This window comes from Bradyrhizobium sp. UFLA06-06 (genome assembly GCF_054820065.1).
Window position 1 is genome coordinate 1 of record NZ_JADFUD010000022.1, and the last position, 56,350, is coordinate 56,350.

A 56,350-nucleotide genomic window follows, 5' to 3' on the forward strand; every position below is an offset into this window, starting at 1 on the left:
CCTCCCTGCGTCACGAGCCCGGCGTAGCCCTCTCATCATGGTCGACGCTCCACTTCCATCCTGTTCGCCGCGCGGCAGGACGGGATTACCTTCTATCTCTTTGTGAACTTGATCTCGATGCGCGACGAGACTCGCTCTTAGAGCTCGGTCATAGGGCCGCAGGCCCGACCAGGCGTGCGCCAGGGCGCATCGCCTTAAAGAGAAATGGCACCCGCAGGAGCGTGAGCATAGCGACGCCGAAGGCGGCACGCGGGACCGAGTGCAGCGACGAGACCGGTTAAAAGGGCACCCGGGAACGGGGCAGTGATAGCGACGCCGGCATACTTCATGACGGCGGGCCCCTTTCCCGCGTGCCCCCGGCGAGGAGCACCGAAGCTCTGGCGCGAGGGATCGAAGCCGCACGGCCGAGACGCTGCGCGGCTCGGTTCACGAGAGCCCGGTGCGGCTCCGGCCGCACGCGCAGACACTGAAAGACCTGAGTGCACGTGATGCAGGCAACCCTGCGAGAACCGCCTGGCATTTTTCACAGTGGTCTCAGAACGGGGAAAACGTTGTCCCTCTGCTGACTGGGAATCCCAGCCTTGTGCTAGCAGCCGGAACAAACGAGCGGTTACAGGATTCGTCTTATTCGGAGTCTACTTCAATGCTGATGACCATTGAGCGAAGGCCGGCGATACGGACGCTGCGGGGATGGGCTATCGACGTGCTCCAGGAAGCGGGCGCCATCCGCGAGTGCGAGGAGCACGGTTGGATGCAGGACCGCGCCGATCCGCATGCACGAGAGCGCGCCTTCGATATCGCGCGTCTTCACCCGCCAGCAGACGTCTCCCCTCAGGCAGCGGAGGCCGCGGTTCGCGACGTGCTGGACTCGATTGGTGATACCTGCCCAGAATGCCCCTCTGACGAGGAGGACTGGCGCTAAGCTTCGACGCCAGCCCGTCTCCGACCTCAGCGGCCGAGCCGTTTCTCCACGCGCTTGCGCGCGTTGCCGACCTTTTTGACAGCCTTCTTCACCGCCGGCGCCGACTTTCGTGTCTTCTTCGCCTCGTACTGCACTTCGTAGTCCTGCCCGCCGGCCACCCGAGCCCGGTCCTGCTTTCGCCCGCGCGCCGTCTTCGACTTCTTTGCTGCCGCCATGGATACCTCCTGTTCGTGGCGTCGAGGCAACGCAACAAGGATTCCGCGGTTCCGGAACGATTCGAACTGTGCCAATTTGAATCGGCTGTAGCGTGGAGTTCTTCAGTGGCGTTTCAGCGTCAAAAACCGGCGAATATTGGCGTCAAGGCGCCTTTGCCCGGCTTCATCGAGCCGGCCCTGGCCACCTCGATCGAGAAGGTGCCATCCGGAGAGCGCTGGATTCACGAAATCAAGTTCGACGGCTACCGTGTTCAGGTCCATCTGGCCAACGAGACGGCGAAGATCTTCACCCGGCGCGGCCACGATTGGACGCATCGCTTCAAGAAGGTCGCTCACGATGCCTGGCGGATCAAGGCGAGCTCGGCGGTGGTGGACGGCGAGATCGTGGTACCGGCTGCCGACGGTACGACCGATTTCTCGGTCCTGCAGAACGAGCTCAAGGGCAAATCGAAGAGCATCGTGCTCGTCGCGTTCGATCTGCTCTACCTGAACGGCCGAGATATCCGGAAGCTACCGCTCCTTCAGCGCAAAGCCGAACTCAGGAAGATCCTAAGCGGCACCGACATCCAGTTCAGCGAAAGCTTCGAGATAGACGGCCGCGAGATGTTCGCGCACGCCTGCAAGCTCGGCCTCGAAGGCGTCGTCTCGAAGGTCCGGGGCAGCGGCCTATCCAACGGGACGCACGAATGATTGGGTCAAAAAGACCTGCGAACAGCGTGAGACGTTGACCATTGCCGGCTTCGCACTCGATGGGACGAAGTGGGACGGCATCTACGTTGGCCGGCGCAAGGGTGATGATCTGGTCTACGCTGGCAAGGTCGACCACGGCTTCGACAAGGTCTCGGCCGCCGATCTGCAGAGACGGCTTAGACCCCTCATCCGAAAGACCCAGCCTTACACCAAGCGCATCGGTCACAAGGGCATCTGGGTCGAACCCAAGCTTCTGGCCGAGATCGAGTATCGCGCGAAGTCGGCCGAGGGAAAGGTTCGCCACCCATTTTTCCGGGGCCTGCGGGAGGACCTGTGATGGATGCGTTCGATCGCTTCTGGCAGTGGGCGAACAAGCCCCCCGAAAGTCCGCTGACGATTCCGGCCGAGCTGCATCAAGCGGTCATGGAGCTCGCTCCCGAGGACCGAGCGGACCGCACCACGGTGAACCGAGCCGCAGCGCGCGCAACAGCCCCCGAACGATGATCGCTTGACGGCAACCCTTTGGCTTCCCTCGGTGCCGCCGAGCAAGAACTGCCAAGAAACTAACTCCGCGCACGCTGCAGCGCAGCTTCCAATCGCTCCCTCTCCTTATTCCAACGATCGTCTTCGGTTTGCGATCTCTTCGCGAGAGCCTCAACCTCGGCCTGGATGGCGGCAGCCCGCTTCGCGTGCTCCTGCTCCGCCTTGTCCAGCGCAGCCTGCGCCTTGTCGACCGCCTGCTGACGGCGCTCACGTTCTCTCTGCCTGGCGGCCTTCTCCCTCGCCCGTTCACTCTCCCGGCGCCTCTCCTCCCGTTCGTAGGCAAGCGCAGCCTTCCGCTCGGCCGTCTTGTCGACGGGACGTGAGGAAGGCTTCTTCACAATTTGGCCCCTCGATCTGTGCGGGGCGTTCGTCGATCTTCTGTCCCCGCCGAGATCGGAGGGCAGTTCGGCTTGCTCGCTGAAGGATCGGCTGGATCCGACCGGGCGCCTGAGAACGACGCCCGGCTTCTTCATGGCCGCAGCGATGACGTCCGGATCGTCGCTTTCCTTCGCCGCGCCCTGGTGGAAGAGATTGCTGTTGGCGCCCCAGGCTTCGAGGGCCGCTTTCATGGAAGGAGCGGCGATCGCCAGATCGAAGAAGCCCAGCGAAGTCTGAAAGGTCTTCAGTTTTCTCGCCATCGGTCTGATCCGCCCTCCTCAATCGAGCGTCAACGTCGCATGCCACGGAGCCTGCGGAACACGACGCGGCCCCGAAGCGTTCCCTAATCCTTGAAGGACGTCCACGCATTTGGCAACGTGCTCTTAAGGATTGGCCTCGAATGAGCCGGACGTCGACCCTGCCCAAGCGCCTGCAGCCGATGCTCGCTACGCTCACCGACGCGCCGTTCGACGATCCCGGCTGGGTTTTCGAGGACAAGTATGACGGCTTCCGGATGATCGCGAAAATCCGGCGAGGCAAGGTTGCGCTCTACAGCCGAAATGGCAAGATCATCAGCCGCAGCTATATCGAGGTCGCCAAAGCGCTGGAGGGCGTGAAGGGCGATGCCGTGATCGACGGGGAGCTCGTCGCGATCGGAAAGGACGGCGTCTCGCATTTCCAGTTGCTTCAAAACGCGCTGCGCCATGAGGCGAAGCTCCTGTATTGCGCCTTCGACCTCATGTTCGCAGACGGTGAGGACCTGCGTGCGCTGCCGCTCCTCGAGCGCAAGAAGCGGCTCAAGGCCATCCTTCCGCGCCACAAGCTCGTCGCGTTCAGCAACCACCGCAAAGGCAAGGGAACGAAGTTCTTCGCAGATGCGGAGCGGAGACATCTCGAAGGCATCATGGCCAAGCGCGCCGATAGCCCGTACGCGTCCGGACGCCGGACCGCCGACTGGCTGAAGGTGAAGACCGCGCAGCGACAAGAGGTCGTGATCGCCGGCTTCACGGCGCCGAGGCGAACCCGGCCTTTCTTCGGCGCCCTCGTCCTCGCGGTACGCGAAGGGGATGCATGGCGGTACATAGGCCACGTTGGCACCGGCTTCAGCCACCAAGTTCTCGAAGAGCTTCACGGCAGGCTCATGAAGCTCAAAACCGCCAAGTCACCGTTCCCTGCCAAGGTGAAGGATGAGCAGGTCACGACCTGGGTGCGTCCTGCGTTGGTCGCAGAAGTGAAGTTCGCGGAGTGGACCAGCAACGGCGAGCTGCGCCAGCCGGTCTATCTCGGGCTGCGGTCGGACAAAAACGCGAAGAACGTCGTACGCGAAAAGAAGCGGTCGCGAAAATAGCGCCGCCGAGACGAAGCGTAGACCTGTTCAGCCGGCGTCGCGCTCAGATGCCGAAGGCCATGGCGGCAAGGGCGGCAACCCGAGAGCCTTACGTACCGGTCCGAACGACCGCCGGTGAGCGGCGCATGCGCCGAGTCTGGCGAGCGCTTCATAATGAGCCGGCACCGGGTAGCCCTTGTGATCCGCGAAGCCGTAGCCGGGGTGTCGCAGGTCCAGCGCCCGCATGACGGCGTCGCGCTCGACTTTCGCGAGGATGGAGGCGGCCGCGATGCTGGCGGACCTGGCGTCGCCTTTGATGATGGCCTGCTGAGGAATATCGATTTCCTTCAACCGCTTCGCATCGATCAGCAAGTGCTGCGGCGTCAAGCCTAGCCCCCGGACCGCACGCTGCATGGCCTGGATGCCCGCCCAATAGATGTTGATCGCGTCGATCTCCTCGACCTCGACGAACGCCACAGACCAACACTCCGCCTTTTCCTTGATCTCCTTCGCGAGTTCTTCGCGAGCCGCGGCGTCGAGTTTTTTCGAGTCGTCGATTCCGACTATCCGCGTGCCCGGTTTCAGGATCACGGCGCCAGCGGAGACCGGCCCGGCGAGAGGGCTCATTCCGGCCTCATCCACGCCTGCCACGGCATGATGGCCTGTTTCCCACAGAGAGGTCTCGAAGCGGAGCATCTTGCGGAGGCGCTGCCCTTCCGACCTATTTTCGAAGCGGCGTTTGTCGATTGAAGCCAGAATGGCCCGCGCTCCGGCGCGGGTGTCGGCCCGCAAGATCTGCTCGACGCTGGCCTCGAGCGGTCTTTTCTCAACGACATAGCGCTGACGCAATACATCGAGTGAGTACTGGGACATTATGGCCTTCGTGAAGATTGACTGTTGGGGAGCATGTCAGTGAACTTTATGGCGATTGTCTGAAGTAGCTCGCCTCACCGACCGCGCAACGCCCTTTCAAAAGGAACCCGGCCAGCTCTTCCGCGCGGGTTCGGCCTCCATTTCCTCGCCATATTGTCGCTCGCCGGCTCGGTAGAAGGACCCGTGCTCAGTCGCCGTCCCGAGTAGATCGGGGCCGGCATGGCCGCAAACAAGGTAACGGCGGTACGCTTGGGGCTGGGGAGGCAAATCGACAGTCCGGGACTATCAAACCGCTGCTCCCATTTGGCGGATTTTTCTTCCCTCAGTCGTTACCTCAAGAGGCGTTTGCTCTTGCCCGTTCGCGCGCCTCGCGCCGACGTTGACGTCTTTCGCGCCGTCGCTTGGCACGATCCGGCGGGCTGCCGCAGCGGAGGAACAGGCGCCGGCGAGGTCGCACTCGTCTCCAAAACTGGGGGCGCCTCGGCCCTTTCCAAGGCCGTTGGCCGCGCTTCCATCAATTCGAGCAACGCCCGTCCTTTGGACGTGATCTTCCATCCTCCGCTTATCCGTTTGACCAATCCTTGTGAGAAGATGTCGAGATCGGGCACTCTCGCCGCGAGGGCGCCTGGTCCGGTCCGCCCAGTCGCGGCCACTCGTTGCCAGGATGGCCATATCCCTCTTGAGGTCCTCCATCACGGCAAAGCCGTCCGGATAAGCTACCAAATCTTCAGGACGGTGACTTGAAAGTTCACGCCCGCCCCGCGATCAGCGCCACATCGTCGGCGCGTGCGAGAGGGCGTCGCGACCAACCTGTTTGAGACCTTCGGGAGAAATCTCGCCTCTCGTCGCAGCCTCTAGGATTTTCGACGCGACGTGGGTACGTGCCCCGATCTCGCGGTGCGAGACGCTTTCACAGACTTCATCGAGAATCGCGCGCAAAAGCGCGGTGGTTGCCGTGTCGAACATAGCAGCCCCCCAAGGGAAAATCTAATCCTAGCGCGGTTTCGCCCGCTTGGGGATTCAAGCATGTTAAACTTTGCGGACGGTGCACTGCACCCATAGCTGCGTCTCGCCCCCAATGGATCGCCTCTCTCCCAAAACCAAACTGATTAGGCTGAAAGACTACGCTGCCCAAACACTCCCCCCAGGGCAAATCACGCAACTTGATAAACTTCCGCAGTGGCGCGGCCTGCAGCGCGCAAAGTGTCCCCTCTCATTGCGAATCGCGAGGTTGACGGCTCTATGCGCCGTTGGTTCGGCCTCGCGGCTGTCACCTATCTGCCGGTCAGCGCGATAGTCTCACGCGACCTCGTCGAGATGGGATTTACGGTCTGCCAGAGCCTGCGCGGATGACGAAGGAGTGACCGTCTGGCGTGACCGGTGCTTCACGATAGGCTAGGCCGACTTTCGCTGCGGCTTCGCGGCGGGCTTTTTCGCCGCACCCTCCTTGGCCGCTTTCTTGCCGGTGATCGGCATCAGCATTTCCCTCTGCGCAGCGGCCGCCTTGCGCGGCTTCTTGGCCGGCTTCTTCGGCGCCTCAGTCGGGGCCGTCGCCTCTCGTCCGATGCTCTTGCGCAACGCGTCCATCAGGTCCACGACGTTCTCACCTCGAGGACGCGCTTTCGCGGTGATGGGCTTGCCCGCGCGCTTCTGATTGATGAGATCGATGAGGGCGGTTTCGTACTGGTCTTCGAACTTGTTCGGCTCGAAGTGGCCCGCCTTCTGATTGACGATGTGCTTGGCGAGATCAAGCATGTCCTTGGTAACTTTGACATCCTGAATGCCATCGAAATACTCGTCCGCGGAACGGACTTCGTAGGGATAGCGCAGCAGCGTGCCCATCAGCCCCTTATCGAGCGGCTCGAGCGCGATGATATGTTCGCGATTGGTCAGCACCACACGGCCGATTGCGACCTTGTTCATCTCGCGGATGGTTTCCCGAATGACGGCGAACGCATCATGCCCGACTTTACCGTCGGGACGCAGGTAGTAAGGACGAATGAGATATCGCGGATCAATCTCGCTGCGGTCGACGAACTCGTCGATCTCGATCGTTCGCGTCGATTCCAACGCGACGTTCTCAAGCTCCTCCTTGGTCACCTCGATGAAGGTGTCAGTATCGACCTTGTAGCCCTTGACGATGTCTTCGTTGTCGACCTCCTCGCCGGTGTCGGCGTCGACCTTGGCGTACTTGATCCGATGGCCGGTCTTTCGGTTCAGCTGGTTGAAGGAGACTTTTTCGGATTCCGAGGTGGCCGGATAGAGCGCGACCGGACAGGTGACGAGGGAGAGACGCAAGAAGCCTTTCCAGTTGGCGCGGGGGGCCATCGCGGGAACTCCATTACTGATGCCGGATTCAAGACGAACCAACCGGCTTGGTTCCGACATCGCTGCCCGCTCGATAGGAGGATTTTTCTCAGCAGCTGCCCTGGTCGGACTCGACATTTGTTCTTGTTATGTTCTAATTCAGGCATGACCGACCGACCCGCGAGCTGGCGCATGCCGACCCCGAAGCAGATGGAAAAGCTGGCCGCCGAAGCCGCCCGTAGGCCGAGCCCTTCCACTGCGGCTCCAGAGGCGCCGCTTCCAGCCGAATACTGGGAATCGGTCCTCAGAGACCCTCGCGCCGGCACGACCGGGGCTCAAATGCGGCAGCGGTGTCTTTCCGAAATTCAGCGCCACGTGCTCCGCGTCTCCTGCCGCCGCTGCGAACGTACCTTAGAAATCCAGACGGCCGATGCTGTCCGATTGTATGGCCGCAACGCAGTTTGGAAGGACGTGGCGCAGCGATTGCTCGACAACACCTGCCAGCAGCGTACCGGCAGGCATGAAGAAGACGGGTGCTGGCCAGCGTTCGAGACGCCGTAGTCGCTCAGCATTTGCCGATCCGATCTCTTTGCGCCTGGATGTCCGGATGGCCCCGAAGTATCACCCTACGCCCCTGTCGGGCGGCGATCGCAAGGCTCTGGCGAAAGAGCTCGGCAAGGCACGCGCGATGGCTAACATCCTGGCTACCCAATCGGCAGAGATGCGGGCCAAAGGCGAGGCGATGATCCAGCAAGCCGATAGGCTGCTTTGCGAAAGCTGGAACGAGCGCATGTGGAGTGACGGCGAACCGATCGATCCGTCGCCGACCATCGATCAGGCCGTGAACGGTGGCTTCCCCTGGCTGGAGATCAGGTGCGCGCGCTGCAAGACGCCAAGCGACGTGGACCTCGCGGCGATGAAGCACCCGCCGACCACCTTCGTGCACGATCTCGCCAGCCGGCTGCGCTGCCGCAAATGCGCCAAGGCCGGCCGGCGTCCATCCGCGACTCTGTTACAGTTGACGTGGCAGCCGCGCCACCCTCGAACCGAACCCTGACCAATGTGCAATCTCTATTCCATCACGACCAACCAAGCGGCTATCAGCGCGCTGTTTCGTGTCGTGAACCGATACGTTGGCAACCTGGCGCCGATGCCGGGAGTTTTTCCAGACTACCAGGCACCGATCGTGCGCAATGGGGCGGAGGGCCGCGAACTCGCGACGGCGCGCTGGGGGATGCCGTCGTCGTCAAAGGCACTGATGGACGCCACCAAGAAGCGAGCCGAGAAGCTGCAAGCCAAGGGCAAGACGGTGGATTTCAAGGAATTGCTCAGAATGGAGCCGGACGGCGGCACGACCAACATCCGCAACGTGAAAAGCAAGCACTGGACGCGATGGCTCGGGACCGAAAGCCGCTGCGTGGTGCCCTTTAACTCCTTCAGCGAGTTCAACAAGGCCGAGGGCGGTGATATCTGGTTCGCGCTCGACGAGACCCGCCCACTCTCCTGCTTCGCCGGCATCTGGACCAATTGGACGTCCGTCAGGAAGGTCAAGGAAGGCGAGACGACCAACGACATCTTCGCGTTCCTGACGACGGAGCCGAACGCCGAAGTAGGCGCGATCCATCCGAAGGCGATGCCCGTGATCCTGACGACGCCGGACGAGGTCGAGACCTGGATGACGGCTCCTTTAGACGAGGCCCTGAAGCTACAGCGGCCGCTTCCGGACGGAAGCCTCCGGATCGTCGCCCGCGGCGTCAAGGAAGATCCGGCCGCACCGTCATGACGACCGCAGCACAATATCCAGGACGACCAGAACCGTGCGACTGAAAGATGCCGAGATCCGCGCGCCGTCCGTGGACATGATGACCATGAGCGCCCGGATTACCCCTGTGAGGGGCGGTGCTCCTTAGATTTCGACCGTGAGCATGCAGGAAGCACCGAAGAGGTGAAGACAGTTCGCAAGAGTGGGAGAATCAAAGAGGCACCCGCAGGAGGGTCAGCATAGCGCCGACGCGCAGCGGCGGGACCCGAGACCGAGTGCAGTCGCGAGACCGGTTAAGAAGGCACCCGACCCGAAGGGCAGTGATAGCGACGCCGGCATGCGATGACGGCGGGCCCGAGGGCGAGTGCCTCCGGCGAGCGACACATTGCGCTTGCCCTTATGCAGATGTTTGCGGCAACGATCGTCACCCGAAGGGCGGAGACGCTCTTGCGGTTCCGCTCGCAGGCGTGTGCCTGTGAGTAGAGCGTGACCGGCCGCGGGCCGGTGCCGCCCTGACGACCGTCACAGCGGCTACTTCTCTGCGACGGGAAAGGCGGCGGACTCGAATGCTTCGTCCGTGTCGCGAGACCGCCTCGGTAGAAAGGCCCTCATCTCTCCCTCGTCCAATGGGTACTTTTTCAGATTGAAGGTCCCGTGGAGCTCGGACATTTCATAGAAGCGCACGGATCGGCTCCGGCCATCCAAGGCGGCGATGACGGCATATTTCACTGCCTCGGTGCAACGCATCCCGAAGATGATCTCTTCGAGCTCGAGCGGGGAATTCTGCAGACCTCGCTCTCCGATCAAACGCCATTCCTGCTCGTACCGCCAACTCGCCGCTCTTCGCAACAAAACTGCCTCGTCGACCTGAAGACCAGCATCCTTGTCGCCATCGAGCATTGCCAGGACCTTGCTGGCGTCAACAAGCCGCTTGCCGCCGTACTTGACCTTATGGAGATCATGTTGCGCATTGGGCGGTACCGAATAGCCAATGCAAACACCCCGATGCTGGTCGCCATAGTGGCTCCACATCAGCGGGCAGGTCACGCGCTGAGCCAGAGATACAATGCCCTTGTCATATTGCAGCAGCAGTTCTTTTTCGAGCTGGCGACCAAGGAGATATTGATGAGGATCCGCCATCTCGTAACTTGGATCGCCGGCGTTATAGTTGACCTCTGAAATGACCTGATCAGCCTGCAACCGGCTCAACCGGCTGATGTGATCCAGGGTTTTCGGACCTTTGTATCTAGTCGGCTGTGAACAAGCCTGTAAGCGGTTGAGCAGGAGTCTGTTTTTGGGATTTGATGGCGTTTGAGATTGCAGGGATTTGAGGCTTGATGGCCGCAAACCCTGCAAATTCGTTTTGTGGATTCCTGTCCACTGTGAACCGTGCTTCTGTGGTGCACCGGAGGGACGATGCGGCCGAAGAAGCACAAGACGACAGGATCGAACGATCTGTTCCGGGCACGGCTGGACCAGATCATCAACATGAAGCACGAGCTGGTTCTGCTTGCCGGCAAGATCGACTGGGACTGGATCGACAGCGAGATCGCCCCGCTCTACAGCGAGAATGGCAGGCCGGGGATCGAGACCCGCTTCATGATCGGGCTGCTGTTGCTCAAGCACATTTACGGGCTGTCCGATGAGGGGGTGTGCGAGCGCTGGGTGCACGATCCGTACTTCCAGTTCTTCACCGGCGAAGAATTTTTCCAGCACGTTTTCCCGCACGAGCGCTCGGACCTGAGCCATTGGCGCAAGCGGCTCGGTGACAAGCTGGAGCGGTTGTTGGCCGAGAGCCTTCGGGTGGCGCACGAGACCGGTGCGTTACGCAGCCAGGACCTCAAGCGGGTCACGGTCGACACCACAGTGCAACCGAAGGCCATCAGCTTCCCGACCGATGCCAAACTGCTGCATGCAGCGATCCGGGGGCTGAACCGCCTGGCGAGGAAACACGGGGTCAGGCTGCGGCAATCCTATTGTCGCGTGGCCAAAAGCGCGGCGATGATGGCGGGCCGTTACGCTCATGCCAAACAGTTCAACCGGCATCAGCGGCAGCTGCGTATCCTGCGCAGCCGGCTGGGGAGGATCATCCGCGACATCCGCCGCAAGATCGAAGGCCAGGCGACGCTGGAGGAGGCGTTCGCCCTCCCGCTTGGCCGGGCCACGCAGATCCGCTCGCAGCAGCAGCGCCAGCGCGGCTTCAAGCTTTATTCTTTCCATGCCCCGGAGGTGGAGTGCATCGGCAAGGGCAAGGCCGCCGCGCCTTACGAGTTCGGCGTGAAGGCCTCCATCGTTACCAACAATCGCCGCGCCCCCGGTGGCCTGTTCGTGCTGCATGCCAGGTCGCTGCCCGACAACCCTTACGACGGTCACACGTTGCGGGACGTTATGGACCGCACCGAGACACTTACCGGCTGTGCGATCGAGCGGGCCTATGTCGACAAGGGCTACCGCGGCCACGACGCGCAAAATCCCCGTCGCGTCTTCATCTCCGGCCAGAAGCGCGGTGTCTTCGGCGCCATCAAGCGTGAGCTGCGCCGCCGCTCCGCCATTGAGCCCATCATCGGACACCTCAAAGCCGAAGGACACCTCGGCCGGTGCTACCTCAAGGGCCGCGCCGGCGATGCGGCAAACGTCGTCCTCTCCGCCGTCGGACACAACCTCCGTCGCATCCTCGCCTGGTTCAGAGAACTTTTGCGCCTATTGTTGGTCTCGCTCTGGCGCACGCTCAACTCTCCAGCTCAGCTCAATCCGGCTTCTTAACGGTCGACTATCTAATGGTTTTGGCGGCGGCTTTCATCTCCGCGCCGACGCGGCGCTCGACGAACTTGCGCAACGCACGTTCAAGGTCTGGGGTGGGAAGATCCGTGTTGAGCGAGGGCCGTGTATCGAGCGGATCGTTGAACGTGCTTGGATCGGCATAGAACAGATTATCGGCAATGATGATATCCAGCGTGAGATTGTTGAACACGCGGTATTTGAACAGCCGCCTCGGAATGCTTAGTTTCCTTGCCATTGCAGTTTGAGTCCGGAGGTTTGTGTTACGAATCGATGACGGGCGATATGGCTGGTTCTACACCGGCCCTTCCGACATGGTCGCCGAAATCGATATTCAAAGTCGGGGTGGACAGCTTATTGTGGCTCTCGCGGTAACGATGACGGTTCGATTGCGCAACGAATGGACGCGGGCGTTCTCATGACGAATTCGGATGAAGCGTTACCCTCGGACCCTCGCGAGAATGCTGTTGTCTGGGCACGGATCAGAAATTGGAGGTTCGCATTCCTGGCTTGCGGTGTCGCCGGCATAGGCCTGTCCTTGGCGCTAACTGCGGCCCTGACGGTGACGCGTAGCGCATACCTGACCGATGGCATTCAGATCTGGGACGCGACGTTAGGGCCGCTAAGCGGACACGGCGGGAGCCCCGAGAAAGCCTATAAGCTCACTGTCAATCATCCCGCGCAGCTGTATCTTGGCGACGATCTACCGATATCGGTTTCGCTCTCGGACGTAGCGAGCACCTATCAGCACGATCCAAACGCTCGGGTGCACATCGCGATTGATGGGCCCTCTTTAAAGATAGTCCCGGCCGACGGCATCGATTTGACGCTCAAGGACGGTAGTTCGACGACCTTCCTGGTGACTGCCTCGGCCGTAGGGAATAAGAGCGTAAGGATCGTCGATCAGTTCTGGATCACGGATGCGCCGACCGTGCGCGAAAAGCCGTTGCCATCCTCCAAGGCCGGCGAGCTATTTCCGAGAAAACCCGATGCCGAGGACGCGCGCATCATCAACCTCGTCGTCCTGGATCGGCCTGTGTTCATGGCTTTCAGCCGGAACGTGACGAGCGACTTACAGGTCATTGCCTCCATCATCGGAATTCCCGGCCTGCTTGTGTTCCTGCTGTCGGGCTGGCGAGAGCGGAGGAAAGCAGCCGCCGAAAAGCGAAAGGACGATGCTGCGCATCGAGTGATCAAAGCTCCGGCTGACTTGCAGAAGCCGCGCAAGATCGAGCGCTAGACGGCCGGTGCGGATCGACTATTCCGGTATTTAAGCACTTGCGTAAATTACAGCAATGTTGTATATTACAGCAATGTTGGAGATCGATGTGTGACCGAATATTCGACGAGTGATCTGTCCCGAAAATCGGGAGACATCATTGCTGAGGCGCTGCGCCGGCCCGTCACCATTACCCAGCGGAATAAGCCGCGCCTGGTGCTGCTCAGCATCGAAGACTATCGCAGGCTTAAGGCCAGAGCCGACACCAGGATGGCCGGCCGGCTTGAGACGATGCCGGACGAGCTGTTTGAGGACGTTAAGAATGCGGTCGATGCCTATGAGCGGGACGGTGACGATCCGTGAGCCAGCACGAGCTTCGCACCGGATGTGTCATCCGCTTTCCTTATCTGTGGGTACGTGAGGCCGAGCGAGGGGAGACCGAAGGTCGCAAGCACCGTCCGGTCGCTGTGGGTGTGCGGATTGCACGGCCCAAGGGCGAGGATATCCTGGTGCTGTTTCCAATCACCAGCCAGCCGCCCTCTTCCGATCGTTTTGCCGCCGAAATTCCAGAAATGGAAAAGCGACGCGCAGGGCTTGATGCCACGCTGCGGCTCTGGATCATTCTTGACGAGTACAATCAGGATATCATCGGCCAGTCGTTCTACCTTGAACCGGAGCCGCTGCTTGGCCATTTCAGCAAGGCTTTTTTTCTGCCCTTGATGAGGGAATTCATTTCCCGCCGCGCCAAGACGCGGGGCGTTAACCGACAGCGTTAGATGAACGAGCCCACCAAGAGAGGCGACCTCTCACCAGAGCAGCAAAATACGGCGACGCTGATGCGGCAAATGCTCGGCAAGAGTATTGCCGATCGCTACGTCGACTTTTGCCGCGTGGCTTCGGGCGCGATCCCGCTTCGCGTATCCGTTCCGGTAGCTGGCCATGCCATACGGGAGCTCGATTCAGTCCTGCGGCAGACGCTGGCAGGGCCAATAGGTGTCGCTCTTGAGGCGACGACCGAGGATAAAGCGCGACTCAAGGCGGCCAGGAAGCAACTGCGCGCGCTCGGCTTCAAGGATGACGCCGTCAACCGCGCCGTCGAAAAATTGCGGCCGCGCCGCAGCCATAAGGAGGAGATTCAGGCGATCGTGACGCGTCTCGGGCTTGGCGCTGACGGCGATATCGCCAGGGCATGGATCTCGATTGCTCAGGCCCATGGCGAGGCCCACCGCCGCGATTTTTATCGGTCTCTAGTCGTCGATGAAGAGTTTCGGCTCGAATGGCAGCAACCGTTCGACACGGTCGTCCGCGGGCTGATGATCGCGCTTCAAGGAAAGTATGCCGCCTTCATGCAACGCGTTGACCAGCTCGTCGCGATGGCGGATCGCGCGGCGGCGGTGAAGATTTTCGTCAAAGAAATACCTGGTGCGTTACCGCTGCTGTGGCATTTCTTCAATCAACTCCAGACCGCGGACTGGCTCCCTCATTTGGCGGCCGAGAATCTCTTGGTGGGGCCGACCTTGCCCGCCGACGACGACGCGGGTGATGGGCTGCTGCTGCGCCAGTGGCCTGCGGGCCGCTATCTAGTGCGCATGGCGGGCTCGGAGGACCCGGAGGTCCGCAGCCAGGTCGTTCAGGCGCTGCGTGGTGTCGGCACTTCACAGCACGTCGATGTGCAACAGCTGGGCATTGAAGTGTTGGCGGCACTCCCTGCCGATGATGCGGCGCCATTGGTCGACCTCGCCGAGACGTGGCTGACGCGCAATGCCCGGTTCGTTATGGCGCAAGCGCCACATGACCTGTTACGACGGCTGGCGCAAGCTGGCCACGGAGCTGCGGCGCTGCGCGTGGCGCGCGTGCTGTTTCAGGTCTTCGACAACGGCGGGCGCCTTGCCACGTTGTTCAGCCAGCACATGTACGAGCACTTCCTGCCGGACACGGTGAAGGCATTGGCTCCGGCGTGCGGCGTTGAAGCCGTTGGTCTGTTGTGCAGCCTTCTAGACCGAGCGGTGCGAATTAGCGGCAAGTTCAGCGAAGACCCGCCGTCTGACTACACCTACTACCTGTCGGGACAGATCTCCGAGCACGGCGTCAAGCATGACGTCATTGACGCCCTGGTCGGCGGAATTATCCAGGCGGCGAAGCTTGCGATCAAGACCGCCCCTTCGTGCACGCAGCAGGTCATGCTCGAAATCACCAGCCATCCCGCGAAGATATTCGTGCGGCTGGCGCTTCACGTGCTGTCGTTTTATCCCGGTCACGCGCCCGAACTGGCCGAAGGGTATCTCACCAAAACCGATTTGATCGAAGCAAGCTGGTGCAGCACGGAATATGCCGCGCTGGCACAAGCGTGGTTTCCTTCGCTGCCGCCGGCGATGCAGCAGCGTGTGCTGGCATGTGTGGACAGCGTTCCGGATAAGTACATCGGAGGATGGAAGCAGCGATTTGAGGCCCACAGCAAGAGGCCGGTCACGGCCAAAGACGAGCGGTTGTTTCGGCTTTCGGCGGTGCGTGACATTCTGTGGGGCTGGCGCTCGGTGCTGCCCGAGGACCGGCAAGCGCAAGTGACGGCGGCCGTCAAGGAGCTTGGCGATCCCGACGCGTGGCGGCGGGGATTTGACGAGCCGGAGGCGCCACCGCCCGAGGCTCCCGATTTTCAGGCAGCGCCCATCGATAAGATCATCGCCTTTCTGCAGGCATGGCGTCCGTCACCAGAAGAGAAGCGTCAGACCATGACCGCGCTGGCGCAGGGACTGCGGCTGGCTGCTGGCGAAAATCCGGAGCTGTATTCGGCAAACGCGCCGCGCTTTGCCGGGCTTCCATTGCTTTATGTTCGCAGAGTATTGGAAGGGTTAGAGAACGCATCCAATAACCGGAAGTCGTTGGACTGGGACGGCGCAGTGTCGCTGGTCGCAAGCGTCATTCAATCAACGGAGCACGTGCCAAGCGGCATTGAAGGCGACGATGCGGATACCTCGTGGTGCCTGAAAGCCGGAGCCGCTCTCCTCGCATCGGGATTGCGGCAGGGCGCGCGGGGCATCCCATTCAAGCATGCGGAGCTGGTCACACGGCTGGTATCCGCGTTTTATCGCCAGGCGCCGCGGCTGTCGGAGAGCACGTCATTCGAGGAGAGCTATCGGAGTTCGCCGTTTTTCGCAGCGCAAGGCACAGCGCGCGGCATGACGGTCGAGCTTGTCGTCCTCGTGCTGTTCTGGCTCAGCAAGGACGATAGCAGCCCGATCGGACAAGCGCCGCGAGCAGCGCTCGAAAGACTTCCGGCATTGCGAACGATCCTGGAAGCCGAATTGGCCGACGACACGCCGACTGGCCGCATTCCCCGCGCTGTGGTCGGACGCTATCTTAACTGGCTGTTCTTTTTTGACGAGGCCTGGTTCCGCCGACACATCACTGAAATATTGCCTGCGAGTGATTTGTCGCTGCGTGATGCGGGCTGGATCTCGCATCTCGCCAACGATAGCGGCCCTATTAAGGATCTGGCCGCGGATATGCGCGATTGTTACGTCGCCGAAATCAACCGCCTCAGCGCCGATGACGGCCCGGACGATCGCACCCATGTCGAAGAACGTTTAGCGCATTACCTCGTCGTTCTTTACATTTGGTCAGCGCTGCCAGACGAGGTGTTCCAATTGTTCTGGGACACTGCACCGGCCAGCGCACGAAAAAGCGCGATGTGGTTTCTCGGGACGCAGCTTGGACAGCCGCCGGATCAATTTCCCGAGCCATTCCGGGCGCGCGCGTATTCTTACTGGGACCGAAGGCTCGCGGCCGCCAAGGCGTCGTCGAACCCCGACTACTTTCGCGAGGAGATCGGGACGATCGGGCAGTTCTTCCTCAATGGCAAGATCGACGGCCCTTGGCTGATGAACCAGGTGTTGGCGATGGCGGCAATCGGGTTTGCGCCCTCGGAGCCCTATAGCGTGCTGCGGCATCTAGCGAAGCTCTCCGCGGAGCATCGGATACACGCCGTCGAGGTCCTCGCGGCTCTCGCCAAAAGCCCTCGCTTTGATCGATGGGTCTATATGACCCAGCAGGCGGAGGTTCGTCTCATCCTGGCAAACGGGATCGCGAGCGGCTCCGGCAGGGGGCGTTCGCTGGCTGCGGAGACGATCAGCTATATGGCGGCGTTGGGTGATGGCGGTTATCTGGACCTGCTCCCGAAACCGGAATGAGATCGCGTCATTCGCCCTCGCGATGACGTTCGATCGGCGGCTCGCAAGGTGCGGATAATTGAGTGCCGCCTCGTAGCAGGTTTCAGGGATGCGCGTTGGCGTCATCTGAGCAGGCGGATGGCCTTCCGTTGGCGCGAGTGCAGGCGCGATAGCGCCAGGGCTCGACGTAACTGCCCTTCCAGAGTCCGCGGCCGGCGCGCTCGGCGTCACGCTGGGCCGCGTCATATCGTCCCCCGGAGTATTGCGGCCAGTCCAATGCTAGACCGTTGCGCACGAGCCATTCGCCGAGATCAATGCCGCCGATCGAACACGTGGCAACAGTGCGTCCATATTGATCCAGGTTGAGAGGAACATAGTTGACCGGACGCCGGCCGATGTAGCTGTCGAGATCATTCGCCGCCTCCGCGCCGCAACGAATTGCAAGCTGTCCTCGCCGCGGCAGAGCTGACTGCTTTCCGGCGCATCGACGCCCCACAGCCGAATGCGCGTGCCGTAAATTTCCAGTGTGTCGCCATCGACGACGCTGGCCTGACCAACGAAATTGTCGGCCACGGCGCCGCCTGACAGCAAAACAAGCAGCAAGAGCAATCCGAGGCGTTCGATCATGAGGGGACACCAGCAGTCAGCGCAGATTTCGCGGATTGAACTTGGGCCAGTTTGTGAGCGGCTTGAGCGACGGTAGATTCTCGGGCAACTCGGGAAAATGAAACTCCGTTCCGCGCAGCCAGCGTCCCTCGAAGCGTGCCCAGAACAGGATGGCATCCATCTGCCAAGTAAACTCGTGGACTCTCCAGACGCCACCATTCTCGATGACTTCACCGGTTGCGTTGAAAGGCAGGCTGTTGAGCTTGCAAAGGGCGTCGATCTCGTCCCAGTGCTCCCGGATATAGCGATCCTCCAGCGCGACATGGTACGGCCGGTCGGCCCGCCAGCGCGGCCCGCCACCGCGCGGATAAAAGCCCTGGCGCGGCATCATGAATTCCGGGATGTGCGCGAACGCCCTGCCGACGCGGCGCGCTTCATCTGACGACAGCTTGCTGACACCGAAGCTGTACCGCTGCTTGTCGTCACCGCAATAGACCCAGCCGAGGGTCACGCCATTGGTTCCCTGACCACGTAGCACTCGGAATTTTCCCGGACCACAGTCCAGGGCGGCTTGAAACGGCGGGCTGCCTCCGTTAGAACAAAATAAGAACAACAAGCTGGTCGGGTCAATCTGGACCGAGGCCAGCCGCCAGAGGCAAGGTCCGAAATTCGCAAGGCAGGGCGCCAGTATGACATCCGATATTAGTGAACACTTTCAGGGCATTTGGCGTCGCGCGCTGAACGCGCCATCGCTCGCTGCCCTGACTCCTGAATTGATCGAGAGCTGGGCTCGGGAGCGCGGACTTAATGTAACCGGCGTCGAGGAACGCGAAGTCGGAGCTTTTGCCACGATCCCGGCAATCATACTGAGCGTCGGCGACGCAAAAGCATGTTTTCCGAAGAGTCCAACGGAGGACGACCCGAGTTGGTCGTCCCGGCGCGCGCTAGCGGACGCCGAGGCCGCGCTGTGGGAGAAGATGGAGTGGTTCTCGCCGCTGTGGGTTCCCAAGCGCGACGTCGCCAAAATTCTTGCCACGGCAAGACACAGTTCGCGGCAGCAAGCTCTGCAGTGGTTTCAGTATCACACCTCCACTTTGTACACGCTTTCGTTTCAGGCAATTTGCATCGCGCAAATTTTGCCCCAAGCCCGCAGTCTCAGTGAGTTATGTCCCCTGGCGCGGGAAGCGTACCTCGCCTTTTATAATGGCTATCGTGCGTCGAGCATTGCAGCACTCATACCCGCGATCGAAGGCAGCCTGAGCCGGATCGCGTCACCTTCAGAACAGGATGTTTCGATCCCGACGAAAGTTGACCGTGTGGTCGATCGCGCCATCGCAACGGCCGCAAAGCGTCACTTTGAGAAAATGTGGGTGCCAGCTGATTATCTCAGCAAAGACTATTTGTTTGGTCAGGACGAGCGCGTCTTTGCGTTTGAGACGTTCCGCCGCTGGCTGCACAATTCCTTCTTCAGGAAGACCGACGAGTATGACGGCGGCACATGGTTGAACCGCCACATGTTCGCGCACGGCACACATTCGCTTTGGCAACAATCATCCAATTTCGAGCGCCTGGTCGTTGTCTTGGCGACCTTGGCGCTGATCGAATCCTGGCATGACGATACGCACAATGTGTCGCTGATTTTCCCCGTGATGGATGAGGACAGCAAGCTGCTTTGGCAGCAAGCCTTGGCGCGCGGGTTTGGGCAGATGGGACTAAAGCGGCGCGAGCAGCGGCGTTTCCAAAAACATGGACGTCTGGTGCCGGTGATGCCCACGGATGACGGCGGTCTTTTGCGAAGAGCGCTTCTAGCGGATGACTGCATCAACGAACTGGTTCGACCGCTGCGCGATTCCGGCTGGAGTGTTGAAATTGGAGAGCCAGACGAAAAGGCGCTGTACGTAACTGTCGTAGCTACCGCCGGCGATGAGCGCATGACGATCGCACTTCTGTCCGGATGCGCGACCGATAACGCTTTGTACCGGAAGTTGGCAGAAACCTGTGCTGCGATCTTGTATCGTGGCGCGCCCTACAATCAGCAACAATTTGCCTACGGTATCAATGTTCATGTTGGGCCAGCGGCGGCGTGGCTGCCGCCCGTACCGCGCAACGGTAAGCGCCGCTTTCGATCGCATCCAATCTGGCGACGCTTGCAGCGGCTCAAGGGGCGGGTTGCGTTTGCCGCCAAGGCCATCAAATACGACATTCGGCGCCGACGGCAGCGTCCCGCACAACAACTTTAGACTAGGGAAGAACGCGAAGGCTCACCAGTTTGTGCAACCTCTACAGCATCACCACTAATCAAGCGGCGATCGCCGCTTTGTTCAGCCGCATGAATCGTTATGTCGGCAATCTGGCGCCGATGCCTGGCGTATTTTCGGATTTATCCAGCCCCGGTAATCCGGAATGCCGGCGATGCCGGAGAGATGGTGATGATGCGCTGGGGCATGCCACCCCCACCCAGGACGGGGGCCCACCTGTCACCAACATCCGCAATACGTCGTCACCGCATTGGCGCGGCTGGTTGAAGCCGGAGAACCGCTGCGTCGTGCCCGCAAACAGCTTTGCCGAGTATGCTCGCGAGCCGAGTCCCGAGACAAAGAAGAAAGACGTCGTGTGGTTTGCGCTGAGCAACGACCGCCCGCTTTTTTGTTTCGCCGGCATCTGGACTGAATTCAAGGGCGATCGCGGCACAAAGTCCAAACCAATCCCCGGTCCTCACCTGGTGTACGGATTCCTGACCACATCGCCGAATGCGGTGGTCGAGCCGATTCATCCGAAGGCGATGCCCGTGATACTGACCACGGAGGAGGAGCGCGAGGTCTGGATGCGCTCCTCCTGGGACGAGGCAAAGGCGCTGCAGCGCCCTCTGGCTGACGACGCGCTGAAGATCGTCATGCGCGGCGCCGACAAGGAGGACAAGGCGACGGTGTAGCCTCGGCTCGACGACCGTGTGCCGTCGCGCAGGGGACGAAGGCCGAATTTGCCATTCGCTCCAAAGGGCAGTGGCAGGATGGTCGACCGTGTTGCGGTTCCAGCGGAAATCATCGAGCGTTGAATTTCAGCGGGGAAACTGATTCATGCTCGCTTCGGCTGCAGCATCCAGCGTCGAGCTGTCGAACACGGCGTCCCGGATAGCATTCACGTCGGAGCACCGCTGTTCGTGACAGCAGGAGCGGGATCCGGCAAGACGAACACCCTCGCACACCGTTTGGCGCATCTGATTGTAAGTGGAGCGGATCCGCGCCGCATCCTGCCGATGACATTCTCGCGCGGCGTCAGGCGAACTGCAGATCACGCAGTACATGAAAAACCGGGACACGAACCTAGGCTACCTATTGGTGTTTGACGGCCGCACGATTTCCAACGGAAAGCGCGTCCTGTCAAAGCACGGCGGTCGCGAGACCATCCTCGAATTCGGCGTCGATGTGAGTCCAGAAGTAAAGCCGCCTGCGAAGGCCCGAAAGTTGAAACGAAAAGCAGGCACAGCGCGCCGCGCGGGCGTGAAATCCTCCAAACGCTGATCCAGTGAGGTCGAGCCTATTGACCGGGGGCTTCGGCTGCCGGATAGACCGGCTGGCTTCGGCAAATCATGCCGGCTTTGCACATTCAGCCGCAGCAAGACGCTGCATCAAGACGGCTTTGTACCGATCATTGGTGCAGCTTGCGGCCGCTTCGCGAAGGTCGTCAATCGCCCCTGAGTCACCGAGGTCCACGCGGATATCATATCGAAGTGCTTTGAATGTGCTCAAATACTGACTGGACGAATCGAGCTTCTGGAGCCCGGCGTCCACGGCCTGCAGCGCATCCTGAGCCTTTCCGGCTCCGAGTCTTGCCTTCGCGAGCCAATAGCTGCGCCAAGGCTCCTGCTTGGCCTCCAGCGGCAGCAGCACCGCTTCGGCATCGGCCCATTTTGACAGCTTGACGAGCACTTCGCCCATTTTGCGCAGTTGGAATGGTGAAGGCTTCTCGATCGCCTCGAAGAATCCAAGCGAGTCCTCCAGCATGATCTGACGCTCTTGCTGAGGGATATCTGTATCGCCACCGATTTCGAGCAGGATTTCTCCATAAGCGGAGCGGTCATAGTCCCGCGTCACGTCGGCCACAGAGCGGCGCGGCAGCGAGTTGAATACGCTTTTGAATCGCTGCGGCTCGTTCCATGCCCAGTAGCGGCCGATGACCGCAAATGCCTGATAGGCTTGATCCGCTCCTACCATCGCTGATGTCAGTATCCGCTCCTCGATCATGTCGCCATGGTCGGCGTAAATTAGCCTTTGGCGATCGGGCGGCACTGCGCCGGACAGCGACTCAATGCTGCCGAGCACGATCGAACTCGCAACCTCCTGCGGCTTCTGTTGCGCGGTCTTCAATATCTCCGACACGAGCTGCTGCGCACGATCCGCGTGCTTTCGCTCTCTCGCATACATGCGGACCAGTTGCAGACGCGCGGCCTGAAGCGGAACCGGTCCGGCCAATACGGCCTCGAACACCTTTATCGCTTCGGTGGTCTCGCCAACGAGTTTCAGCGCCTTGCCGCGGTGATGCTGAATTTCGGTCTGCGAACGATCCGTCAATCCGGTCAATGCGGCCAGTTCGTCGAAAATCGGCAGAGCGGAAAGCAAATTGGCTTTGGCGGTATCATACGACGACGGCCGCTCGTGGCGGTAACGAGCCTCGATAGCTTCAAGCGCGACGCTAATAGCGATAGGCTCGGGCGATTGCACGCCGCCCAGGCTTTTCGCATAGGCATGGATGTCGCCCATCAAGGCAGGGTCCACCTCGGCAGGGTCCCAGCCCATTAGCAGGCAATAAAGAAAAGCAGGACGGCGATCGCCCGCGCGAACGAGGCGTTCGAGTACGGCTTTCATTCCGTAGCAGACAGCCACAAGCTCCAAGTCGAGACTGTAGACCGAGCGGATATAGGCCTCGAATGCGTCGCCGAGCTCGCGTTGGCGCGCGTCAGTGAGCAGTTCCGGCGTCGAGCCAAGGCACGAATAGACGATGTCGTGTATCCGCACGCTGGCGCCAGCGTCGGGCGTCGTCAGGCAATAGGTTTGCAGCTTGCGCAGTCCAACGGGCTGGATGGCATGCCTGGCAAATCCGCGATCGCACGTCGGCTGTCCCGCCCAGGCAAATAGCGAAAGTTCGCGATTGAGCGCCGGCATCAACCGGCGAAGGATCCGATCGGCGATGCGCTCCTGGCGGTCGTCAACAAATTCCGCCACGGCCTGGCAGTCGGCAACCAGTTCCTGCCAGCTCGCGGTTCGATCTGAGACTGCGGCATTCATCAACCGCAAGGTCAGTGGATGACCGCCGATCGTCGACCATACCGCGTCGAATACCTCTGCGGGACAGCCGCCATCAATGCCACTGCCCAGCATTTCGCGCGCGTCTTCCGGTTCGAGCGGCGGGATCAAATAGGCATCGGCATCCGCCTGCCGCGTTGTAATGAGGACCTTCGAACCAGTTCCGCACATGCCGACGACGCGCGCCCGGTCGAACACGACCCGAGCATCGTCGAGAACGAGCAGGCATCGCATCGTTCGGAGCAAGGCGACGACGTTCCGGCTGACACCCGACCGCGCCACAGGTAGGCTTGCGAGTTGCTCCAAATGCCTGAGCTGGCTTGCGTCGCACCAAATGATCAGATCGTATTGCTGCCGTTGAGCCGCCGCGACCGCGGCTGCACATTGCGATTTACCGCTGCCACCCATCCCAGCGACCTTGACGCAAGACGAGGCGGCAAGCGCATCCGCGACAGCTTTCTCCACCGCGGGACGCGCCAGATAGCCGTTACCCGGATCGGGCACGAGGTTGCTGGCTTCGTATTCGTCGCGAATCTGCCCCAACGCGGGCAAATATTCGCCGAGCCGCTCGACGACAGCGTCGTTTCCCAGCAGCCGGTCGACGATCGTCTCTGCAATGCGCCTTCCATCATGAAGGTGAATGCTTACGCCATGTTTCGCCCTGTACTTGGCGGCCTCTTCGACCATTTCGCTGTATCGCTTTGGCCCCGCAGTCTCGGTGCATAAGAGGAAAACGTCCTTCGCGTTCGGATGCTTTTTGCGCGCATGCTCGAAATCGTTCCGCGCCTTGTCCATATCGCCATCGAAGTATTTCTTGTCGATCGTATATTCGGCAGCCACATGCCCCTGATCGGATACGGTATCGACCGTGTGTCCGACCGGATTGCCGAGCGCATTGAGCCCGCGATGGCCCAAGGGAACCCCCAAATAGAAGTCGACATAAGCGTTGCCGAACCGCTCGAAGCGCGGCCCCGGCGCGATGACCTCGATGTTTTCGATCAGCCGCTTGACGAATAGATTACGAAGCGTCTCGTTCATGTCAGCAACCCGACATTCGTTCCGTTTGCGTCAGCCACGCCATGCAACGCTCGAACTCCTCAAACCCGGCCATGCTCCCCCATTCAACCGAAGCGCTTTTTCCGCTCGATATTTACCTTCTGAAAGTTCTCTATGAGGCTCATGCCCTCCGCCAGAGCGGACTCGCCGATCTTGATCGCGGCTTCCAGCTCCGAGTAAGGCACGCGCTTTGCGACCGGCTCGTTCAACTGCAAGCCCTTCAGCAATTTGGCCGCCGCAGTCGGCACGAACACCGCGCCGTGCTTCTCGTCCGGAATCATCGGCGTGTGGCAGGCGATGTTCCTCCACTTGTATACGCGCTCGACCTTCTCGACATACATCCGCACCGGCTTTTGCCAGCGTGTTTGCGCGATAAACGTCGACCGCTCCTTCAGCATCTCGATCTTGCGCACCGTATCCAGCGTAGCGATCACGGCCTCGAGCATGGGCGACTCGACAAGATGGAGCAGTTGTATAAGTACGTGATTGAGCTGGCTGTCGATCGCGCTTGCGAGCAAGACCACTTCGCCGACGGTGCCATAGGCTGCGCGGAATCCCGCGGCCTGATATTCAGCGGACGCCGCCTTGTCATTACCGTCGTCAGTGCGCGCTTTCTGGAACACCGGGGCACCGGTCAGCCGGCCGACGCGAACCAGTTCAATCGCATCATCGCGAACGGATGACGGTGCCAGCATGGGCTCCTTTCGGTCCGCCGCGATCATGAGCGCGACTCGCTCAGCCGCCAGTCGATGAATAAACCGATACTCAGACTCTCCCGACTCGATGCTTTGATAAGCGCGCAGCGCCATGCCGAGGGCGTCGGCCATCTGTTGCTGCGTAAGCCTCATCTCCTTACGGAGGTTGGCAAGGTCTTCCTTCAAGAACGTATCTTGGCTCATTCGCCTCCGGCACCTACTAAAATCCAGCGCGGACCGGAGCGAGTTTGGACCTCGCCCCGGCCTGTTGCGATATCGCGCCGGCAATATCGACTTATGCATAAATTGCGCTACTGGTCAACTGATACGCTGTTTCCGCGTACTCCAGTCCACCGCAAGAATTACGATTGGCCGCGCACGTTCACCACTACAGCGGCACAACGGGCAACCATCGCATCAAGCCAGCCGCGAGATCGCGGACGCGCTTAGATGGTAGAGTCTGGCGCCTTCGCAGCTACTTCTCGACAGGTATGTTTTTCACGTTATCCCGACTGCTCGCCGCTGCGCGTTGACGGTTATCATGCGGCGTGGGCCCCGTCGTAGAAGCGCAGGAATAGGTCCAATTTGTCGAGATCGTGCAGGCTCGAGACATGATTCAGAAAGGCTATGTTGGCCACGTGCGAAGCAGAAATCAGATCGCGCAGCAGCTCGGCATTCTGCAAGCTGGTGCCGGCTAGACCGGCGCGATCCGCCGCAATCTCCTCCGCAGCCGTTTCCGTGAAATAGGTGTGCATCTTGCCTAGCACGCCCACGACGATATCGGAGAGCTGGATGCCGGGTTCGGCCTTGGAATCCGCGAAGCGATAGTGAGTGACCGGCTTGCCACCGCTGGTGAGCGGCGTGCGTTCAAAACGGTCGCGGATCGACTCCTCCATGTCGAGGACGTGTGCGGAATTTTTGAATATGGCAATCCTGCCCATGTAGAAGGTACTGAAGTCATCGATGAGCAGATGGGGCGGATAGCCTTCGATGAAATCAAGACTCTCCAGGCTCCGGCCGGCCTTGAGCACGTTCTTTAACATGCGTGCATTGACCGGTGACAGCACGTCAACGCTATGGTTCAGCAGATCGACGAGTTCATTCAGGAACGGCTTGCGATGTTCCGGGACCAGGTCGGGATAATTATAGCGATAGAACAGATTGATCGTTGCCGCGAGATAGCTTCTCAGGACCGCGGCCAGGTCGCTCTTCAGCAGCGCATGATATTGGATCAGCACAGGATCGCGGAGTTCGGACAAAATAGAATCGATGATATCGACGATCGACCAATAGAGCGGGTCGAGGTCATGATAGTGGATCATCAAACCGTTGTCGGCAATCCAGCGCAAAACCGTCGTCAGCTTGGCAGAGCGCAACACCGCAAGAAAGTCGCCCTTCGCAACGTGCTTAAGCTTGATTTCGGGCGCCGACTTTTGAACGCGCATGGCCGCACGCAAGGGCTCGATGTCGATGGCACGAGGCGCCCCTTCGTGCACGACACCGCCCAGAACGAAGACCTTCAGTTCGGCGACGTTCAAGCCTTGGACGCCGACATGCAGCTTGATGATATTGTTGGTCTCGTCGTGATAGAACGTATAGCTCTCATCGGCCTTAGTGAGCCCGTACAGCCGCATCTGGGAATTTCTGAACTCGTCGATATCCACCGCCAAACGCCTCCGAGCTTCGGCCAGTTTCAAATATAGCGAGCGACTCGGTCCCAAGCGAGAACGACAGCATCAGCCGATGCGCGCGCAATCGCCTTGCGAAAGTCAGCGCAGGCTGCGATCTTCAGCCATGGACATGAACAAACAAGACACTTGGCCTGACGAGCTGCTCGATCATCTCCGGCGGCATCAGGCCGTTTTTCGCGCCTGGGAGCTTCAAAAGATCGGTGCGCAAGGCGGCGAGTCGGTGTCCGGCCCCGACTATGATCGCGCGCTGGGCGAGCTGCGCAAGGTCCTCAACAACTACACCCTCCACGGCTATCATTGCACCCGGCTGATCCGACCAGAAATCGCACGGATACGATCGTCAGGCATGCAGTTGCCGAACGAGGCGATGCTTCACCAACGCATCGAGAGTTTGCGCGACGGCGGCCTGCTGGATGCCGCGAACGCGGCCGAGCTGATAGCCGACAATGAGGCCGCCGAGAAGAACCGGGCCGGCCGCATCTGGTTCTGCTTCTTCCCGCCGAACCTGGACAGCGAGACCGGGCTTTCGGATCTTCTGAGTTACTGGGGTGGCGAGTCTCTTTATAATTCGCACGATACGCATGCCGTTCGTGGCCCGCTCCTTGCCGGCATCGGCACGCCTTGCCTGGTTGAGGCCGAGGTGCCGATCTCAAGTCTCCGAGGGCCGTCATTTTTGGACATGAAAGTGGCGCGGCAATTCCTGATCTGGAACGGTTTGCAGACGAGTGAACCTGTTCTGCACACCGACTGCGCCATAGAGCCGCTGCCGGCGCGAAGTATTTTGCGCATTATCGAATTCCCGGGCTCGGATTTCACCGCCCTCACCGGCTGCGACGCCTGGCAAAAGCAATTGACGGTTGGCCGCGGCTGAAATTCAACGACGCAGCCGAGATCAAGGCCCTCACCCGTCGCATCGGCGCGCTTGACGCTGCGCGCAACACCGCGGCGGTCGAACAAGAGCGCCGAAACGTCGGACAAGGCCTTCGTCCGGATAACATAATACTCGGAATTTTCCCGGATCAGGCTCCAGGGCGGGGTGAAACGGCAGCTTGACTTCATGAGAACAAAATAAGAACATAGGGCCAGCCCGGTCAATCAGGGACGGCGCCATGTCCTCGGAATCTCAGCCGAACGCACAAGGCGCGGATGATCTCGAGGCTGCCGTCGACGAGGCGATCGACACATGCGGCAGCGATCTGCGCGCGACCATTCGCGCGCTCATCGTTGCGAACAGCTATTTGGAATCCGAGAACGAGGCATTGAACAAGGCGGTCTCGCACGCCTTCATCCGCGGGCGATTTCGCACATATTCCGGCTAGGAGCATACCATGACGCAAGTGACCTACTTCGTGGCATTGCCCTTCGTCGCTGCCGACGACGGCATCGTGGCCGGCGAGCCAACCGAATGCTTCAACTCGACGGCGGTCGTCATGCGCGCGGAAGCTTTGTCGCGCAAACCGGGACATGTCGGAGCTGTCGCCTTCAGCCGTACAGGTGATCCCGCCACCGGCGACTTCGGCGATGCAAAGATCATCAGGAAGTTCGGCGACGTACCGGACGATCTCAGCGCATTGTAGGCAGCGAGAGGTTCACACGAAGCGAGCTACTGATAAGAATTGCTTTGTTTTTTCGATCCTGCTGAAGGCATTATTGAGTTGGTGAGGACTTCTCTTTAGTTTGATATACTTCTCACTCTAGTAACTTCGAGTAGTCGCATGGCCGAGACGCATATTGAATGGACCGATGCAACGTGGAATCCCGTCGCGGGCTGCTCCATCGTCACGGCCGGTTGCACGAATTGCTATGCAATGCAGATGGCCAAGCGTCTCGAAGCCATGGGCGTCGAGAAGTACGAGGGTCTAACGCGGCGCAGCGGCAAGCGGACCGTCTGGAACGGCGTGGTCAGGGAGGATCGAGCGGCGCTCGACATACCTTACGGGTGGAAGAAGCCGAAGAAGATATTCGTCAACTCAATGAGCGATCTGTTCCACGAGCAGGTCACGGATCAGTTCATTTTGGATGTTTGGAAGGTTATGCGGGCGACCCCGCAGCACAACTATCAGATTCTCACCAAGCGCCCGCGGCGCATGGCTCAACTTGTCGCCGATCGGGTGGACACGATTCTCCCGAACGTCTGGCTTGGGACCAGTATTGAGAACGCGGAAGTGCGCGATCGTGCCGACGATCTTCGCGCCGTACCGGCCGCAATCCGCTTCATTTCATTCGAACCCCTGATCGGACCGGTCGGCCCGATTGATTTAAAGGACATCGATTGGGCCATCGTCGGCGGAGAAAGCGGCAGTGCGGCAAGGCCGATCAGGGAAGAGTGGATCGACGAAATCTATGCGCAGTGCGTGCGGCAACGAACGGCCTTCTTCTTCAAGCAGTGGGGAACATGGGGCAAAGACAACAAGCGCCGCTCAAAAAAGGCGAATGGACGCGAATATCGCGGTCAATTTTGGGATCAGATGCCAGAACACGCCATGGGCGCCGGCTAGTGGGGGAGAATGGTTGAAAAGCCTTATCAGTGGCCTGACGGTGCAAAGCTTGAAGAGCATTCAAAGCGCAAACACAAAATACTTAGAGAATATTTCTCTCGCTACCTGACCGTTCGCTGCCAACTGCCTCAACAGGAGAAATTCCGGCTGGCCATCGTCGAAGGATTCGCCGGCGCCGGAAAATATAGCTGCGGCGCCCCCGGCTCGCCGTTGATCTTCCTCGAGGAGCTGAAGGCCGCGGTGGAGCGGTTCAACATCTACAGATCCGCCAACGGTCTGAAACCCCTTGAAATCGAGTGCTTGCTCATTCTCAACGACGCCAGTCTGCAAGCGATCGAGATTCTGAAGACCCATGTCGCCCCGCTTCTTGCCGAAGTGAGGCAACATCATCCCAAGCTGCACATCAGCGTCGAATACAGAAGCGACGAATTCGAGACGGCTTATCCCGGCATCAAGCAGTCGCTGCAACAGGGCCGATTTCGCAACGTCGTATTCAATCTCGACCAATGCGGACACAGTCGCGTCAATCGCTCGACGCTGATTGACATCATGCGCTCCTATCCGTCGGCCGAAATCTTTTACACTTTTGCAATCGAGTCTCTGCTCGCGTTTTTGCGGGCAAAAGAGCCGACGGCACTGGCGTCGCAACTCGCCGCCATCGACCTGAGCGAAGCCGACTTAAAGAACCTCGAAGGCGGCATGAACAAGAAGACCTGGCTTGGCGTTGCCGAGAAGTTGGTCTTCGGCGCATTCTGGAGCTGTGCCCCCTTCGTCAGCCCGTTCTCGATCAACAACCCGGATGGCTGGCGATATTGGCTGATCCATTTCGCGAACTCGTACAGGGCACGGCAATGGTACAATGACATACTCCATGCAAATAGCAGCTTTCAGGCGCATTACGGACGGTCAGGCCTGGATATGCTTTCTTACGATCCCACTCACGACAGCGGTGCTCTCTACCTTTTCGATATGTCTGGACGAGCCTCCGCCAAAGATCAGCTCACGGCAGACATTCCGCGTCTTGTATCGGAATTCGGCGACGCGATAGAGGTCGGCACGTTTTATGAGAGCATCTACAACGCCACGCCTGCCCATACCGACGACATCCATTCGGCAATCATCGATAACCCGGACCTCGAAGTCATCACCGAGGCCGGCGGCGAGCGCCGAAAGGCGAATACGATCATCGCCAGCGATGTTATTCGTATCAAAACCCAGAGAAGCTTCTTTCCTATGTTCTCAATCCCGCCGAAGCCGCGCTCGTAGCGGCATCACCGGTGCGGCGGGACGTTCGTCGATCAAGCGCCAGTTCGTGGGCTAGATCTTTCTTACGACGCGCGCGCCGATTGCGGCCAACGGACACGACGAGATTGTGCTATAATTCATACCCCCTCTTGATTCGGAGGGGCATCGTTGCTCGGAGCCGCACTCATGCCAACACTCCAAGTACATCCGATCGTGCGTTCTTTGCCCACAATGAGCGGCGCTCTCTATGGCGTCCTGAGACAAGACATGAGCGCGCGTGGCCAGCGGCTTCCAATCGTTCTTTATGAAGGGATGATTTGGGACGGGCGGGCTCGCTATGCCGCCTGTCGGACGCTCGGGGTCAAGCCTTGGCTGGTGCCGCTGCGGCGCGAAGACCCGATGCCGCACTATGTCAAGGCCAACTACCAGCGGTGCGGTGAGCCCAACTCCGCGGAGCGCAACGCGGTTGTCGAAACCTTGATGCCCGCCGGCAGTCCTGAAGGGCGGGCCTAATTCAATGCCCGACGAAAGGCCTGGCTTCAGACGGCCCGAGCTGAATTCCGGGACTTCATACGCGAACGGCCGCAGCCATGTGTGATATGCGGATCCGGAAGTTACTCACGCGCATCATTCGTTTCCGCTCGCGCTTCAGTTCGAATGCGGCGTCGACGATGCCATCCATGATTATCAGTGGCTTTGTCCCAAACATCATAATCGCGTGCATGTTCTTTTAGGTGGCTACCTGCTCGAAACCCGCGATCTGTCGTTCCTTGACTGCATCCCCGACCGCGACGCCACGGAATGGGTTGCGATCGAGAACTCGGCCCGAAAAGGAATCGATCTTTGCTGCGAGGCGCTTGGACGGACACCTGGCGAAACCGTCCGGCGAAGATACGATCCGCCCTATGCGTGGTTCATGCTTCGAAACTACGCGGCGATGTTTCCGGCAGAGGACTGGAGACGATTGGCGGCGTAGACGGCGGGCGAACCATGAAACGATGCTTCCTGCACGGCCATGGCGCTTGCGAAGGCAAGATTTCCAGCGAGCACTATATCTCGCGCACCGTTCTTGACGCGATCGGCGGCGGCGGTGCCGTTCATGTTGGAGGACTTCTGTGGCAGCCGCCGGATACGTTTCAGAGCATCGGGATCAACGCGCTTGTCGCAAAGGTCTTGTGCGAAAAGCACAACGCCGGACTGAGCCAACTGGACAAGGCGGCCGGCAGATTGTTTCGCGCGATCGACGGCGTAGATAAGCGTCCGGAAGCCACACATCCTCTGACACAGGTCGACGGCAATCTGATCGAACGATGGTTTTTGAAGCTCTACTGCGGCCTCGCGGCCGCCAAAAGCAGCGACACGGCTATTCCGGACACATTGCTGCGTCTGTTGACTGGCGAGCGGTGGCCCGAAGGATGGGGACTGTACGTCCCCTTTCCGGCCGCCCCTCTGACGCTCGCAACGGAGTTCTACTATGAGGCGCTAAACGCCCCGACAGGCGAAATCAAGGGCATCAAGCTTCGCGTCGCGGGCGTCCACTTTAACCTTTTGCTGGGACGGCCCGACAATCCGACCGCGTGGGGATTGCATCGACCGCGCGGATTGATCTTCAACAACGGCTCCTACGAAAAGCGCATCGAACTCTTATGGCCTGTCGTGAACGACCGGGCTGTCATCTATACGCGGACAGGTCAGAGCAGCGACCGCCCGCCCCAGTGGAGCGGCTGGCGTGAGACCTGCGCATAGCGATCCACTGTTAGCGCCTTATTCAACGCGGCTGGAAATGTATTTGGCGTTGCGTCTTGCAGCTATGATGGCGCGACTGATATCGCCTTCGTAACGCCAGCCACGGCACTGTTCGAGATCGAAATTCCCGAACATATAACCGATGGCCTCAAACAGGGCCGACCGTAACTCTTTGAGAGCTGGCGGCACGGGGACAGATCGCAGTGGACCGTCGCCCCCGGAATAGAGAAGCATCTGAGCTTGCGCGACGATTGGCTTAGTCGCGCGGATTCTTGTCTCGACGGCGCCAGGCTTCAAGAAACTCGTGGATCGCTGCGCCGTCATCGTCCGTTGCGTTGCGCGCATCCAGCTCCTCAACGCGGGATCTGAAAGCCGCCAGATCAAGAACTTTATCGAGGGAATCGACACCCGCCCGCGTATGACGCTTGGCTACAATGTCACCAAGACCGGACATGCCCATACCCTGGCTCCACGAATAGGTCGTGAACGCCCGCGCGAAGGTGACGATTGCAGCATCATTTTTGAATTGCTCCGCGGTCCATGCTTTGACCTCTGCGCCGTCATCCTTTGCCAGGTCGCGCCAGTCGAATAGCAACCGCGCCAATCGCCTGGCCTTCAGCAATTCGCCGGATTGGCTTGCAGCCCGTATGCGGTTGAGCGTCAAGGCTTCCAGCGCAACGGCGTCTGCCTCCGTCGTGAGACAATTTGATTCAGGTTCGGGCGCCCTGCCGTTGACCGGATAGTAATCGCGATAGGCGGAGCTGGAAAAATCGGCGAGCCAAGCCAACCCGGCTTTAGAACAAGCCTCGACAAAAATGGCGGAACGCGTTGCTAGATCGAAGCGCTCCAAGGTCAACCGACGCAGCAGCCAGTGAGTGCGGAGCACATTGTCGGCGACCGAAAAGGCCTTCGCCCGGTCTCCCGGAACATCGACTTCGTCCCCAAGCTCGAACACCGCCGTTAAAAGTGGACCGACATCCTTGTCGGCGACATCGCCAGCATGGATAGTCATTTCGTCCAGCAGGAGCTGGGCCTTCGTGGTCCCATCTTTGCGCGCGACGGACAAAGCCGCTCGAAGGGTAGCTTGCACGAAAGCAGCATCGGATGCCCTGGCGATGATACTTTTTATCTCCTCCCGAGGAAGAACGTCGTCTCCCACGGAGAAGCGGAAATAAGAACCGAAATGCTCCTTCGTGCATACGCGGCGCTCGCGCACCCATTCGCTGTCCGAACCCTCACCGTAGTGAAGGTTATTCCACACGCTTTCGAGACGCGGAAAAAGCCGCATCAGCACTCGTCGCAAGCGCGGGCGGTCGATCTCCTTTACCGAGCCGAGCAGCAGGCTATCGATCTCACTTGCTCTACCCCGTCCGTCTCCCGTGCCTCGCGGCGCCAAACCGCAGAGTTCGCCTTTGTTTGCGCGAATGACACGGTAGACTTCGCCCCGAAGAAGCCGCAGCGTTTCGAGGGCGACAAAGTCCGCAAGATCGACCTCGCTGCCGACGGCAGCCCAAGTGACGGCCAGCGCATTCATCAGACGAATGAGATCGCGCGGCGTGCGGATTTCCGGCGCGATGACTTCGTAGAACACATTCATAAAGCGCTTGAGCTGCTCCTCAGGGGGAGAGCCGCATAGGGTGCCAATCTGGCGCAGCAGTTCCTGATTGAGATCGGCGGCTTGAGGCAGCGGTAGATCAAAGCCCGCCTGAATGATCTTTTCGAGATAATGCGGCCCCTCTGAAGGAAACCGCTCCGAAACGATCCCCTCGGCAAGCTCGCGATCGAAGACAAGCAGGTAGATGACGTTTGGTAAACGGCCCACTGACTTCACGAGACGAAAGATCAGAAGAGCCTCGTCCGGTGACAGGCGGTCGATGTCGTCGATTACGATGAGGAAGCGCTTCTTCTGGGCCCCCAGCGCGGCAGTCAACTCGGCATGAAGTTTTTCAACCGTGTCCTCGGTATGAATCAGATCGGCGAGCCACGCAAGGCCCGCTTCGGCGGCCTTGCCGGCTCCCTTGTATCCCGCAAGATCAGCAGCAGCACCGACAAGGGCGCCGGTTCGCAGCAACTGAGCCCCGATCTTTGGCAGAGCTTTCTTGAAGCGGTCGCCGAGCGATGGGCCGAGGCCCGCGTAAAGCTCGCGAAAGAAAGCCAGCGCCAAGGCCTCCTCGCCACGAAACCACCAGCAGGCGAAGTTCACGATGGCGATTTCGTCCGCGGCAACGGCGTCTTTCAAATGATGCAGGATAAGATTTACGGCACTGCTTTTGCCCGATCCCCAAGGACCATTAAGCGCGATCACCGTGCCTTCCGGCGCTTTGATCTTGCGAATGGATGATGCAAGCGCCTGCGCAAAAGGATCGATACCGAACCTGTCTTCGGCGGGTTGCTTGATCGGCGCATCGTTAGGCGATGGATTGAATTCGGACATGTTCACCGCGAGCAACGAATAGTCGCAGCGCCAACTCTGGCTGGCGCTGACCGCGATCCGCTTTGTGCGTCACGTTGGTACCAACTATGGCAGAGAGCTAGGCGATCGCATCACTGAATTAGTGTGGCGGAGTTCGCCAACGTTCGTCGGCGCTTATTCAACGGATATTCGACGAGTTTTCGATGAAAGCTCTAAGGCATTGAAATGATTGGCGCTCCCTAGGGGAATCGAACCCCTGTTTCAGCCTTGAGAGGGCCGCGTCCTAACCGCTAGACGAAGGGAGCGTTGAGAGGGAAGGCAATAGCCTCGAAATCCGGCGGCCGCAAGATGCCTTGTGCGCTGCGGCGGGGATTTTGTCGGCCATGCTTTACGAACGCCCCCGGGGCATCCGGCGCCATACCTTCGGATTCCGGGTTCATCGCTGCGCGATGCCCCCAGGTGCGCAATTGCGCACAGGGGAATGACGGTGTCAGACGAGACGGTGCCGGGCAAGATGCCGCGCTTGCTTGCCCGAGCGCATCGCACCTGCACGCTACAGTGGCACCGCCCTCGCGATTGCATGATGGCCACCCTGAGATGTCATGTCATCGTCGTGCACGGCCCTGCTTTCGCCAAATGGCAATGCAAAACACCTGTCTGTGAAGTCATCCGACGCCGAGCTCTGCTAACATCGCAGCCCTTCACCATGCTGCGCCCCGCACGGCGCCGGACAAGCAAGAGGAGTGCTTGGAACAAAGCGCAAGCGCTTGACGGCCTTGGCGCACGGCAAATTTGGCTCACGAATATCTTGGCACAACAAACATCAGCGCGGTCGCAGGCGATGGAAGACGTTCCACACCTCGCGCCGCACAGGTCAATAGCTTAGGCAGAGCGAGGACAGACCATGATCAAACTAAAAATCAACGGCCAGGAACAGAATTGGGACGGCGACCCGGATCTTTCGCTGCTCTGGTATCTCCGTGACGAAGCAGGCCTCACGGGTACCAAGTTCGGCTGCGGCCAGGCGCTGTGCGGCGCCTGCACCGTGATCGTCGACAAGGAGGCGGTCCGCGCCTGCATCACCTCGGTGTCCGACGTCGTCGGCCGCGAGGTCACCACCATCGAGGGGCTGCATCCGACCGGCGACCACCCGGTGCAGAAGGCCTGGCGCCAGGTCAACGTGCCGCAGTGCGGCTACTGCCAGGCCGGCCAGATCATGCAGGCCGCGGCGCTGCTGGACCAGAACCCGAAGCCGAGCCACGACCAGATCCGCGAAGCCATGGCGGGCAATATCTGCCGCTGCGGCTGCTACCAGCGGATCGAGAATGCCGTCCATCTCGCATCGACGGGGGTGTGACATGAACATCCGCACCAATCCCAGCAAGCTTCGCGGCTTCGAGAAGCACGTGAAGGTCGAGAACGTTTCGCGCCGCAGCATCCTCAAGGGGCTCGGCATCGCCGGCTCTTTCGTGCTCGCCGCGCCCGTGATGACGCGCCAGGCGTTCGCCTATGAGACCGGCGCCGGCAAGATGCCGCACGGCGTCGTGGTCGATCCGCGCGTGTTCGTCGCGATCGCCCCCGACGGCATCGTCACCATCCTGGCGCACCGCTCCGAGATGGGCACCGGCGTGCGCACCAGCCTGCCCTTGATCGTCGCCGAGGAAATGGAGGCCGACTGGTCGCGCGTCCATGTCCAGCAGGCGCATGGCGACGAGGTCAAGTTCGGCAACCAGGACACCGACGGCTCGCGCAGCACGCGGCATTATCTGATCCCGATGCGCCAGATCGGCGCCTCGGCGCGCTCGATGCTGGAAGCCGCCGCCGCCAAGAAATGGGGCGTGCCGGTGACCGAGGTGAAGGCGCAGAACCACGAGGTGGTGCACAGCGCGAGCGGCCGGAAGGCTGGCTTCGGCGAACTCGCGGCCGACGCCGCGAAAGAGTCGGTGCCGAGCGTCGAGGGCCTCAAGCTGAAGGACCCCAAGGACTTCCGCTATCTCGGCAAGGGCCAGGTCTCGATCGTCGACCTGCACGACATCACCACCGGCAAGGCGCATTACGGCGCCGATGTCCGGCTGCCCGGCCTGAAATACGCCGTGATCGCGCGTCCGCCGGTCACCGGCGGCAAGCTCAAGTCGTTCGACGACAGCGCGGCCAAGAAGGTGCCGGGCGTCGAGAAGGTGATGGAGGTCAAGGGCTGGCCCTGGCCGTCCAAGTTCCAGCCGCTCGGCGGCGTGGCCGTGATCGCGCGCAACACCGGAGCCGCGATCAAGGGCCGCGACGCGCTGAAGATCGTCTGGGACGACGGCGCCAACGCCAAATACGACTCCGTCACCTATCGTGCCTCGCTCGAGGAAGCCGCGCGAAAGCCCGGCCTCGTGGTGCGCAAGGAAGGCGACGCCGATGCGGCCCTGAAGAGCGCCGACAAGGTGATAACCGGCGAATATTACCTGCCGCATCTCGCCCATGTCAGCATGGAGCCGCCGGTCGCGGTTGCCGACGTCAAGGGCGACAAGGCCACGATCTGGGCGCCGGTGCAGAGCCCCGGCGGCACCCGCGAGGATGTCGCCAAGACGCTCGGCATCCCCGAGGACAATGTCACCGTCGACGTGACGCTGCTCGGCGGCGGCTTCGGCCGCAAGTCGAAATGCGACTTCGCGCTCGAGGCGGCATTGCTGTCGAAGGAGCTCGGCGCGCCGGTCAAGGTGCAGTGGACCCGTGAGGACGACGTGCATCACGACTTCCTGCATACGGTATCGGTGGAACGGATCGAGGCCGGTCTCGACAAGAGCGGCAAGGTGATTGCGTGGCGGCACCGCAGCGTGGCGCCAACGATCGCCTCGACCTTCGCCGCCGGCGCCAATCACGAGGCGCCGTTCGAGCTCGGCATGGGCCTGATCGACAACCCGTTCGAGATCGCCAATTTGCAGTGCGAGAACCCGGAAGCGGCCGCGTTCACGCGGATCGGCTGGTTCCGCTCGGTCTCCAACATCCCGCGCGCCTTCGCGGTGCAATCCATGGTCGGGGAAATCGCGCATGCAACGGGCCGCGACCAGAAGGAGATGCTGCTGGAGCTGATCGGAAGCCCGCGGATCGTCAACCTGTCCTCGGTGAAGGATCCCTGGAACTACGGCGAGCCCTATGACAGCTACCCGATCGACACCGCGCGCTTACGCAAGGTCGTCGAGCTGGTCGCCGAAAAGGGCGAGTGGGGCCGAAAGGTGCCGAAGGGCCACGGCCTCGGCATCGCGGTGCATCGCTCCTTCGTCAGCTACATCGCGACCATCGTCGAGGTGGCGGTCGACGACAAGGGCAAGTTCTCGGTGCCGCGGGTCGATACCGCTATCGATTGCGGCACTTACGTCAATCCGGAGCGGATCCACTCGCAGATCGAAGGCGCTGCGATCATGGGGCTGAGTCTCGCCAAATACGGCGAGATCAGCTTCAAGGACGGCAAGGTGCAGCAGGGCAATTTCGACGACTTCCCGGTGATCCGGATGGACGAGTCGCCCATAATCACCAACGTCTACATCGTGGCGCCCGGCGCCGACACCCCGCCGAGCGGCGTCGGCGAGCCCGGCGTGCCGCCGTTTGCGCCGGCATTGATCAACGCGATCTTTGCCGCGACCGGAAAGCGCATCCGCGCCCTTCCGATCGGCAAGCAGCTGGAGACGTGAGGCTGGAACGTTAGGCGAGACGGGCCGTTCTCATCGATCGCGCTTTAGAGAGAGCAGATCGATGAGAACCCCGCCTCAGACATTCGGGACGCTCGCGGCCGCCTTGTCCGCGGGCGTCTTTCTTTTTGCGACACAGGCTGCGCTCGCACAGTCGGACTCGCCGCCGAAAGCGACCGCGACGCGCCCGGCCAAGGTGCTGCCCGACCAGACGTCAGTTCCGAGCAGCGGCCCGCCGTCGACCACAGGTCAGACCACCGGCGAAGCCAGCCGCGACCCCACGATCAGGCAGATGAACGACGACGAAAAGCGGAAGGTCGACACCAAGGGCAAATAAAGCAAGCGCCGACCGGGAAGCGGCGGTCTCCCCAGCCGCCGCTTCCCGATCGCATCGCCCCCTGTCGCTGAGTCCGACAAAAGCTTGGGAGCATGATCCGATTCAATCGGATCACGCTCCTGATTGCGCGCTTACTTCTTGTCGAGCGCGAACACCCAGATTACGCCGCCTTGCGGGACGTTGTTCTCGAAGCCCTTGACCTTGCCGGCCAGTGCATCCTGGATGCGTTGCGCGTCGACGCCCCAGCCCGACTGGACCGCGATGTATTGCGTTCCGTCGACCTCATAGGACATCGGCATCGCCATGATGCCGGAGTTGGTCTTCTGCTCCCACAACAGCTCGCCGGTCTTGGCGTTGAAGATGCGGAACATCCGGTCGTTGGTGCCGCCGGCGAGAACCAGGTCGCCCGCGGTCGCCGTCACCGAGCCGAACAGCTGCGAGGTCTTGAAGTCGTGCTGCCAGACCTTCTTGCCGGTGGCCGGGTCCCACGCCTGCAACTCGCCGAAATGATCGGCGTTCGGTGCCGGCGTCAGTCCGATGTCCTCCGGCTTGGTGCCGAGCCAGAGCTGGCCGGGCACCAGCGGCTGCTTCTCGCCCGTGAAGCCGCCGCAGAAATTCTCGTTGGCGGGAACGTAGACGAGCTTGGTGCTCTGGCTGTACGCCGCCGACGGCCAATCCTTGCCGCCCCATAGCGACGGGCAGAACTCGACGCGCTTGCCGATCACCGGCTTGTGCTCGGGATCGACGATCGGCCGGCCGGTCTCGGCCTCGATGCCCTTCCAGACATTGGTCTTCACGAACGGCCAGCCGGACACGTAGTTGATCTTGTCGGGCTTGTTCTCGAGCACCCAGAAGATCGCGTCGCGTCCCGGGTGGATCAGGCTCTTGAACGTACGTCCGTCGCGCTGCAGGTCGACCAGCATCGGGGCGTCGACCTCGTCCCAGTCCCAGGAATCGTTCTGGTGATACTGGAAGTGCTTCTTGATCTTGCCCGTCTCGGGATCGAGGCCGATCACCGAGCTGGTGTAGAGGTTGTCGCCGGCGTGGGCCGAGCCCGGCCACGGCGCAGCGTTGCCGACGCCCCAGAGGATCGTCTTGTTGTCCTTGTCGTAGGTGCCGGTCATCCAGGCCGATCCGCCGCCCGACTTCCAGTCGTCGCCGCTCCAGGTCTCGTGCCCGGGCTCGCCTTCGCCGGGGATGGTGAAGGTGCGCCAGAGCTCCTTGCCGCTCTCGGCATCGTAGGCGACGACATAGCCGCGCACGCCGAACTCGCCGCCGGAGCCGCCGACGATCACCTTGCCGTCGATCACCAGCGGCATCAGCGTCAGATACTGGCCCTTCTTGTAGTCCTGGACCTTGGTGTCCCAGACCACCTTGCCGGTCTTGGCGTCGAGCGCGACGACATGGTCGTCGGTGGTGGCGAAATAGACCTTGTCCTGCCACAGGCCGACGCCACGGCTGGTCGGGTGCAGCTGGAACAGATCGTCGGGAAGCTGCCGCTTGTAGCGCCAATACTCCTCGCCGGTCTTGGCGTTGAGCGCGATCACCTGCCCCATCGGGGTCGCGGCGAACATCACGCCGTTGTTGACGATCGGCGGCGCCTCATGCCCCTCGATGACGCCGGTCGAGAAGGTCCAGACCGGCTTGAGGTCCTTGACGTTGGAGGTGTTGATCTGGTTGAGCGGACTGTAGCCCTGTCCGTCATAGGTCCGGCGATACAGCATCCAGTTGCCGGGTTCGGGATTTTCGAGACGCGCCGAGGTCACCGAACTGTAGTTTTCGATCGGCCCCGCGACGGCATAGGTCGAAATGAGGCACGTGAATGCGACACAACTCGACAGTAACCACTGCTTGCTTGTCATGAGATGCTACCTCCCTGCTCTGTTTTGATTTTTTCAGTTTAGGTCATGCAGAAATCCCGATGTGGCCTCATCCTCCCTGCTGAGCACCCACCTTTCCGACGAATGGCGCTGCGACCGTGATCGCGCCGTCGGCAACCGTCAGCGGCAATGCCGCGAGGCGACGTGGCGCCGGCCCGAACACGACCTGCGCATTCTGCCGCGGATCGTATTCGGAGTTGTGACAGAGGCATTTCAGAACGTTCTTGTCGCCCTGCTCTTCCTTCAACCACGCGGTGATCGGACATCCGGCATGCGTGCAGATGACCGAGTAGCAGACGATGCCGTCGGGGGCGCGGGCGCGCGTGGCATCGTCGAGTTCGCTCGGATCGAGCTTGACCAGCACGACCTCGTTCAGCCGCGAGCCCTTGCGGACGACCGAGGTGTTCGGGTCCTGCGGCCAGGCGCGAATCGGCGGGCCGCCCAAGGTGAGATCTTCCGGCTTGATGACCTGGCCCGCCTTGTCGCCTTCGGCGCGCACGAGCCGATCGGCTTTTTGCGGCCGCTCATTGGCGCCGGGCTGTTCGTCATCGTCGGCGGCCGCAGGCTCGATCGCGGCGAGGCAGGCGCAGCTCGCGAGCGCGCTCAACACCGCGCGGCGCGTCGGGTCGGCGCACGAGCCCGACGCATCGGACTCACCAGACTGTTCGATGGAAGAGCTCGGGTTGGATCGCGACATGGCGCAAGCTGAACGTGCAACTCGGCCGAAAAGATGGCGGCACACCTTCTCGATGCACGAACGCATGCGCAAAAAATACGCTGCAGCTTTTGGTTGATCGACGGCGCGGCTTCGCGATTGCTGCGATCAGGGTTCGTTGACGAAGCTCAGCCTGCCGACAGGTTTCAGCGTCTTTGCATCAAATGTGCGGATCTCTGTTGCACCGCCCACATCAAGCGTGAGGATCAATCGCTCGCCGGCGACACCGGTGGCGACGATGCGAGCGCCTTTCGGCAGCGCAGCAGTGACGTCGGAAACGGAAACGGGGCTTCCCTCGCTGCGATAAAGGCGGTAGCCGATGGCAATCAATACGACGGCCACGGCCAGTGCCGAGGTCAGGCCCGCGATCAGCATCATGCGCCGCACCCGCGCGATCAGCGCGGCCTGGTCGGGGGTCGGTTCGGTCACAGCGGTGTCGGTCATCACAAGGCTCTATCTTTGCAAGTGTCTTCGCAACAAGTCTCTTCGAATGGCGGTCGGAAGCTGGCGGTCGTCGTCGCCGGCGACGAGGGCTCGGCCAGGCTTGACCGCGTGCTCGCACAGCGCAGTCCCGAGCTGTCGCGGTCCCGGCTGAAGGCGCTGATCCTCGCCGGTTCCGTGACCGTCAAGGACGCCGTCGTCCGCGACCCCGCTTATCATGTCGCCAAGGGCGATACGATCATAATCGACGTGCCGGAGGCCGCGCCCGCCGAACCCCAAGGCGAAGACATCGCGCTCGATATCGTGTTCGAGGACGACGACATCATCGTCATCGACAAGCCGAGGGGCCTCGTGGTGCATCCCGCCGCCGGCCACGCCAGCGGAACGCTGGTCAACGCGCTGATCGCGCATTGCGGCTCGAGCCTGTCCGGCATCGGCGGGGTCAAGCGGCCGGGCATCGTGCACCGCCTCGACAAGGACACCACCGGACTGATGGTGGTCGCCAAGAACGACCACGCCCACCAGTCGCTGACCGCGCAGTTCGCCGACCATGGCCGCACCGGGCCGATGGAGCGCGGCTACATGGCGTTCGTCTGGGGCGTCCCGAACCGGCCCCACGGCACGATCGACGCGCCGATCGACCGCCACCCGCACGCCCGCGAGAAGATGGCGGTGCGCCAGGGCGGCCGCGAGGCGATCACCCATTTCGAGGTGCTCTCGAGCTTTGCCGGCCGCGACGGCAAGCCGGTCGCCTCGCTGCTGGCGTGCCGGCTCGAGACCGGGCGGACCCATCAGATCCGGGTGCACCTCGCCCATCTCGGCCATCCCCTGCTCGGCGACAGCGTCTACGGCGCCCACTTCAAGACCAAGGCTGGGCAGCTCGGCGCGGAAGGTAAGGACGCACTCACCGCGCTCGGCCGGCAGGCCCTGCACGCCTATCTGCTGGCATTGGAGCACCCCCGGACCGGAGAACTTTTGCACTGGGAGGCGCCTTTGCCGGAGGATTTGCTTCTTCTGCAACGGGCGCTGGAAGCGGCGGTATGACGCACCCCTCCCCGAAAAGCCGCGTTATGACAACAGGTTATACCTGCCACACGGGGACGTGACGTCAGCAATCCTTCCCTATCACGGACAGTTTGGTGTATGTTGCACCTGCGCTGAATATCCAGCGCGGAACATCGCAGCATGGCCGGCTTTAACCCAGCGGCCACCTGCCGGGCCCGCCGCTATCGGGGGCCTGAACCACTGGAGGGCGCTCAAATGGCCCGTACAGCTACGTTGCCGGTCCTCAATGGAGAATCCGGCCTTTCACGTTACCTCGCCGAGATCCGCAAGTTCCCGATGCTGGAACCCCAGCAGGAGTACATGCTCGCCAAACGTTGGCGCGAGCATGACGATCGCGACGCGGCGCATAAGCTCGTCACCAGCCATCTCAGGCTCGTGGCCAAGATCGCCATGGGCTATCGCGGCTACGGCTTGCCGATCTCCGAGGTCGTCTCGGAAGGCAATGTCGGCCTGATGCAGGCGGTGAAGCGATTCGAGCCCGAGAAGGGCTTCCGTCTCGCCACTTACGCCATGTGGTGGATCAAGGCGTCAATACAAGAGTACATTCTGCGTTCCTGGTCGCTCGTGAAGATGGGCACCACCGCGAACCAGAAGAAGCTCTTCTTCAACCTGCGCAAGGCGAAGAGCAAGATCTCCGCTCTGGAAGAGGGTGATCTCCACCCCGACCAGGTCAAGCTGATTGCCAAGCGCCTCGGCGTGACCGATCAGGACGTGATCGACATGAACCGCCGCCTCGGCGGTGACGCGTCGCTCAACGCCCCGATCCGCGACGACGGCGAAGCCGGCGAATGGCAGGACTGGCTGGTCGACAACTCGCCCAACGCCGAAGCCCTGATGGCCGAGAGCGAGGAGTTCGATCATCGCCGCCAGGCCCTGAACGGTGCGATCGGCGTGCTCAACCCGCGCGAACGCCGCATCTTCGAGGCGCGGCGTCTGGCGGACGAGCCGATGACGCTGGAAGACCTCGCCGCCGAGTTCGGCGTGTCGCGCGAGCGCGTGCGGCAGATCGAGGTCCGCGCGTTCGAGAAGGTGCAGTCGGCCGTCAAGGGCACGATCGCCCGGCAGGAAGCCGCCGCTCTCGAAGCCGCGCACTGATCGCGCAGCAGCGAGCCAACAGACACGAAAGCCGGCGGCAACGCCGGCTTTTTTGTTGTTTGCAACGTGGTGCTCGGCACGCACTTCGATCCGGGGCGTGTGGCCATCAATCCGCCTGCCGGCGAATGTCCGCATGAGCCTCGGGTGCGGACACGCGAGGCGCACTTGGTCATGTCAGCTTGTGGCCCACAAGCTGACATCGCTAGTTCGCTGGGTACGCTTCGGGAACGCTCCACCTCACCTATTCGAATGCGAAGATCCGCTTCCAATCCTTCTTCATGTCGACCACGGTCCACCTGTTCACCGCCGCGGCGTCGAGCGCTATTTCGAGTTTGCCAAAATGTGACTGGCGGTCGTAGGCATATTCGCGCTCGGCGTCGGTATGATGGACGATCAGACCAAACCGTGCGCCGCTGGAGCCGAGCGTCGCCCATTGCAGCATTTCGAAATCGCCGTCGGAGTTTCCAAATGCTGCGATCGGACGCCGGCCGATGTGCTCGTTGATACCGATCGGCTTTCCTGCTTTGTCATCGATGAAGTTGACTTCGGGCAGCCGGAAAAGCGTTGGCGCGCCGTCTTTCATTTCGAACCGGGTCTTGATCGACGACCCAATGACGTGCTCCGGCGGCACTCCGTAAATCCTCTCAGTCCACGGACGCATGAACTCGATGCCGCCGCCTGACGCGATGAAGGTCTTGAAGCCGTTGGACCGAAGGTAGGCCAGCAATTCCAGCATCGGCTGATAGATCAGTTCAGTATAGGGCCGCTTGAAGCGCTGATCTCGCGCGGTCGCGAGCCAATCGGTGACGATCCTCTCGAATTCTGCCGTCGTCATGCCGGCATGCGTGACGGCGATGATTTCGACCGACCCTTTTTCGCCGGAAGCCGCCAACGCCTTCAGGTCACCGTCCAGCACCGCTGCGAACGGCTGCTTGGTCTTCCAGTCCGGGTGCATTGGCGCCAGCGCCTTCACTCGGTCGAGGGCGAAGGCCAATTGCACATACATCGGCTGCTCGACCCAAAGGGTGCCGTCGTTATCGAAGGTCGCGATGCGCTGCTCGACAGGAACGAAGAAGGGTCCGCCTTGCGTCGTGACGCGGGTGACAAAATCGAGGATCGAAGCCTTGGTCTCGCCCTCGTTCCATGACGGCAATGGATCGCGCTGCGCTTGCGCCACCGCGGGCGCGGAACGGAGTAAAGCAGAGAGCAAGGGGACGGTCGCCAGCGAGGAGAGGAGGACGCGGCGGTCCATGCGAGGAAACTGCGGATTCATGATCGCCTCCCCGGATAGTGCCGCTCGGTGCCACAGTTGAAGGCGCTGATGTTGCAACAGCCGATGTCGTCGCCCATGATGGCGAGAATGCTGGGCCAAGTGTTCGGGGTCGTACTCATCCTCGATCTCCATGGCGTTGAATTGCGTTGCTGCATGTCGCTGTTCAAAAGCGAGTCATGTTCGCGGCCGGCGGGTTCGGCGATTTCACAAGGCTTGCCTTGTATTCCTCGACCGTCTTCAGCGCCGGGCCGATCACCCATTCGTACATCTCTCCGATGTTGTGTTCTTCGTGGGGGTCCGCTTCGATATTGAACACCTTGGGATAGCCGTTCATCGGTGCCGCGCTGGCGCCGACTCCGCCCAAGAGGGTCGCGCCGCCGGGGCCGCTACGGCCCGGCGCCACGTCGACAAAATAGATGCGGAACTGCTTCCAGCGCACCGCAACGAGAGACGGGCCGACGAAGGTTAGGAGGTGTTCGCGACGCCCGTTGTCGTTCCCGCCAAGCAGCAGGTCGGTCTGATCGATGCCGTCGATCGGGCGATCATCCGGCACCTTGCCGCCGGCTATCCGCGCGAAGGTCGGGAAGAAATCCATGATCGAAAACATGGCGTTGGACGATCGAGGCCTTACTCGCTCCGGCCAGCGAATGATGGCGGCGGTGCGGATCGATCCTTCACTTATGTCACCCAGCGCCCCGCGCCACGGCCCGGACGAGCCCATGTCCGGCATGTCGCCGCCGAATGGGCGCGAGACGGGACCGTCAGGGCCATTGTCGGACGCGAACACCACGATGGTGTCGCGCGCGAGACCGAGCTGATCGAGTGCATCGAGCATTCTGCCGACGATGGCGTCGCCTTCCATCAGGGAATCACCGAACTGGCCGACGCGGGATTGGCCCTCGAACCGCTTTGACGGCAGGTTCGGAAAGTGCGTCCGCGACATCGGCAGATAGAGGAAGAACGGTTTGCCGACGGCCTTCTGGCGCCGCATGAAATCGACGCCGCGCTCCGCCAGCTCCCAGTCGATCTCGCGCCGCACGTCCGCCGTGTAGGGTTTCACCGCTTTAAGCGGCTCCCCACGCGCGGCCTCCACGATCTGTGGCCCCTTATCGATCGGGATATCGAGCGTCTTGGTTTGCCGAGCCTGCTCGATCATGAGGAAGGCATCCCAGGTGTCGCCGGGTGGGATGCCGTAGAATTCGTCGAAACCCTTGTTCTGCGGCTGGCTGTAAGGCTGGGCACCGAGATGCCATTTGCCAAAGATCGCCGTGGCGTAACCTGCCTCGCGTAGCATTCCAGCTATGGTGATTTCTGTTGCCGGCAGCGAGATTGGAGTGCCCTCGACAGCAACCAGCGACAGACCGGAGCGAATGGAATAGCGTCCGGTCATCAAGGCGGCGCGCGACGGGGTACAGGACGGCTCGACCAGGAACTGCGTCAGCCGCAAGCCTTCGGCGGCAAGCCGGTCGATGCGCGGCGTCGGCGCCCCGCGCAGTTCGCCGCCGCCGTAAGCTCCGATGTCGCCATAGCCGATGTTGTCGGCGAGAATGAGGAGAATGTTCGGCTTTTGCTGTTGTGCTGACGCGGGAGCGACCATCATGGCAACGAATGATGCCACCATGCCGAAACAGATGTGCCTGCGCCGAATCATCCTCGATCTCCGGCGGTCGCAGTCAGAGAGCTTCGGCCCAATCTTCGTTGAGAGCCTCATCTTGCACTTCTCGTGGAGTTTCTGGATGCCCGGGGACAGGCGGCCGGCGCTTACGCGCCGACCGCTTCTGTTGTTCTCAATCGCGGCCGGATGTTGCCATCAGTCGCTGCGGCCGGCCGTCTTCATGTCCTTCACTCGCTGCATGACCTGTTCCAGGTTGTAGCTGGCCGGGTCCTGCAGCGGCGGGAATTTGATGAAGGTCTCTAGGTGCCTCAGCCACAGCTGCTGGCCGATCGGCAGCATGTTCCAATCATAGACGTAGGCAGTAGACGGAGAAGCAATAGCCCCGGCCATGCCGAACAACGTCTTCAGCTGTGTACCAACGGAGGTTTCGAAAGGATCGCGCTTGATGTTGACGACCTGGGTCCAGGAGTAGGGCTGCACACCGGCAATGAAGCCAGCTGGTGAGTCCGACACCATCGCGAAGTACATCTTCCAGTTCTTGTAGCGGACCGCCGACGGCTCCTTGCCGGAGTAATACAGGAAGTGGTCGCGGGCCGACTTGTCGGACTTGCCGCTCAGATAGTCGATCTGATTAACACCGTCGAGGGTGGTCTTGACCATATTAGGATAGCCGGCCTCGACCTGTTGCTTCAGTGCGTCGCCCTTGGGCCCGCCGGCGATCTCGACGAGGGTCGGGAGCCAGTCGAGGGCGGAAAACATTTCGTTCTTGACCGTGCCGGGCTTGATCACGCCGGGCCAGCGAATCACCATCGGAGCGCGCATGCCGCCCTCCCAGGTGCTGAGCTTGCCGCCCTTGAACGGTGTGACGCCGCCGTCCGGGAAGGTGATGGTCTCGGCGCCGTTGTCGGTGGTGAAGACGACGATCGTGTTGTCGAGTTGGCCCATGTCTTCGAGCTTCTTCAGCACCACGCCGATGTTGTCATCCATCTGCTTCATGCCGGCTTCGTTGACGCCCCAATCCTTGCCGCCAGGCTCGCCCACCATGTTCAGATACTTGTCCGGCAGCACGGTCGTGATGTGCATGCGCGCCGGGTTGTACCAGGCGAAGAACGGCTTGTTGGTCTTCTTCGGGTCGTTGCGATCGAGGAAGTCAACGACCTTGGCCGAGATTTCTTCGTCCACGGTCTTGGATCGCTCGAGAGTCAGCGGGCCCTCATCCTTGCAGGTCATGTTCTTTGCGGTGCCGTCCGAGGACTTGCAGGCGAGCATCGGACGCGGCGGCGTCAGGCAAACCGTGGTCCTGGGATCTACAGCGCCGGGGACCTCAGCCACGCCGGGGATCGGCGTGTTCTTGCATGGCGGCGCAAGGGTCTGCTGGGTCGCGGTTTTGTTGATGTCGGGGAAGCTCACCCCTTGCATGGCGTCGAGGTGATAGAGATAGCCCCAGTATTCCTGGAAGCCTTGCGCAGCCGGCAGCGACTCGGTGTGGTCGCCGAGATGGTTCTTGCCGAACTCGCCGGTGGTGTAGCCGAGATCGAGCAGGAACTTGGCAAGCGTCGGCGTCCCCGTCCGCAGATAGGATGGGCTACCGGGAATTTCCGGCAAGACCATGCCGACGCGAACGGGCTGCATGCCGGTTAAGAAGGCCGTACGCCCGGCCGTGCAACTCTGCTCGGCGTAGTAGTGCGTGAACATCGCGCCTTCGTTGCCGATGCGATCGATATTCGGCGTCTCCCCGACCATCAATCCGCGATGGTAGATGCTCGGCTGCATCCAGCCGATGTCGTCACCCATGATGAAGAGAATGTTTGGTTTTTGCTGGTTTTGCGCCAAGGCCGGTGTACTGACCGGACCGGACAAGGCCATCAGCATCGTCGTGCTGAGCAGCGAGGCGCAGGTCCCCTTGAGCCAGCCAGATGTCTTGCGGGGTGGCGTTCCAGTAGGGGGCGACGGCTCGTCGGGCAATATAGAACTCAACATGGCTACGCTCTCCTGTTTATGATGCATTGGGAACTCCCCGACTGATGCATCGAAAGCCAAGATGATTCGTGGAAGTATCAACCGGCTCCGCGTGACGCGCTGCCGGCCGGTAGCGTCGGCAGTAATTCGGCGCGCACAAATGCGAGCCGCCTTTGATGACCTTCCGTGGAATCTTCACGTTGGTTGTTCTTGGGTCGTAGCTGTCGGTCTCACGCCCGCCGCGCGGATTCTCCGGGATGCAGCAGGCCTTCGTCACATCCGCCTCATGCCTGGGGGAATACCAGTCGGCTGTCCATTCCCAGACGTTGCCGATCATGTCGTAAAGGCCGTAGCCGTTCGGCGGGAATGCGGTGACTGGCGAGGTGCGTTCGAAACCGTCGGCATTGGTGTTTTGGTGCGGAAAATCACCCTGCCAGGTGTTAGCCATGTGACGGCCGCGCGGCATGAATTCGTCACCCCACGCATACTCGGCGTCATCGAGCCCGCCGCGTGCCGCAATCTCCCACTCCGCTTCGGTCGGCAGTTCCTTGCCAGCCCATTGCGCGTACGCAAGCGCGTCGTTGAAAGCCACGTGCACGACGGGATGATGATCGAGCGCATCGATGTTGCTATTCGGTCCGTAGGGATGCCGCCAGTCAGCCCCCCTCGCGAAGGTCCACCACTGGCTGAAGTCGCGCAGGCCGACCGGGTGCCGTGGCGGCAAGAACATCAGGGAGCCCGCATAAATCATGTGCGGTAGGATCCCGGGATAGTCTCTCGGGTCGGGCGCAATCTCGGCCACGGTAACGTGACCTGTAGCCTTGACGAACTTTCCGAACTGCCTGTTTGTGACAGGATGGCGATCCATCCAGAAGCCATCGACACTCACCCGATGTGCCGGCGCCTCCTCCGGATAATGCTTGTCCGACCCCATGCGGAATGTCCCGCCGGGTATGAAGATCATCTGGTCGATATCTGACGGACCATCGCAAATGGCGATATCGCGCGCGCGCCTGGACTTCGCTCGCAAGGGGTCACCTCCCAGCCGGTCTTTTCCGCGCTACGAGGCAAAACCCTCGCGTGATATCGGACCGTGGTCCAATATCTGCGCGCGCGGCCTCTGTTCGACCCACGGATGCCGCGGTGCCGCACTGGCCGCCCTGAAGCTGATACAGGTGACACTCACTCGCTTAAGGCGATCTTGATCTAGATCAAGGTGGGACTGCCTTCGGGAGCAGCATTCCGGGAAGCACTGGACGTATGCCCATCAATCCGCCTGCCGACGAATGTCCGCATCAGCCTCGGGTGCGGACAAACGAAGCGCACTTGGTCATGTCGGCTAAGGGGCCAATTTCGGACATTCCCGACAGGCCGCAGTGTCTTCGTGCAACGCCACCTGTTCCCCGGATGCGTCAGGTGGCGTAGAATGTCACGGCCCTTGAAACGGGACGCGCCGAAATCACCGTCCGGGCAAACGAGCAGCACTGGTGCCATCGGCAGGCACGCTCTCCTAGAGGCCGTTCTTTTTTCGGTTTCGCACCACCGTTCACCACGAACCTTGCGCGCTGCGTTTGCGGCGGCTCGTTCGGTAACGTCGGGAGAAAAGCGATGAGGAAGGTCGATCGAAGGTCCGCACTGGGAATCGCGTTGGCAGCGGTTTCGACTGCCATGATCAAGCCCGCCGAGGCTCAAGCCACGGGCTACAAGGATACGGCACCTTGGCCAGGTGTCGTGGTGCGTGAATATGAAGGCGAGACACCATCCCTGATCCCAGGATTCAAGACAGTCTCAATGCGCGATGTCATTATGCAGCCGGGATCGAAGACCATGGGTCCCCCGATGATGAATGCCATGATCTGCCATATCACCGAAGGGGAGCTTCGGCTTGATCAGGAGGGAAAGACCTTTACGGGCAAGAAGAATTTTGTCTGGACCTGTAACAAGGAAACAAAAGAACAGGCGTACAATGACGGGAATGTGGTCGCGATCATGCGGATCACGGACCTGAAGGCCTAAGGCTCTTGTTTCTTCGCAAGAGATCGATTGCAGGGGCAGATGGCGCACGCGACGACGCGCCATCCGCCGGCAGGACCGCTTCGGGTCGGAAGGCGTAACGCGCGCAGCACAAGGTTGATGGGTATCGCTCCACCCATCCTACGAAGCTGGTTCTTGGCACGATGCTTCGGCACGCGCCTCGATCCAAGACGTAGGCGCATAGATCCGCCTGCCGACGAATGTCCGCATCAGCCTCGGGTGCGGACAAACGAGGCGCTCTTGGCTGTGTCGGCCAAGGGCCGGGAGCGGTAGCAGCCGATCCGAAAGTGCCACGACACCTAGCGTGTATCCATTGGTTGGGTCTGATCCCTCAGCAAGAGAAGTCCATCAGGAAAGCGAACCCATTCAAGTTTTGACTCGCACCAGGCAGCTACCTTGGGCGCAGGGAAAGCTGGATCGGCGAAGCATCCAACCGGAATGCCGATGACGTCGGGCAAAAGTTCAAGACTTGTGCTCACTGTCGAACCACACACGGGACAAAACTCGAATAGGACGTTCCCGCCTGACGCACCCTTGCGACTATAAGTTAGGCCCTTGCCCGAACGATCCCTCACCTGGTTAGAGTTCCATCGGGATGAAAGTGCGAATGCAGATCCCGAACGCTTCTGGCATCGCGTACAGTTACAGGCTGAAACCAAGGCGGGTTCGCCTTCAACCGTGAGACTTAGCTGTCCGCACTGGCAGCTGGCCATTCGCGTCATGTTGTCCCCCTCTGCGATTAGAGATGATACGACATTTCACCTGACACAACCTTAGATTACTATTGCGTCGATTCCATTGCGAACGCGTTCAGTTTGTTGCCGTCCAAATCGCGGAAATAGAAGGCCGCGGCTCTCGGCAAATCGTTAGTCCCCAGCGTCACATAGCCAATCATTCATTATTCCTCCGGCTGTGGCTGCGACAATTCGATGCGCCCTTCGAGTATACTTAAACTTATGGTTGCGTCCAGAATCTGACGAATCTTCGACAACACGAGTTTAGGCTCGCAAGGTTGTAATCGGCGCGGATCGGAAGCTGCGCAACAGGCCCTGAGATGGTGCATTCAACCCAGGTCATCAAAGCTGGGCTGCCTATCATGGGTGAGGGCCAATGTCTCTTGCGGGTCACAAGCCGACCATGGCGGCCCGCTTGGCCCCGGTCGGCTTGCCTCCCGAAAGCGGATATTTCTGCCTTCAAGGTCGGCTAAGGGCCAGAAGCGGATAAGGCCGCTTTGACTGGACGACCGAAATGATGCGTTCGATATCCATCGGGCCATGCAGCGTGCTCAAGTGCGCGAGCACTGGCTCAACCATGGGCCTGAGTTACTGCTGGTTCGGCTGAATGAAAGACGCCACCAGTTAAAGCAGCCCTAAACAAGAACCGGCCCACCGCCAACCGCGCGATCGACGATGGGCCGTTCCGGGTGGATGGCACGGGCTCGGTGTTTCAAGCGTCGCACCACAGACCCTACTCTCAATATCTGTACTTGGAGGTGGTTCCTACGGATTGGGCTGGCGGCCTTGCTCTTTAGGGTCCGGCTTTTCGTCCTGCTCAACCTCTTGCAGCACTCTATCAACAACGGCTTGAGTGCGTGTGTCATGCAGCTCTTCGGCGTACGCCGAAGCTACCTCTAAGTGAAAGCGCATTTGAGTGCGCAACGCTTGTTCGGGACCGGCCATGCCATAGGATCGCAGGATCGGTCGATAAATCCATTCACATAGGTAAGAAAGCCAAGGTGCCCTTATTTGGCACTGACGTTCAAGCGCACAGCGCGACCAAGCTGTATAAGACTTGGCGACGCTGGCACTCGAACTGGAAAATGCAATCCTCCAGCAGGAGAGATACGGCTGAGCGAGCGGAAGGTTGCTAAGGTCGGCGGTCCAGCTCCGCTATTTGCTCTTCGATGTCCTTGATTATGTCCATGAGCAAAAACCGCAGAACGTCATCGGCGAAACGCTCCGAAAGCCCACGATAGCCGCGCAGCTTCTGTTCGAGTTCTTGCTTCGCCTCCTCTCGATTCACGTCGGCCCGGGAGAGCGTAGCCACTCGCTCACGTGCGCGCCGGTCTCGGCTTGCCTGGCGCGCTTCAACAGCGCCTCCTTCTCAACACCTGGCGGCATCGACTTGGCCCGTTCGCGCATCTCTTCGGCCTGTCCGGCAAGCCGCTGTTCCAGCGTCTCAGTTTGAATGCTCCGGCGTCTAATTGGTCCCATGCGAATTTCCTCATTGGGTTCCTGCCCGGAACGAGGGACTCAAGTCGGGAAGCCGCGCAACGTTCCTCGGACCCGCCAACTGAGGCAGCCGGCGAGGTTCATTGCGATGCCGCTCCCTTTTCCTCAAACAGGATAATGCTGACCTCTCCGCACGCCTCGCAGCGTTGCGTCAGGAAGCGCGTTCCAGTCTGCGTGTCGGGAAAGCTGCGGAGGTTGGTCAGCTCTCGCCCGCACTTGCAGCGACGGAAAGCTTCTTCTGCTTTGAGCATCGCATGATCTCCACCGATCATGCTGACCCAACAGACCGGAGTTAAGTCCGTTCCGGACTTAATTAGGGAAACTCGGTTCACCCATGGAGGCCCGTGGTAACACCTGTCTCTTATACACATGTTCGTCGGCAGCGTCAGATGTGTATAAGAGACAGCCAGAGACGGCGCGGTGAGGCGGCCCCAGTGTTCGTTCCAACGTGCTGGGGCCGTTTCTTGTCACCGTGTTTCTACGGAATCTGCTTTGGCGCAGAAGGGGCCTAGGGTCCTAATACCGGGCTATTTCATAAAGATCATTTTTTTGGTTATCCGGCAGGGGTCGCTTGCGTTGGCGGCCCCTATTTTATGTGAGTTGCGCCCTGCGCCGGTGCCTAAGACGGACAGCACTCTACCGTCCTGTCAGAACGGATGGTGATACCAGACCAATCCGGGAACATGGCAGTTGGCCGGGAGTCCGCTTCGGGTCAAAAGCCGCCTATGGTGGCTAAACCGGGCGGCAATAGAAACTCGTATATTAGTGCCGCAACTGTCGCGTCCGCATTATCGACCTCGAAGCTTACGGCTCAGACTTGAAAGCGATCATCGAACAAGGGCCACGCAAGTCCTGCTTTGAGTTACTGGGCGTCGGCCATCTTCGGTCGAGACGACTGCGGTTGCGCGTTGACTGCCGAGGGCCGGCTCGACGGCGACGCCGGTTCCGGCGATGAGACGCCAGCATCGGGCGGCGAGCCCTGGGATGGTCGATGGGCAGCTTGTGCCGGAAGCACGATCACTTTCGCTCCGACTTTCACCCGATCATAAAGGTCCGTGACGTCGTCATTGGTCAGCCGGATGCAGCCGGACGAAACCCGCTTCCCGATCGTATCGGGCTTGTTGGTGCCGTGAATTCTATATTCGGTATCGCCCAGATACATCGCCCGGGCACCGAGCGGATTGCCGGGACCGCCCGCCATGAACCGCGGCAGATAAGGCTGGCGCGAAAGCATCTCTGCAGGCGGACGCCAATCCGGCCATTCCGTCTTGCGGGCCACGACCTGTTCACCGGACCATGTGAAACCTTCGCGGCCGACACCGATGCCGTAGCGCATCGCCTGCCCGCCGTTCAGAACGAGATAGAGAAATGTGTTTCCGGTATCGATGACGACGGTGCCCGGCGGCTGGTGACTGACGTAGTCAACCACCTGCCGAACAAATCTTCCGGGAGCATCAGCGGCTTTTGGTGTTTCGATCCGGGGTGCGGGGACCGGGATTGGAACCGGAACTGGCGCTGGAGCCTGAACCGGCGCTGCTACGTGAATGGGAGTCGACGGCGTCGGACTAGATGGCGCCGGCACCTGGTGCGCGGCTTGCTTCCGTATCGGTTGAACGCTCGCCGGCCGCCACAGCAAGCTGTACCCCAATGCGGCAGCGGCCACGACGCCAACTACAACTCTTCCGGCGATCGGCAGGGTGAGCGTTTCGATCTTTCCACGTTTGGCCCGCTTGCCCATACCTCTCCCCCGATCCCAAGCCCGGAAGAGGTACCCGGCAAATTTTAACAAGCCTCGAAGCGATTTCGCTCAGGCTGGAAATCGCCAAGCGTCGTTAACGGCGGCTCTGGTTCTGCAACACCCGTCGTCCACATTCGATCGCCGGTTCCGGAAATGCGCCGCGGCAAATCGCGCCCTATAGATCAGCCTGTCAATGCGGACGAGCGCGGCTCATTCGGGCAATCCCGCTTTGCGAAAACCCTCGATCATCAGCTTCGCATTGATTGATAGCCGGCTCCGGGCGATCCACGCCGATATTGTGAAAGTGGGGTCGAGCTCAAGCACGCCGGCCGCCGCTTCACGGGCCTCAGCGTCCCGTCCGAGATGAGCGAAAGCGGACGCGAGGCAGCGGTATGCGCCTGGATAGGAAGGGTTCTGACGCAGGGCTTTCCTCCCTGCAACGATAGCCTCGTCGAAGCGACGAAGCTCAATAAGGGCAAATCCCATCCCGGTTAACGCTGTGAATTGGAGCGGGTCCACCGGGCTCATTCGCATGGCGCGTTCGAGGCTCCGGATCGCTTCCTCCGGCTGCCCCGCAATCTTATAGACCCAGCCTCTGCGGTTCCATGTGTTATATGAATTCGGGTTGAGCGCGACCGCCCGATCGGCCATCTCAATCTCAGCCTCGCAATCGCCGACCAAAAGAGCCGAGATCAATGCGGCAGTTGCCAACGTGCCTGGATCATGATCGTCGAGGCTCAATGCCAGGCGCATAAGCCGGAGGGCCGCCTCGCGTTCGAATTGTTGGTCGGTCGCATAGCTCCTGAGCACGTTTTCCAAATGACAGGCACCTGCCAAAGCTGCCGCGGCAGCAAACCCAGGGTCAAGCTGCAGGGCGCGCTGCACCAGTCGGAGTGCCTCGGCCAGACTTTCGCGGGTCGATCGGACGGCTTGCTGTATTGCCCGGAGATAAAGATCATATGCGGTGAGGTCTTCCGGTCGCCGCCGCGACGCCATTGCGATTTCGGCTTGAAACAACTCTGGCTGAACAGCCGAGACAACAGCGAGCGTGATGTCGTCCTGCAGCGCGAAAACGTCCGTCAGGTCACGCTCGAACCTATCCGCCCAGATGTGTGCGCCCGTGGTCGCTTCAATCAACTGGCACGTGATGCGAACTTTCCCCGACGCCTTGCGCACGGCTCCCTCAAGGACATAGCGGACGCCAAGCCTGCGCCCGACGTCCTTGATGTCGACGGCTTTGCCCTTGAAGGTGAAACTCGAATTGCGAGCGATCACGAACAGCCATTTGAACCGCGAAAGCGCGGTCGTGATCTCCTCAACCATCCCGTCCGCGAAGTACTCCTGCTCGGGATCGTCAGACATGTTCGCGAACGGCAGCACGGCGATCGAGGGCTTGTCGGGTACCGCAGGGGCGCTCTCGGGCGTATCGCCCGGATCCGGACCTGCAACCTCTCGCGCCTCCTGCACCTGTCCGACGAAACGGAATCCCTTGCGTGGTAACGTCTTGATCAGTCGCTGTTCCTCCCCGGAATCGCCGATTGCGCTTCGGGCGACATTCAGCCGGGTCGTCAGTGCCGCATCCGAAACGCTGCGCCCATTCCAAACGGCATTGATGAGGTCGTCCTTGCTGACGACGCGCTCCCTGTTGCGGATCAGATAATCGAGCAGATCGAACACCTGCGGGGCGATGCGGACGACGTCCGCCCCGCGATACAACTCGCGCCGGTCAAGGTCGAATGCGTAATCCTCGAAGAGATAGCGCAAGATGCGAATCCCCCTGGAATCCCCTCGGATGAGAGCCCCCGATAACCGGGCAGCGCCTTGGGCCGGCTGGAAATCGCAAGAATAAGCTGCAGGTGAGGA

At 60.9% G+C, this 56,350-nt stretch carries 53 protein-coding genes, 1 tRNA gene and 4 pseudogenes; 29 read left to right on the forward strand and 29 right to left on the reverse strand.

Features of this window, described 5'->3' with window-relative positions; all coding sequences use genetic code 11:
- The first annotated feature begins 643 nt into the window (after positions 1–643).
- Entirely contained in the window at positions 644–922 is a 279-nt protein-coding gene (locus IF803_RS19860; protein WP_028343457.1) for a hypothetical protein, read from the forward strand.
- A 26-nt stretch (positions 923–948) separates the two neighbouring features.
- Here the strand turns inward: IF803_RS19860 and IF803_RS19865 are convergent, their stop codons facing one another.
- Entirely contained in the window at positions 949–1,137 is a 189-nt protein-coding gene (locus IF803_RS19865) for a DUF3606 domain-containing protein (RefSeq protein ID WP_016848274.1), read from the reverse strand.
- Between the two features lie 105 nt (positions 1,138–1,242).
- Between IF803_RS19865 and ligD (IF803_RS19870) the strand changes: the two are divergent.
- Both ligD (IF803_RS19870) and IF803_RS19875 read left to right on the forward strand, forming a co-directional pair.
- A pseudogene (ligD, locus tag IF803_RS19870) lies at positions 1,243–2,164 on the forward strand (non-homologous end-joining DNA ligase).
- Positions 2,164–2,331: a hypothetical protein gene (locus tag IF803_RS19875; RefSeq protein ID WP_016848276.1), complete on the forward strand. Its 168-nt coding sequence runs from the start codon at positions 2,164–2,166 to the stop codon at positions 2,329–2,331. Before ligD (IF803_RS19870) ends, IF803_RS19875 begins: the two are co-directional and overlap by 1 nt.
- Positions 2,332–2,390: 59 nt before the next feature.
- On the opposite strand, the gene IF803_RS19880 is transcribed toward IF803_RS19875, so the two are convergent.
- Complete coding sequence (locus IF803_RS19880) at positions 2,391–3,008, reverse strand: cell envelope integrity/translocation protein TolA (protein ID WP_016848277.1); 618 nt, start codon at positions 3,006–3,008, stop codon at positions 2,391–2,393.
- Between the two features lie 140 nt (positions 3,009–3,148).
- Here IF803_RS19880 and ligD (IF803_RS19885) point away from each other — a divergent pair, with 140 nt between their 5' ends.
- Positions 3,149–4,096 carry a non-homologous end-joining DNA ligase gene (gene ligD / locus IF803_RS19885; protein WP_028343454.1) on the forward strand — a complete coding sequence of 316 codons (948 nt, stop codon included), beginning with the start codon at positions 3,149–3,151 and terminating at the stop codon, positions 4,094–4,096.
- 27 nt (positions 4,097–4,123) lie between these two features.
- Here the strand turns inward: ligD (IF803_RS19885) and IF803_RS19890 are convergent, their stop codons facing one another.
- From IF803_RS19890 to ku, 4 genes and pseudogenes are all read right to left on the reverse strand, one after another.
- Positions 4,124–4,948 carry a ribonuclease HII gene (locus IF803_RS19890; protein ID WP_028343453.1) on the reverse strand — a complete coding sequence of 275 codons (825 nt, stop codon included), beginning with the start codon at positions 4,946–4,948 and terminating at the stop codon, positions 4,124–4,126.
- 334 nt (positions 4,949–5,282) lie between these two features.
- A pseudogene (locus IF803_RS19895) lies at positions 5,283–5,700 on the reverse strand (hypothetical protein).
- Positions 5,701–5,713: 13 nt separating this feature from the next.
- Positions 5,714–5,914, reverse strand: a complete 201-nt coding sequence (locus tag IF803_RS19900) for a hypothetical protein (protein ID WP_016839814.1) — start codon at positions 5,912–5,914, stop codon at positions 5,714–5,716.
- A 429-nt stretch (positions 5,915–6,343) separates the two neighbouring features.
- On the reverse strand, positions 6,344–7,276 hold the full coding sequence (gene ku, locus IF803_RS19905; protein WP_038380139.1) for a non-homologous end joining protein Ku: 933 nt from the start codon (positions 7,274–7,276) through the stop codon (positions 6,344–6,346).
- Positions 7,277–7,420: 144 nt separating this feature from the next.
- Between ku and IF803_RS19910 the strand changes: the two genes are divergently transcribed.
- Genes IF803_RS19910 through IF803_RS19920 form a run of 3 tightly spaced genes read left to right on the forward strand, consistent with a single transcriptional unit; the run spans position 7,421 to position 9,038 of the window.
- Positions 7,421–7,816 carry a hypothetical protein gene (locus tag IF803_RS19910; protein ID WP_016839811.1) on the forward strand — a complete coding sequence of 132 codons (396 nt, stop codon included), beginning with the start codon at positions 7,421–7,423 and terminating at the stop codon, positions 7,814–7,816.
- A gap of 46 nt (positions 7,817–7,862) precedes the next feature.
- The gene (locus tag IF803_RS19915) at positions 7,863–8,312 is read left to right on the forward strand and encodes a hypothetical protein (RefSeq protein ID WP_016839810.1); all 450 of its coding nucleotides are present in this window, start codon (positions 7,863–7,865) and stop codon (positions 8,310–8,312) included.
- 3 nt (positions 8,313–8,315) lie between these two features.
- Positions 8,316–9,038, forward strand: coding sequence for an SOS response-associated peptidase (locus tag IF803_RS19920; protein ID WP_028343450.1), 723 nt, complete (start codon positions 8,316–8,318; stop codon positions 9,036–9,038).
- A 510-nt stretch (positions 9,039–9,548) separates the two neighbouring features.
- Here the strand turns inward: IF803_RS19920 and IF803_RS19925 are convergent.
- Positions 9,549–10,226: a DUF2971 domain-containing protein gene (locus IF803_RS19925; RefSeq protein ID WP_240537189.1), complete on the reverse strand. Its 678-nt coding sequence runs from the start codon at positions 10,224–10,226 to the stop codon at positions 9,549–9,551.
- 207 nt (positions 10,227–10,433) lie between these two features.
- Here IF803_RS19925 and IF803_RS19930 point away from each other — a divergent pair, with 207 nt between their 5' ends.
- The gene (locus IF803_RS19930) at positions 10,434–11,780 is read left to right on the forward strand and encodes an IS5 family transposase (protein ID WP_028343449.1); all 1,347 of its coding nucleotides are present in this window, start codon (positions 10,434–10,436) and stop codon (positions 11,778–11,780) included.
- A gap of 7 nt (positions 11,781–11,787) precedes the next feature.
- Here the strand turns inward: IF803_RS19930 and IF803_RS19935 are convergent, their stop codons facing one another.
- Positions 11,788–11,988, reverse strand: a complete 201-nt coding sequence (locus IF803_RS19935) for a hypothetical protein (RefSeq protein ID WP_179077353.1) — start codon at positions 11,986–11,988, stop codon at positions 11,788–11,790.
- A 225-nt stretch (positions 11,989–12,213) separates the two neighbouring features.
- Here IF803_RS19935 and IF803_RS19940 point away from each other — a divergent pair, with 225 nt between their 5' ends.
- The 4 genes from IF803_RS19940 to IF803_RS19955 all read left to right on the forward strand — a co-directional run bounded on the left by IF803_RS19940 (position 12,214) and on the right by IF803_RS19955 (position 17,201).
- The gene (locus tag IF803_RS19940; protein WP_125459157.1) at positions 12,214–13,035 is read left to right on the forward strand and encodes a hypothetical protein; all 822 of its coding nucleotides are present in this window, start codon (positions 12,214–12,216) and stop codon (positions 13,033–13,035) included.
- A 90-nt stretch (positions 13,036–13,125) separates the two neighbouring features.
- Positions 13,126–13,377: a type II toxin-antitoxin system Phd/YefM family antitoxin gene (locus tag IF803_RS19945; protein WP_016844889.1), complete on the forward strand. Its 252-nt coding sequence runs from the start codon at positions 13,126–13,128 to the stop codon at positions 13,375–13,377.
- A complete protein-coding gene (locus IF803_RS19950; RefSeq protein ID WP_016844888.1) occupies positions 13,374–13,790 on the forward strand; it encodes a hypothetical protein in 417 nt (138 codons plus the stop codon). Before IF803_RS19945 ends, IF803_RS19950 begins: the two co-directional genes overlap by 4 nt.
- Complete coding sequence (locus IF803_RS19955) at positions 13,791–17,201, forward strand: hypothetical protein (RefSeq protein WP_028343447.1); 3,411 nt, start codon at positions 13,791–13,793, stop codon at positions 17,199–17,201.
- A gap of 82 nt (positions 17,202–17,283) precedes the next feature.
- Here IF803_RS19955 and IF803_RS19960 read toward each other — a convergent pair whose 3' ends face one another.
- The 3 genes from IF803_RS19960 to IF803_RS19970 are packed head-to-tail and all read right to left on the reverse strand — an operon-like array spanning position 17,284 to position 18,297.
- The gene (locus tag IF803_RS19960; protein ID WP_311990334.1) at positions 17,284–17,577 is read right to left on the reverse strand and encodes a thermonuclease family protein; all 294 of its coding nucleotides are present in this window, start codon (positions 17,575–17,577) and stop codon (positions 17,284–17,286) included.
- Positions 17,460–17,807: a thermonuclease family protein gene (locus tag IF803_RS19965; RefSeq protein ID WP_311990552.1), complete on the reverse strand. Its 348-nt coding sequence runs from the start codon at positions 17,805–17,807 to the stop codon at positions 17,460–17,462. The genes IF803_RS19960 and IF803_RS19965 overlap by 118 nt, the downstream gene beginning before the upstream one ends.
- A gap of 16 nt (positions 17,808–17,823) precedes the next feature.
- Positions 17,824–18,297: a hypothetical protein gene (locus IF803_RS19970; RefSeq protein ID WP_016844887.1), complete on the reverse strand. Its 474-nt coding sequence runs from the start codon at positions 18,295–18,297 to the stop codon at positions 17,824–17,826.
- A 178-nt stretch (positions 18,298–18,475) separates the two neighbouring features.
- Between IF803_RS19970 and IF803_RS19975 the strand changes: the two genes are divergently transcribed.
- The 4 genes and pseudogenes from IF803_RS19975 (at position 18,476) to IF803_RS19990 (ending at position 21,307) form a co-directional block, all read left to right on the forward strand.
- On the forward strand, positions 18,476–20,026 hold the full coding sequence (locus tag IF803_RS19975) for a hypothetical protein (RefSeq protein WP_016844886.1): 1,551 nt from the start codon (positions 18,476–18,478) through the stop codon (positions 20,024–20,026).
- A gap of 29 nt (positions 20,027–20,055) precedes the next feature.
- Positions 20,056–20,718 (forward strand): annotated as a pseudogene (locus tag IF803_RS19980) (SOS response-associated peptidase).
- 141 nt (positions 20,719–20,859) lie between these two features.
- A pseudogene (locus tag IF803_RS19985) lies at positions 20,860–21,057 on the forward strand (UvrD-helicase domain-containing protein); the annotation flags it as partial.
- Between the two features lie 31 nt (positions 21,058–21,088).
- The gene (locus tag IF803_RS19990; RefSeq protein WP_125459156.1) at positions 21,089–21,307 is read left to right on the forward strand and encodes a hypothetical protein; all 219 of its coding nucleotides are present in this window, start codon (positions 21,089–21,091) and stop codon (positions 21,305–21,307) included.
- Positions 21,308–21,373: 66 nt separating this feature from the next.
- Here the strand turns inward: IF803_RS19990 and IF803_RS19995 are convergent, their stop codons facing one another.
- The 3 genes from IF803_RS19995 to IF803_RS20005 all read right to left on the reverse strand — a co-directional run bounded on the left by IF803_RS19995 (position 21,374) and on the right by IF803_RS20005 (position 26,504).
- Complete coding sequence (locus IF803_RS19995; protein WP_038380140.1) at positions 21,374–24,127, reverse strand: NB-ARC domain-containing protein; 2,754 nt, start codon at positions 24,125–24,127, stop codon at positions 21,374–21,376.
- Between the two features lie 83 nt (positions 24,128–24,210).
- The gene (locus IF803_RS20000) at positions 24,211–25,044 is read right to left on the reverse strand and encodes a helix-turn-helix transcriptional regulator (RefSeq protein ID WP_016844883.1); all 834 of its coding nucleotides are present in this window, start codon (positions 25,042–25,044) and stop codon (positions 24,211–24,213) included.
- 335 nt (positions 25,045–25,379) lie between these two features.
- Positions 25,380–26,504: a DUF3800 domain-containing protein gene (locus IF803_RS20005; RefSeq protein WP_028343445.1), complete on the reverse strand. Its 1,125-nt coding sequence runs from the start codon at positions 26,502–26,504 to the stop codon at positions 25,380–25,382.
- A gap of 130 nt (positions 26,505–26,634) precedes the next feature.
- Here IF803_RS20005 and IF803_RS20010 point away from each other — a divergent pair, with 130 nt between their 5' ends.
- The 7 genes from IF803_RS20010 (at position 26,635) to IF803_RS20040 (ending at position 32,020) form a co-directional block, all read left to right on the forward strand.
- Complete coding sequence (locus tag IF803_RS20010) at positions 26,635–27,402, forward strand: hypothetical protein (RefSeq protein WP_016844881.1); 768 nt, start codon at positions 26,635–26,637, stop codon at positions 27,400–27,402.
- 238 nt (positions 27,403–27,640) lie between these two features.
- On the forward strand, positions 27,641–27,850 hold the full coding sequence (locus tag IF803_RS20015) for a hypothetical protein (protein ID WP_016844880.1): 210 nt from the start codon (positions 27,641–27,643) through the stop codon (positions 27,848–27,850).
- 9 nt (positions 27,851–27,859) lie between these two features.
- A complete protein-coding gene (locus tag IF803_RS20020) occupies positions 27,860–28,108 on the forward strand; it encodes a hypothetical protein (RefSeq protein WP_016844879.1) in 249 nt (82 codons plus the stop codon).
- A 138-nt stretch (positions 28,109–28,246) separates the two neighbouring features.
- Positions 28,247–29,029, forward strand: a complete 783-nt coding sequence (locus tag IF803_RS20025; RefSeq protein ID WP_028343443.1) for a phage Gp37/Gp68 family protein — start codon at positions 28,247–28,249, stop codon at positions 29,027–29,029.
- Between the two features lie 9 nt (positions 29,030–29,038).
- On the forward strand, positions 29,039–30,295 hold the full coding sequence (locus IF803_RS20030) for a three-Cys-motif partner protein TcmP (protein WP_028343442.1): 1,257 nt from the start codon (positions 29,039–29,041) through the stop codon (positions 30,293–30,295).
- A gap of 246 nt (positions 30,296–30,541) precedes the next feature.
- On the forward strand, positions 30,542–30,787 hold the full coding sequence (locus tag IF803_RS20035) for a ParB N-terminal domain-containing protein (RefSeq protein WP_125459155.1): 246 nt from the start codon (positions 30,542–30,544) through the stop codon (positions 30,785–30,787).
- A 477-nt stretch (positions 30,788–31,264) separates the two neighbouring features.
- On the forward strand, positions 31,265–32,020 hold the full coding sequence (locus tag IF803_RS20040) for a hypothetical protein (protein WP_016844874.1): 756 nt from the start codon (positions 31,265–31,267) through the stop codon (positions 32,018–32,020).
- Positions 32,021–32,276: 256 nt separating this feature from the next.
- Here IF803_RS20040 and IF803_RS20045 read toward each other — a convergent pair whose 3' ends face one another.
- Both IF803_RS20045 and IF803_RS20050 read right to left on the reverse strand, forming a co-directional pair.
- Positions 32,277–34,454: a KAP family P-loop NTPase fold protein gene (locus IF803_RS20045; protein ID WP_016844873.1), complete on the reverse strand. Its 2,178-nt coding sequence runs from the start codon at positions 34,452–34,454 to the stop codon at positions 32,277–32,279.
- A 209-nt stretch (positions 34,455–34,663) separates the two neighbouring features.
- A tRNA-Glu gene (locus IF803_RS20050) sits at positions 34,664–34,738 on the reverse strand.
- 599 nt (positions 34,739–35,337) lie between these two features.
- Between IF803_RS20050 and IF803_RS20055 the strand changes: the two genes are divergently transcribed.
- From IF803_RS20055 to IF803_RS20065, 3 genes are all read left to right on the forward strand, one after another.
- On the forward strand, positions 35,338–35,790 hold the full coding sequence (locus IF803_RS20055; protein WP_028333166.1) for a (2Fe-2S)-binding protein: 453 nt from the start codon (positions 35,338–35,340) through the stop codon (positions 35,788–35,790).
- A gap of 1 nt (position 35,791) precedes the next feature.
- Positions 35,792–38,107 carry a xanthine dehydrogenase family protein molybdopterin-binding subunit gene (locus IF803_RS20060; RefSeq protein ID WP_461193195.1) on the forward strand — a complete coding sequence of 772 codons (2,316 nt, stop codon included), beginning with the start codon at positions 35,792–35,794 and terminating at the stop codon, positions 38,105–38,107.
- A gap of 61 nt (positions 38,108–38,168) precedes the next feature.
- Positions 38,169–38,441, forward strand: coding sequence for a hypothetical protein (locus tag IF803_RS20065; RefSeq protein ID WP_028343439.1), 273 nt, complete (start codon positions 38,169–38,171; stop codon positions 38,439–38,441).
- A gap of 131 nt (positions 38,442–38,572) precedes the next feature.
- On the opposite strand, the gene IF803_RS20070 is transcribed toward IF803_RS20065, so the two are convergent.
- The 3 genes from IF803_RS20070 to IF803_RS20080 form a co-directional block, all read right to left on the reverse strand.
- The gene (locus IF803_RS20070; protein ID WP_028343438.1) at positions 38,573–40,303 is read right to left on the reverse strand and encodes a methanol/ethanol family PQQ-dependent dehydrogenase; all 1,731 of its coding nucleotides are present in this window, start codon (positions 40,301–40,303) and stop codon (positions 38,573–38,575) included.
- A 67-nt stretch (positions 40,304–40,370) separates the two neighbouring features.
- On the reverse strand, positions 40,371–41,018 hold the full coding sequence (locus IF803_RS20075; RefSeq protein ID WP_461193196.1) for a QcrA and Rieske domain-containing protein: 648 nt from the start codon (positions 41,016–41,018) through the stop codon (positions 40,371–40,373).
- A 126-nt stretch (positions 41,019–41,144) separates the two neighbouring features.
- Entirely contained in the window at positions 41,145–41,480 is a 336-nt protein-coding gene (locus tag IF803_RS20080; protein WP_018269854.1) for a hypothetical protein, read from the reverse strand.
- Positions 41,481–41,501: 21 nt separating this feature from the next.
- Here IF803_RS20080 and IF803_RS20085 point away from each other — a divergent pair, with 21 nt between their 5' ends.
- Both IF803_RS20085 and rpoH read left to right on the forward strand, forming a co-directional pair.
- Positions 41,502–42,521: an RluA family pseudouridine synthase gene (locus IF803_RS20085; RefSeq protein WP_461193197.1), complete on the forward strand. Its 1,020-nt coding sequence runs from the start codon at positions 41,502–41,504 to the stop codon at positions 42,519–42,521.
- Positions 42,522–42,737: 216 nt separating this feature from the next.
- Positions 42,738–43,637 (forward strand): RNA polymerase sigma factor RpoH, encoded by a 900-nt coding sequence (gene rpoH, locus IF803_RS20090; RefSeq protein WP_028343435.1) that lies wholly within the window; start codon positions 42,738–42,740, stop codon positions 43,635–43,637.
- Positions 43,638–43,878: 241 nt separating this feature from the next.
- Here the strand turns inward: rpoH and IF803_RS20095 are convergent, their stop codons facing one another.
- The 4 genes from IF803_RS20095 to IF803_RS20110 all read right to left on the reverse strand — a co-directional run bounded on the left by IF803_RS20095 (position 43,879) and on the right by IF803_RS20110 (position 49,448).
- Positions 43,879–44,910, reverse strand: coding sequence for an HAD family hydrolase (locus IF803_RS20095; protein WP_461193253.1), 1,032 nt, complete (start codon positions 44,908–44,910; stop codon positions 43,879–43,881).
- 163 nt (positions 44,911–45,073) lie between these two features.
- Complete coding sequence (locus IF803_RS20100; protein ID WP_461193198.1) at positions 45,074–46,561, reverse strand: arylsulfatase; 1,488 nt, start codon at positions 46,559–46,561, stop codon at positions 45,074–45,076.
- Positions 46,562–46,720: 159 nt separating this feature from the next.
- Positions 46,721–48,397, reverse strand: a complete 1,677-nt coding sequence (locus tag IF803_RS20105; protein ID WP_370143915.1) for an arylsulfatase — start codon at positions 48,395–48,397, stop codon at positions 46,721–46,723.
- Positions 48,398–48,521: 124 nt separating this feature from the next.
- On the reverse strand, positions 48,522–49,448 hold the full coding sequence (locus tag IF803_RS20110) for a formylglycine-generating enzyme family protein (protein ID WP_461193254.1): 927 nt from the start codon (positions 49,446–49,448) through the stop codon (positions 48,522–48,524).
- A 644-nt stretch (positions 49,449–50,092) separates the two neighbouring features.
- On the opposite strand from IF803_RS20110, the gene IF803_RS20115 reads away from it, so the two are divergent.
- Positions 50,093–50,500 carry a hypothetical protein gene (locus IF803_RS20115; RefSeq protein WP_304498854.1) on the forward strand — a complete coding sequence of 136 codons (408 nt, stop codon included), beginning with the start codon at positions 50,093–50,095 and terminating at the stop codon, positions 50,498–50,500.
- Positions 50,501–50,817: 317 nt separating this feature from the next.
- Here the strand turns inward: IF803_RS20115 and IF803_RS20120 are convergent, their stop codons facing one another.
- The 6 genes from IF803_RS20120 to IF803_RS20145 all read right to left on the reverse strand — a co-directional run bounded on the left by IF803_RS20120 (position 50,818) and on the right by IF803_RS20145 (position 56,251).
- Positions 50,818–51,240 carry a GFA family protein gene (locus IF803_RS20120; protein ID WP_461193199.1) on the reverse strand — a complete coding sequence of 141 codons (423 nt, stop codon included), beginning with the start codon at positions 51,238–51,240 and terminating at the stop codon, positions 50,818–50,820.
- A gap of 777 nt (positions 51,241–52,017) precedes the next feature.
- Entirely contained in the window at positions 52,018–52,197 is a 180-nt protein-coding gene (locus IF803_RS20125) for a hypothetical protein (protein ID WP_461193200.1), read from the reverse strand.
- 187 nt (positions 52,198–52,384) lie between these two features.
- On the reverse strand, positions 52,385–52,564 hold the full coding sequence (locus tag IF803_RS20130) for a hypothetical protein (RefSeq protein ID WP_461193201.1): 180 nt from the start codon (positions 52,562–52,564) through the stop codon (positions 52,385–52,387).
- Between the two features lie 265 nt (positions 52,565–52,829).
- Positions 52,830–53,000 carry a hypothetical protein gene (locus tag IF803_RS20135; RefSeq protein ID WP_461193202.1) on the reverse strand — a complete coding sequence of 57 codons (171 nt, stop codon included), beginning with the start codon at positions 52,998–53,000 and terminating at the stop codon, positions 52,830–52,832.
- A gap of 611 nt (positions 53,001–53,611) precedes the next feature.
- A complete protein-coding gene (locus IF803_RS20140; RefSeq protein WP_461193203.1) occupies positions 53,612–54,487 on the reverse strand; it encodes a L,D-transpeptidase in 876 nt (291 codons plus the stop codon).
- A gap of 210 nt (positions 54,488–54,697) precedes the next feature.
- Complete coding sequence (locus tag IF803_RS20145; RefSeq protein WP_461193204.1) at positions 54,698–56,251, reverse strand: winged helix-turn-helix domain-containing tetratricopeptide repeat protein; 1,554 nt, start codon at positions 56,249–56,251, stop codon at positions 54,698–54,700.
- Between the last annotated feature and the right edge of the window lie 99 nt (positions 56,252–56,350).

Coding starts and splice junctions, on each gene's coding strand:
- IF803_RS20000 (WP_016844883.1), bottom strand. CDS start 25,044: ATGAGCCAAGATACGTTCTTGAAGGAAGACCTTGCCAACCTCCGTAAG.
- IF803_RS20040 (WP_016844874.1), top strand. CDS start 31,265: ATGAAACGATGCTTCCTGCACGGCCATGGCGCTTGCGAAGGCAAGATT.
- IF803_RS20110 (WP_461193254.1), bottom strand. CDS start 49,448: ATGATCTTCATACCCGGCGGGACATTCCGCATGGGGTCGGACAAGCAT.
- IF803_RS19975 (WP_016844886.1), top strand. CDS start 18,476: ATGACATCCGATATTAGTGAACACTTTCAGGGCATTTGGCGTCGCGCG.
- IF803_RS20140 (WP_461193203.1), bottom strand. CDS start 54,487: ATGGGCAAGCGGGCCAAACGTGGAAAGATCGAAACGCTCACCCTGCCG.
- IF803_RS20120 (WP_461193199.1), bottom strand. CDS start 51,240: ATGACGCGAATGGCCAGCTGCCAGTGCGGACAGCTAAGTCTCACGGTT.
- IF803_RS20015 (WP_016844880.1), top strand. CDS start 27,641: ATGTCCTCGGAATCTCAGCCGAACGCACAAGGCGCGGATGATCTCGAG.
- IF803_RS20030 (WP_028343442.1), top strand. CDS start 29,039: ATGGTTGAAAAGCCTTATCAGTGGCCTGACGGTGCAAAGCTTGAAGAG.
- rpoH (WP_028343435.1), top strand. CDS start 42,738: ATGGCCCGTACAGCTACGTTGCCGGTCCTCAATGGAGAATCCGGCCTT.
- IF803_RS20025 (WP_028343443.1), top strand. CDS start 28,247: ATGGCCGAGACGCATATTGAATGGACCGATGCAACGTGGAATCCCGTC.
- IF803_RS19915 (WP_016839810.1), top strand. CDS start 7,863: ATGGCCCCGAAGTATCACCCTACGCCCCTGTCGGGCGGCGATCGCAAG.
- IF803_RS19910 (WP_016839811.1), top strand. CDS start 7,421: ATGACCGACCGACCCGCGAGCTGGCGCATGCCGACCCCGAAGCAGATG.
- IF803_RS20060 (WP_461193195.1), top strand. CDS start 35,792: ATGAACATCCGCACCAATCCCAGCAAGCTTCGCGGCTTCGAGAAGCAC.
- IF803_RS20010 (WP_016844881.1), top strand. CDS start 26,635: ATGGACATGAACAAACAAGACACTTGGCCTGACGAGCTGCTCGATCAT.
- IF803_RS19930 (WP_028343449.1), top strand. CDS start 10,434: ATGCGGCCGAAGAAGCACAAGACGACAGGATCGAACGATCTGTTCCGG.
- IF803_RS20075 (WP_461193196.1), bottom strand. CDS start 41,018: ATGTCGCGATCCAACCCGAGCTCTTCCATCGAACAGTCTGGTGAGTCC.
- IF803_RS19880 (WP_016848277.1), bottom strand. CDS start 3,008: ATGGCGAGAAAACTGAAGACCTTTCAGACTTCGCTGGGCTTCTTCGAT.
- IF803_RS20045 (WP_016844873.1), bottom strand. CDS start 34,454: ATGTCCGAATTCAATCCATCGCCTAACGATGCGCCGATCAAGCAACCC.
- IF803_RS19860 (WP_028343457.1), top strand. CDS start 644: ATGCTGATGACCATTGAGCGAAGGCCGGCGATACGGACGCTGCGGGGA.
- IF803_RS19940 (WP_125459157.1), top strand. CDS start 12,214: ATGACGAATTCGGATGAAGCGTTACCCTCGGACCCTCGCGAGAATGCT.
- IF803_RS19965 (WP_311990552.1), bottom strand. CDS start 17,807: ATGATCGAACGCCTCGGATTGCTCTTGCTGCTTGTTTTGCTGTCAGGC.
- IF803_RS20125 (WP_461193200.1), bottom strand. CDS start 52,197: ATGGCCGGTCCCGAACAAGCGTTGCGCACTCAAATGCGCTTTCACTTA.
- IF803_RS19995 (WP_038380140.1), bottom strand. CDS start 24,127: ATGAACGAGACGCTTCGTAATCTATTCGTCAAGCGGCTGATCGAAAAC.
- IF803_RS20100 (WP_461193198.1), bottom strand. CDS start 46,561: ATGATTCGGCGCAGGCACATCTGTTTCGGCATGGTGGCATCATTCGTT.
- IF803_RS20135 (WP_461193202.1), bottom strand. CDS start 53,000: ATGCTCAAAGCAGAAGAAGCTTTCCGTCGCTGCAAGTGCGGGCGAGAG.
- IF803_RS19900 (WP_016839814.1), bottom strand. CDS start 5,914: ATGTTCGACACGGCAACCACCGCGCTTTTGCGCGCGATTCTCGATGAA.
- IF803_RS19955 (WP_028343447.1), top strand. CDS start 13,791: ATGAACGAGCCCACCAAGAGAGGCGACCTCTCACCAGAGCAGCAAAAT.
- ku (WP_038380139.1), bottom strand. CDS start 7,276: ATGGCCCCCCGCGCCAACTGGAAAGGCTTCTTGCGTCTCTCCCTCGTC.
- IF803_RS20035 (WP_125459155.1), top strand. CDS start 30,542: ATGAGCGCGCGTGGCCAGCGGCTTCCAATCGTTCTTTATGAAGGGATG.
- IF803_RS20020 (WP_016844879.1), top strand. CDS start 27,860: ATGACGCAAGTGACCTACTTCGTGGCATTGCCCTTCGTCGCTGCCGAC.
- IF803_RS20080 (WP_018269854.1), bottom strand. CDS start 41,480: ATGACCGACACCGCTGTGACCGAACCGACCCCCGACCAGGCCGCGCTG.
- IF803_RS20095 (WP_461193253.1), bottom strand. CDS start 44,910: ATGAATCCGCAGTTTCCTCGCATGGACCGCCGCGTCCTCCTCTCCTCG.
- IF803_RS19890 (WP_028343453.1), bottom strand. CDS start 4,948: ATGTCCCAGTACTCACTCGATGTATTGCGTCAGCGCTATGTCGTTGAG.
- IF803_RS20115 (WP_304498854.1), top strand. CDS start 50,093: ATGAGGAAGGTCGATCGAAGGTCCGCACTGGGAATCGCGTTGGCAGCG.
- IF803_RS19865 (WP_016848274.1), bottom strand. CDS start 1,137: ATGGCGGCAGCAAAGAAGTCGAAGACGGCGCGCGGGCGAAAGCAGGAC.
- IF803_RS19990 (WP_125459156.1), top strand. CDS start 21,089: ATGAAAAACCGGGACACGAACCTAGGCTACCTATTGGTGTTTGACGGC.
- IF803_RS20105 (WP_370143915.1), bottom strand. CDS start 48,397: ATGCTGATGGCCTTGTCCGGTCCGGTCAGTACACCGGCCTTGGCGCAA.
- ligD (WP_028343454.1), top strand. CDS start 3,149: ATGAGCCGGACGTCGACCCTGCCCAAGCGCCTGCAGCCGATGCTCGCT.
- IF803_RS20070 (WP_028343438.1), bottom strand. CDS start 40,303: ATGACAAGCAAGCAGTGGTTACTGTCGAGTTGTGTCGCATTCACGTGC.
- IF803_RS20065 (WP_028343439.1), top strand. CDS start 38,169: ATGAGAACCCCGCCTCAGACATTCGGGACGCTCGCGGCCGCCTTGTCC.
- IF803_RS20055 (WP_028333166.1), top strand. CDS start 35,338: ATGATCAAACTAAAAATCAACGGCCAGGAACAGAATTGGGACGGCGAC.
- IF803_RS19875 (WP_016848276.1), top strand. CDS start 2,164: ATGGATGCGTTCGATCGCTTCTGGCAGTGGGCGAACAAGCCCCCCGAA.
- IF803_RS19920 (WP_028343450.1), top strand. CDS start 8,316: ATGTGCAATCTCTATTCCATCACGACCAACCAAGCGGCTATCAGCGCG.